This window comes from Polymorphospora sp. NPDC050346 (assembly GCF_040655695.1).
GTDB classification, from domain to species: Bacteria; Actinomycetota; Actinomycetes; order Mycobacteriales; family Micromonosporaceae; genus Polymorphospora; species Polymorphospora lycopeni.
Genome location: NZ_JBFAKM010000015.1, coordinates 57,672 through 115,342 on the forward strand (window position 1 = coordinate 57,672; position 57,671 = coordinate 115,342).

At 69.7% G+C, this 57,671-nt stretch carries 41 protein-coding genes and 2 pseudogenes (2 of these 43 cut by a window edge); 24 read left to right on the plus strand and 19 right to left on the minus strand.

The window, feature by feature from the left end:
- The 9 genes from AB0I42_RS17605 to AB0I42_RS17645 all read right to left on the minus strand — a co-directional run.
- Window positions 1-571, minus strand: the 5' end (the start) of a protein-coding gene (locus tag AB0I42_RS17605) for a hypothetical protein (RefSeq protein ID WP_357538555.1). 2,195 nt of this gene lie to the left of the window's left edge; 571 of the gene's 2,766 nt are visible here — the first part of the coding sequence; its start codon is at window positions 569-571; the stop codon falls past the left edge of the window.
- 6 nt (window positions 572-577) lie between these two features.
- Window positions 578-1,933, minus strand: coding sequence for a type VII secretion protein EccB (gene eccB / locus AB0I42_RS17610; RefSeq protein ID WP_357538557.1), 1,356 nt, complete (start codon window positions 1,931-1,933; stop codon window positions 578-580).
- A gap of 5 nt (window positions 1,934-1,938) precedes the next feature.
- Window positions 1,939-3,348 (minus strand): type VII secretion integral membrane protein EccD, encoded by a 1,410-nt coding sequence (gene eccD / locus AB0I42_RS17615; protein WP_357538559.1) that lies wholly within the window; start codon window positions 3,346-3,348, stop codon window positions 1,939-1,941.
- Window positions 3,349-3,361: 13 nt separating this feature from the next.
- Window positions 3,362-7,318 carry a type VII secretion protein EccCa gene (gene eccCa / locus AB0I42_RS17620; protein ID WP_357538561.1) on the minus strand — a complete coding sequence of 1,319 codons (3,957 nt, stop codon included), beginning with the start codon at window positions 7,316-7,318 and terminating at the stop codon, window positions 3,362-3,364.
- A 16-nt stretch (window positions 7,319-7,334) separates the two neighbouring features.
- Complete coding sequence (locus AB0I42_RS17625) at window positions 7,335-7,682, minus strand: hypothetical protein (RefSeq protein WP_357538563.1); 348 nt, start codon at window positions 7,680-7,682, stop codon at window positions 7,335-7,337.
- Window positions 7,675-10,434: a hypothetical protein gene (locus AB0I42_RS17630; protein WP_357538565.1), complete on the minus strand. Its 2,760-nt coding sequence runs from the start codon at window positions 10,432-10,434 to the stop codon at window positions 7,675-7,677. The genes AB0I42_RS17625 and AB0I42_RS17630 overlap by 8 nt, the downstream gene beginning before the upstream one ends.
- A 66-nt stretch (window positions 10,435-10,500) precedes the next feature.
- Complete coding sequence (locus tag AB0I42_RS17635) at window positions 10,501-11,412, minus strand: hypothetical protein (RefSeq protein ID WP_357538567.1); 912 nt, start codon at window positions 11,410-11,412, stop codon at window positions 10,501-10,503.
- A 95-nt stretch (window positions 11,413-11,507) separates the two neighbouring features.
- Entirely contained in the window at window positions 11,508-11,810 is a 303-nt protein-coding gene (locus AB0I42_RS17640) for a WXG100 family type VII secretion target (protein WP_357538569.1), read from the minus strand.
- Between the two features lie 44 nt (window positions 11,811-11,854).
- Window positions 11,855-12,175, minus strand: coding sequence for a WXG100 family type VII secretion target (locus tag AB0I42_RS17645; RefSeq protein WP_357538571.1), 321 nt, complete (start codon window positions 12,173-12,175; stop codon window positions 11,855-11,857).
- Window positions 12,176-12,506: 331 nt separating this feature from the next.
- On the opposite strand from AB0I42_RS17645, the gene AB0I42_RS17650 reads away from it, so the two are divergent.
- From AB0I42_RS17650 to AB0I42_RS17660, 3 genes are read left to right on the plus strand one after another with little or no spacing between them, the layout of a single operon-like run.
- On the plus strand, window positions 12,507-12,926 hold the full coding sequence (locus AB0I42_RS17650) for a YbaB/EbfC family nucleoid-associated protein (protein WP_357538573.1): 420 nt from the start codon (window positions 12,507-12,509) through the stop codon (window positions 12,924-12,926).
- Window positions 12,923-13,945 (plus strand): hypothetical protein, encoded by a 1,023-nt coding sequence (locus AB0I42_RS17655; protein WP_357538575.1) that lies wholly within the window; start codon window positions 12,923-12,925, stop codon window positions 13,943-13,945. The genes AB0I42_RS17650 and AB0I42_RS17655 overlap by 4 nt, the downstream gene beginning before the upstream one ends.
- A 9-nt stretch (window positions 13,946-13,954) precedes the next feature.
- Window positions 13,955-24,328, plus strand: coding sequence for a DUF6531 domain-containing protein (locus tag AB0I42_RS17660; protein ID WP_357538577.1), 10,374 nt, complete (start codon window positions 13,955-13,957; stop codon window positions 24,326-24,328).
- A gap of 45 nt (window positions 24,329-24,373) precedes the next feature.
- Here AB0I42_RS17660 and AB0I42_RS17665 read toward each other — a convergent pair.
- Window positions 24,374-24,472, minus strand: a pseudogene (locus tag AB0I42_RS17665) (IS5/IS1182 family transposase); the annotation flags it as partial.
- A 285-nt stretch (window positions 24,473-24,757) separates the two neighbouring features.
- Here AB0I42_RS17665 and AB0I42_RS17670 point away from each other — a divergent pair.
- From AB0I42_RS17670 to AB0I42_RS17715, 10 genes are all read left to right on the plus strand, one after another.
- Window positions 24,758-24,985 carry an aroma-sacti cluster domain-containing protein gene (locus tag AB0I42_RS17670; protein ID WP_357538579.1) on the plus strand — a complete coding sequence of 76 codons (228 nt, stop codon included), beginning with the start codon at window positions 24,758-24,760 and terminating at the stop codon, window positions 24,983-24,985.
- A gap of 65 nt (window positions 24,986-25,050) precedes the next feature.
- The gene (locus AB0I42_RS17675) at window positions 25,051-28,119 is read left to right on the plus strand and encodes an AAA family ATPase (RefSeq protein WP_357538581.1); all 3,069 of its coding nucleotides are present in this window, start codon (window positions 25,051-25,053) and stop codon (window positions 28,117-28,119) included.
- On the plus strand, window positions 28,112-28,987 hold the full coding sequence (locus tag AB0I42_RS17680) for a S8 family serine peptidase (protein WP_357538583.1): 876 nt from the start codon (window positions 28,112-28,114) through the stop codon (window positions 28,985-28,987). The genes AB0I42_RS17675 and AB0I42_RS17680 overlap by 8 nt, the downstream gene beginning before the upstream one ends.
- Window positions 28,988-29,012: 25 nt before the next feature.
- Window positions 29,013-29,609: a GAF domain-containing protein gene (locus tag AB0I42_RS17685; RefSeq protein ID WP_357538585.1), complete on the plus strand. Its 597-nt coding sequence runs from the start codon at window positions 29,013-29,015 to the stop codon at window positions 29,607-29,609.
- Between the two features lie 147 nt (window positions 29,610-29,756).
- Window positions 29,757-29,897, plus strand: a complete 141-nt coding sequence (locus tag AB0I42_RS17690) for a hypothetical protein (RefSeq protein ID WP_357538587.1) — start codon at window positions 29,757-29,759, stop codon at window positions 29,895-29,897.
- 169 nt (window positions 29,898-30,066) lie between these two features.
- Window positions 30,067-30,207, plus strand: coding sequence for a hypothetical protein (locus AB0I42_RS17695; protein ID WP_357538589.1), 141 nt, complete (start codon window positions 30,067-30,069; stop codon window positions 30,205-30,207).
- Window positions 30,208-30,434: 227 nt separating this feature from the next.
- Window positions 30,435-31,487, plus strand: coding sequence for a radical SAM protein (locus tag AB0I42_RS17700; protein ID WP_357538591.1), 1,053 nt, complete (start codon window positions 30,435-30,437; stop codon window positions 31,485-31,487).
- A gap of 18 nt (window positions 31,488-31,505) precedes the next feature.
- The gene (locus AB0I42_RS17705; protein ID WP_357538593.1) at window positions 31,506-33,608 is read left to right on the plus strand and encodes a prolyl oligopeptidase family serine peptidase; all 2,103 of its coding nucleotides are present in this window, start codon (window positions 31,506-31,508) and stop codon (window positions 33,606-33,608) included.
- Window positions 33,605-34,795, plus strand: coding sequence for a hypothetical protein (locus tag AB0I42_RS17710; RefSeq protein WP_357538595.1), 1,191 nt, complete (start codon window positions 33,605-33,607; stop codon window positions 34,793-34,795). The genes AB0I42_RS17705 and AB0I42_RS17710 overlap by 4 nt, the downstream gene beginning before the upstream one ends.
- Complete coding sequence (locus AB0I42_RS17715; RefSeq protein WP_357538597.1) at window positions 34,795-36,087, plus strand: MFS transporter; 1,293 nt, start codon at window positions 34,795-34,797, stop codon at window positions 36,085-36,087. The genes AB0I42_RS17710 and AB0I42_RS17715 overlap by 1 nt, the downstream gene beginning before the upstream one ends.
- Here AB0I42_RS17715 and AB0I42_RS17720 read toward each other — a convergent pair.
- The 3 genes from AB0I42_RS17720 to AB0I42_RS17730 form a co-directional block, all read right to left on the minus strand.
- Window positions 35,972-37,780 carry a BTAD domain-containing putative transcriptional regulator gene (locus AB0I42_RS17720; protein ID WP_357538598.1) on the minus strand — a complete coding sequence of 603 codons (1,809 nt, stop codon included), beginning with the start codon at window positions 37,778-37,780 and terminating at the stop codon, window positions 35,972-35,974. The two genes, AB0I42_RS17715 and AB0I42_RS17720, sit on opposite strands and share 116 nt — an antisense overlap.
- Entirely contained in the window at window positions 37,777-38,895 is a 1,119-nt protein-coding gene (locus tag AB0I42_RS17725; protein ID WP_357538600.1) for a hypothetical protein, read from the minus strand. The genes AB0I42_RS17720 and AB0I42_RS17725 overlap by 4 nt, the downstream gene beginning before the upstream one ends.
- 486 nt (window positions 38,896-39,381) lie before the next feature.
- Window positions 39,382-39,804 (minus strand): hypothetical protein, encoded by a 423-nt coding sequence (locus tag AB0I42_RS17730; RefSeq protein ID WP_357538602.1) that lies wholly within the window; start codon window positions 39,802-39,804, stop codon window positions 39,382-39,384.
- Window positions 39,805-40,176: 372 nt separating this feature from the next.
- Here AB0I42_RS17730 and AB0I42_RS17735 point away from each other — a divergent pair, with 372 nt between their 5' ends.
- Genes AB0I42_RS17735 through AB0I42_RS17750 form a run of 4 tightly spaced genes read left to right on the plus strand, consistent with a single transcriptional unit; the run spans window position 40,177 to window position 42,439 of the window.
- Window positions 40,177-41,001 (plus strand): hypothetical protein, encoded by an 825-nt coding sequence (locus tag AB0I42_RS17735; RefSeq protein WP_357538604.1) that lies wholly within the window; start codon window positions 40,177-40,179, stop codon window positions 40,999-41,001.
- A 5-nt stretch (window positions 41,002-41,006) separates the two neighbouring features.
- Window positions 41,007-41,402: a GntR family transcriptional regulator gene (locus AB0I42_RS17740; RefSeq protein ID WP_357538605.1), complete on the plus strand. Its 396-nt coding sequence runs from the start codon at window positions 41,007-41,009 to the stop codon at window positions 41,400-41,402.
- A gap of 1 nt (window position 41,403) precedes the next feature.
- Window positions 41,404-42,027 carry a GPP34 family phosphoprotein gene (locus AB0I42_RS17745; RefSeq protein WP_357538606.1) on the plus strand — a complete coding sequence of 208 codons (624 nt, stop codon included), beginning with the start codon at window positions 41,404-41,406 and terminating at the stop codon, window positions 42,025-42,027.
- Window positions 42,017-42,439, plus strand: a complete 423-nt coding sequence (locus AB0I42_RS17750) for a hypothetical protein (RefSeq protein ID WP_357538607.1) — start codon at window positions 42,017-42,019, stop codon at window positions 42,437-42,439. Before AB0I42_RS17745 ends, AB0I42_RS17750 begins: the two co-directional genes overlap by 11 nt.
- Here the strand turns inward: AB0I42_RS17750 and AB0I42_RS17755 are convergent.
- On the minus strand, window positions 42,436-43,176 hold the full coding sequence (locus AB0I42_RS17755; protein ID WP_357538608.1) for an alpha/beta hydrolase: 741 nt from the start codon (window positions 43,174-43,176) through the stop codon (window positions 42,436-42,438). The genes AB0I42_RS17750 and AB0I42_RS17755 overlap by 4 nt on opposite strands.
- 754 nt (window positions 43,177-43,930) lie before the next feature.
- Here AB0I42_RS17755 and AB0I42_RS17760 point away from each other — a divergent pair.
- The 4 genes and pseudogenes from AB0I42_RS17760 to AB0I42_RS17775 all read left to right on the plus strand — a co-directional run.
- Complete coding sequence (locus AB0I42_RS17760; protein ID WP_357538609.1) at window positions 43,931-44,986, plus strand: phosphotransferase; 1,056 nt, start codon at window positions 43,931-43,933, stop codon at window positions 44,984-44,986.
- A gap of 165 nt (window positions 44,987-45,151) precedes the next feature.
- Window positions 45,152-45,991 carry a helix-turn-helix domain-containing protein gene (locus AB0I42_RS17765; RefSeq protein ID WP_357538610.1) on the plus strand — a complete coding sequence of 280 codons (840 nt, stop codon included), beginning with the start codon at window positions 45,152-45,154 and terminating at the stop codon, window positions 45,989-45,991.
- A gap of 66 nt (window positions 45,992-46,057) precedes the next feature.
- Window positions 46,058-46,639 carry a dihydrofolate reductase family protein gene (locus AB0I42_RS17770; protein WP_357538611.1) on the plus strand — a complete coding sequence of 194 codons (582 nt, stop codon included), beginning with the start codon at window positions 46,058-46,060 and terminating at the stop codon, window positions 46,637-46,639.
- Window positions 46,640-46,866: 227 nt separating this feature from the next.
- Window positions 46,867-46,944: pseudogene (locus AB0I42_RS17775) on the plus strand (heat-shock protein HtpX); the annotation flags it as partial.
- A 227-nt stretch (window positions 46,945-47,171) separates the two neighbouring features.
- Here the strand turns inward: AB0I42_RS17775 and AB0I42_RS17780 are convergent.
- On the minus strand, window positions 47,172-47,753 hold the full coding sequence (locus tag AB0I42_RS17780) for a TetR/AcrR family transcriptional regulator (RefSeq protein ID WP_357538612.1): 582 nt from the start codon (window positions 47,751-47,753) through the stop codon (window positions 47,172-47,174).
- Between the two features lie 67 nt (window positions 47,754-47,820).
- On the opposite strand from AB0I42_RS17780, the gene AB0I42_RS17785 reads away from it, so the two are divergent.
- Window positions 47,821-48,834: a hypothetical protein gene (locus AB0I42_RS17785; protein ID WP_357538613.1), complete on the plus strand. Its 1,014-nt coding sequence runs from the start codon at window positions 47,821-47,823 to the stop codon at window positions 48,832-48,834.
- A 769-nt stretch (window positions 48,835-49,603) separates the two neighbouring features.
- The gene (locus AB0I42_RS17790) at window positions 49,604-53,341 is read left to right on the plus strand and encodes a fibronectin type III domain-containing protein (RefSeq protein WP_357538614.1); all 3,738 of its coding nucleotides are present in this window, start codon (window positions 49,604-49,606) and stop codon (window positions 53,339-53,341) included.
- Between the two features lie 323 nt (window positions 53,342-53,664).
- Here the strand turns inward: AB0I42_RS17790 and AB0I42_RS17795 are convergent, their stop codons facing one another.
- Window positions 53,665-55,614, minus strand: coding sequence for an Hsp70 family protein (locus AB0I42_RS17795; RefSeq protein WP_357538615.1), 1,950 nt, complete (start codon window positions 55,612-55,614; stop codon window positions 53,665-53,667).
- Window positions 55,615-55,907: 293 nt separating this feature from the next.
- Here AB0I42_RS17795 and AB0I42_RS17800 point away from each other — a divergent pair, with 293 nt between their 5' ends.
- Window positions 55,908-56,150: a transposase family protein gene (locus AB0I42_RS17800; RefSeq protein WP_357538616.1), complete on the plus strand. Its 243-nt coding sequence runs from the start codon at window positions 55,908-55,910 to the stop codon at window positions 56,148-56,150.
- On the opposite strand, the gene pdxY is transcribed toward AB0I42_RS17800, so the two are convergent.
- The 3 genes from pdxY to AB0I42_RS17815 all read right to left on the minus strand — a co-directional run.
- On the minus strand, window positions 56,105-56,956 hold the full coding sequence (gene pdxY / locus AB0I42_RS17805) for a pyridoxal kinase PdxY (protein WP_357538617.1): 852 nt from the start codon (window positions 56,954-56,956) through the stop codon (window positions 56,105-56,107). The two genes, AB0I42_RS17800 and pdxY, sit on opposite strands and share 46 nt — an antisense overlap.
- Window positions 56,957-57,138: 182 nt before the next feature.
- A complete protein-coding gene (locus AB0I42_RS17810) occupies window positions 57,139-57,330 on the minus strand; it encodes a ferredoxin (RefSeq protein ID WP_357538618.1) in 192 nt (63 codons plus the stop codon).
- A 16-nt stretch (window positions 57,331-57,346) separates the two neighbouring features.
- Window positions 57,347-57,671: the end of a cytochrome P450 gene (locus tag AB0I42_RS17815; RefSeq protein WP_357538619.1), read on the minus strand. 860 nt of this gene lie beyond the right edge of the window; the window shows 325 of its 1,185 coding nt (coding positions 861-1,185); the start codon falls outside the window, past its right edge; it ends in the stop codon at window positions 57,347-57,349.

The window sequence follows — 57,671 nt, forward strand, 5'->3', positions numbered from 1 at the left end:
CGGCGGTGACCTGCGGCGCGCGGACGTCGTGGATCCAGACGCCACCGGGCAGGGGCTCGATCTCCCCGGTGGAGCTGGAGGGCCGGCGTTCGGTCGCGGCGGTGTCCCACGACGGTGTCGGGTACCGCTTGGAGTCCCAGGCGGGCGGCCTGCCGGGGCGAAAGCGCACCCAGCCGCTGCCCGGCTTGGAATGCACGAAGAGCCCTCCGGCCGCGCCCCGGATCAGGTCGCCGTCGGGCGCGATGACGGTGCGGTTGAGCCGCTCCGACAGCCACTGCCCGGCCATCGCCGCCGTCTCGTGCTGCTGTCCACAGGCGACCAGTCGGATGCCGCGACGGCGGCGCGGCAGCACCCCGGCCATCGACTCCCACGAGCCGATCGACATGCCGCTACCGAGGTCGAGGACCACCACGTCGTTCTCGGCGTCCGCCACGACCGAGAGCGCGAGCGCCTGCGCCTCGCCGCTGATCTCGTCCGGGTGGTGCAGGACGAGCGCGTTTCCGACGGTGTGCCGTACCACGTCGCCTGGGTCGGGCCGCCCGCCGCGCAGCAGGTCTCGGATGAATGCCATGGACAACTACCCCCTTGCCAGACCGGTGACGGCCGTACGGCTGAGCACGGGACCTTGTGGCAGCGCCGCCAGCAGTGCCCTCGGGAACGGGACGGCCGCCGCCGAGTTGAGCTTGAGCGCGGCGAGCGTGTCCGCGCCGGTGATCCGGTGGGCGACGCCCTGGTCCGAGATGAACGCCACCTCGGCGGGGCCGGTCGCCTTGGGGACCGGGGTCACCGTCATGCCGGAGCCCGGTTCGGCCAGCACGGTCGGCTGACCGTCGTCGCCCACCCCGGCCGAGTGCCGGTCGGTGAGGACGACCTCACTGGCGAAAGAGTCCGCACTGACCGGTCGCTGGCGAACGCAGAGCACCTGGTCGCCGGGGTCCCGCCACTGGAATCCGGTCAGGTCGGGCAGCCGGCCGGTGAGTGTCCGGTCGCCGGAGCGTGGGGCGCCGGCGACGGCGGCGGCGTCCAGCTCCACCGGCGGTTCTTCGCCGCGTACGGCGGCGAGGGTGAACTCCATCCGGTCGACCGGGGCCAGCCCGTCCGTACGGAGCACGAAGAGCTGTTCCTCACCGGCCGCCGGCCGCTGGCGGAAGAGCGTGCCGACCCGGTGGGAGCGACCGTCCACCCGTGGGCCGGCGCGGCCGGCGTCGGGGATCGGCGCCGGACCGAGGGTGACCCCGGTCGGCAGCCAGTCCAGCCACCCGGCCGGGGCCACCGCCGGCCGGGCGTTCGCGGCACCGAGCGCGACCAGCACCGAGTCGTTCGCCACCGGGAACTTGTACGGACCGGCGAGCAGGTACGTCCGGTCCTGCGGGCCGCGTACCACCGCGAAGATCCGGTCGGCCAGCGGCGTGGCGGGGGCGTTCGGGTCGAGGTTGACCCCGAGCCCGGAGCCGGGCCGGTCCACCACCGAGCCGGGCAGGCAGGCCAGCCACGGGCCGGTGACCAGGTCGCCGGCGGCGGGTACGGTCTGTGGCGCGTCGGGGAGGCCGAGCTCCGGGCCGCGCGGGAGATTCTTCAACGAGTTGCGGGAGATGAGCTTCACCGAGGCCGACGGGCCCTGCAACAGCATCGCGGAGGTCAGGTTCGACATCGGGTACAGCACGCCGTCGCGGTAGATGTACCGGGTGCCGCTCTCCTTCTCGACCAGGATCACGCCGGCCTGCCGGTACGCCTTGCTGCCGCCGGGGACGAGCCAGCCGTAGACGGCGAACCCGCCACCGAGCAGCAGGACCAGCACGATCCCGACCACCAGCCCGGTCAGGGCGCGCTGTCCGGGGATCCGTGCGCTGGTCGGGTCGCCCTCGACGAGGGCGGAGCTGAGCCGCCCCATCATGAAACTGTGGGCGTGGACGTGATCGCGTTGGGTCTGCACGGCGGTTACCCGAAAAGTCCACGGGCCCAGGCGTAGAACCCGATGATCTGCGCCAGGATCGGGAGCACGGCGACACCGGTGGTGACGTCGAAGAAGGTCGCCGAGTACTCCCAGAACGGCAGCATCCGCCGGGGCCAGGGCCGCAGCGCCGCCAGCACCAGCGGCACCAGCAGCGCGACGAGGGAGCCGAGCAGCACCCAGCGGCCGGCCGGCGACACCATGTCGGAAAGCTTCATGACAACCATGACGACGCCGACCGTACCGGCGACGACCAGCGCGATCCGCTGCCAGAGCCCGAGGAAGGTACGCGCGCGCAACAGGATTGCACTTGCGACCACCAGCACGAAGGTCCACCCCGCCCAGCCGGTCACCTGCATCGTGAGGTGGAAGAGCACCGGCAGGACCACCGCCGACGCGATCATCGCCACGGCGAGGTAGGTGTCCGCGTCGTCGGTGCGCTGCCCGACCTGGTCGGGTTGGGCGGGCTCGATATCGTACGACATGTCTTCGCTGTTCCTCGGCAGTTGCGGCCCGCGAAGTCGGGAGATCTTGACCGCCATCCGGGGGGCCAGCACGATCACGAGGAAGATCAGCGCGACCGCCGTGGCGGCGGTCCGTGGCCCAGTCATCCCGCTGGCCGCGTGCAACAGCAGCGCCAGCGTGGTGAACAGGCCCACCATCCCGATCGCGAGGAGCGGCCGGACCGGCAGGTGCGCGGCGATGGTGCGCTGGGCGAGCAGCAGGAGCGCGGCGACGACGAGGAGGGCGACGGCGGCGGCGAGGGCGGCCGCGCCGGTCACCGCGATGCGCTCCGGGTCGCCGTCGACCGCGCTCGACGCGGCGAGCGCCGCGAAGCCCGCCGCGCCGCCGCCGAAGAGCAGCGAGAACGCGCCGTCGTCCAGGCGCCGGCCGCAGACCAGCGCCGTGGCCAGGAACAGCACGCCGATCACGCCGGCCGCCACCACCTGCGGCAGGACCGGGCCGTACGCGGTGAGCACGGCGGCGACCGTGCCCATGCCGACGACCGACAGCAGGAGGAACAGGCTCCGGCGGTGCTCGGGCTGCCAGCGGTCGTCGCGCCGGTTGACGACGATCGCCACCCCGTCGGCGAGGTCGTCGAAGTCGAGTTCGGGCAGGGGATTCTCGGCCGGGCGCAGGTGGAGTTCCTCGCCCTCCAGCCAGTCGAGGCTCTCCGGCGTACCGGTCAGCTCGAAGGGTGCCTGGCCGAGACGCTGCAGGACCCAGGCCCCCTCGGCGGCGTCCGGCTCGGTGCGGTGGCCGGGCTCCGTGGTCTGCTCCACCAGCAGGGGCAGTAGGGCGGCCACCGTGGTGGTGGCCGGGACCGCGAGGTCGACCCGGCGGGCCGGACCGATCACGGTGATCCGGCACAGTTCGGCGTTGAGCGTCGCAGTCACCCGCGCACCCCTCTCATGCGACGTGTCCCGTCTGGATCAGCTTGACGCCACGACGGGTGACCAACTGGGCGCGTCCGGGCGGCAGTCGGCGCGGGGCCGCCTCGCCGAGGAACTTGCCCTCCTCCTTCGGATACGACAGGAGGGTGGCCGGGGTGCCCAGCTCCCACATCCGGCGCAGGACCGGGTCCATCATGGCCCGCATCGCGCCGGAGGTGCTGCGGGCGATCACCAGGTGCAGTCCGATGTAGACGCCCTGCGCCAGCAGCGGCAGCACCGGGTCGAGCGCCGAGCCCGGTCCCGAGGACCGGGTCATCAGGTCGTAGTCGTCGACGATCAGGAAGAGCTCCGGGCCCTCCCACCAGTCCCGGCGGCGCATCCGCTCCGAGGAGACGTCCGGGCCGGGGAGCCGACGGTCCATCGAGACCGAGGTCTGCCCGGCCAGTTCGTGGAGCTTGTCGCCGGTGAAGCCGAACCCGACCTGGTAGTCGGCGGTGATCGCGGTGTCCAGGTCCCGGCGCGAGTCGCCGAGGAGCACCTTGGCCTGCTCCGGGGTGTAGTGCTGTTGGATAGCGCGCAGCACCAGCCGGAGCATGTTCGACTTGCCGGTCTCGTTGTCCCCGAGGACCATCAGGTGCGGGGTGACCAGGAAGTCGTGCCAGACCGGGGCGAGGCGCTGCTCGTCCAGCCCGAGGCAGACCTTGAAGGTCGGCTTCGGCGCCGGCAGGTTCTCCACCGGGAGGTGGGTGGGGAGCATCCGTACGCCCGGCGCGGGCGGTCCGGTCCAGAAGGTGGCGACCTCCTCGACGGTCGACTTGGTCGCCTCGGCGAGGTCGTCGACGCTCGAACTGCCGTCCATCCGGGGCAGCGCGGCGAGGAAGTGCAGCGCGCCCTTGGTCAGGCCCCGGCCCGGTTGGTGCGGCACGGTCGCCGCCTTGCGGGAGCCGACGTCGGACTCCATGGGGTCGGCGAGGCGCAGCTCCAGCCGGGTGCCGAGCAGGTCCCGCAGCCAGGTCCGCATCTCCGACCACCGGGTGGCGGAGACGATCACGTGGACGCCGAAGGACAGCCCCCGCGAGGCCAACTCCTGGAACTTCGTCTCCAGGTCGGCGAAGTCCTGCTTCATCGTGTACCAGCCGTCGACGACCAGGAACACGTGTCCGTACGGGTCGTCGATCTCGCCGCGGGCGCGGGCGGCCAGGTAGGCGCTCACCGAGTCGAGGCCACGGTTGGCGAACTCGTACTCGCGCCGCTCCATGACCTGCCAGACCTCCTCGATGGTCCGGACCACCCGGTCGCGTTCCATCCGGGTGGCGATGGAGCCGATGTGCGGCAGCCCGGCGATGGAGGCGAGACCGCCGCCACCGAAGTCGAGCCCGTAGAACTGCACCTCGCGCGGGGTGTTGGTGAACGCCAGCGCGAGGATCACACTGCGCAGCAGGGCGGACTTGCCGCTCTGCGGCGCACCGGCGATGCCGATGTGCCCGTCCGCACCGCCGAGGTCGATGGTGAGCAGGTCGCGAAGCTGCTCGGCGGGCCGGTCGACGATCCCCACCGGGACCCGCAGCCGCCCCTGCGCGTTCGGGTCCTCGACCGTCATCCCGCGCAGCGGATCCGGGACGACGCTGGGCAGCAGCGTGTCCAGGCTGGGTGCGGCGGACAGCGGCGGCAGCCACACCTGGCGGGCCGGCGGGCCGGAGCCGGCGAGCCGGTCGAGCAACACCTCGGCGAGGCTCGGACCGGTCGCGGCGTCGGGCTCCCCCTCGGTCTCCTCGACCGGCTCGGCGACGCGGGCCCGACCGGGGTCGTGTCGGACGTCGACCTGACCGGTGACGAACGGGACGACCTCGACGCCGGCCCGCCGCTCCTCCTCCTCGACCCCGCCGATGCGCCCCGCACCCTTGTACGGCCCGGAGACGTACGCGGACTTGAACCGCACCAGGTTGGTGGTGTCGACCTTCAGGTACCCGTTGCCGGGTTCGGGCGGCAGCTCGTACGCCTTGCCGACGCCGATCACCGACCGGGACTCCATCGACGAGAAGGTCCGCAGCGCCAGCCGGTACGACAGGTGGCCCTCGACCCGGTTGATCCGTCCCTCGTCCAGGCGTTGCGAGGCGAGCAGCAGGTGCACGCCGAGCGACCGGCCGAGCCGCCCGATGGAGACGAAGAGGTCCATGAACTCGCCCTTGTTGGAGAGTAGCTCGCTGAACTCGTCGACGACGATCAGCAGGACGGGGAACGGCACCAGGTGGGCGCCGGCGGCCCGGGCCTTCTCGTAGTCGAAGAGCGAGGCGTAGCCGCTGGCCCGCAGCACCTCCTGGCGTCGGGTCATCTCGCCGTTGAGCGCGTCCTGCATCCGGTCGACCAGGGGCAGTTCGTCGGCGAGGTTGGTGATGACCGCCGAGGTGTGCGGCAGCTTCTCCATGCCGATGAAGGTCGCGCCGCCCTTGAAGTCGACCAGGACCAGGTTGAGGATCTCGGAGGAGTGGGTGGTGGCGAGCGCGCAGACCAGGGTACGCAGCAGCTCGCTCTTGCCGGAGCCGGTCGCGCCGATGAGCAGGCCGTGCGGTCCCATGCCGCCCTGCGCGGACTCCTTGAGGTCCAACTCGATGACCTCACCGCCCTCGGTGACCCCGATCGGTACGGTCAGCCGGTTGCGTTGCGGGGCGCGGGTACGCCACGACGCCTGGACGTCGAAGGTGCGGGCGTCCCGGATGCCGAGCAGGGTGGTCAGCTCGAAGTCGCTCTCCAACGGCTCCTCGGCCACGTCGAGGGTGCCGCTGGTCCGCTTGGGCGCGATGATCCGGGCCAGCGCCTCGCACTCGGTGACGCCGAGCCGGTCGGGCGCCGCGGACCCGACGCTCTCCCCGGCGGGGAAGCTCACCCGCTCCCCGTCCAGGGTCAGCCGCAGCACCCTGGGTCCGCCGGGCATCTGGCCGGTCAGGTCGAGCAGGACCACGTTGCGGATACCCGCGCCGAGCAGGCGCGAGCTGTCCGGCAGGTCGGCCAGGTGCGCGACGATCACCACGAACGGCTCGGTGGACGACGGGCGGGCCTCCCGGTCGTGGTCGCCCCGGTCGGCGATCTCCGGGCCGAGCAGGTCGACCAGGTCGTCGTGGGTACCGGCGAAGAGGCGGACCGGGCCGGCGGCGTCGAAGGCGGTCGGGTGGGCGTTGTGCGGCAGCCACTTGATCCAGTCCCACTCGCCCCGGTGCACCTCCGGCGCGAGCACCGCCACCCGCAGCTCGTCGGGGGCGTGCAGGGTGACCAGGGCGGCCACCATGGCCCGGACCAGGTCGATCGCCTGGTCGGCCGCCCCCTCGAACTCGATGCTGGTGAAGCTGCGCAGGCCGACCGAGGTCGGGATGCCGGAGACCGTGCGGTACGCCTCGGAGAAGCGTCGCAGTGAGATCGAGGAGAGCGGCTCCAGGTCCTCGATCGGTTTGGTCTGCGGGGGCAGGAACCGCAGCATCGCGTTCTGCCGGCCGAGCCCGATCCGGACCCGGCCGAAGTCGTCGTGGCTGGGCCGTCGCTCCCAGATCCGGCTACTCATCGCCACCGACCACAGCCACTCCGGCTGCGGATTGTTCCAGACGACCGCCTGGCGCTGCTCCTCGGCCGCCTTGCGGGCCTGCCGGCGGAGCTGGGCGATGTAGCGCAGGAAGTCCCGGCGTTCGCCACGCATCTGACGCTTGCGCTCGGCGGCGGTCCGACCGATCTGGATGACACCCATCAGCAGCATGCCGACGGCCATCGCGCCGCCCATGACGTACATGATCGGTGCGCGGTTGTAGAGCCCGAACATGGCCATCATGGCACCCATGCCGAGGCCCATCGGCACGATCATGGCGAACGACCGGAAGTCGAGCGGCGCCTCCTCCGCCATCAGCGGCGGCTCCTGCAGCTCGACCTCCCCGTCCGGGTTCGCGGGGCCGGCCGCACGGGGTGGCCGTTTGACGGTGACGGTGCTCATGCCAGCGCCTCCCCGGTCATCCGAGAGTCCCCGGGCCGGCCCCGGCGCCGCCCCACGCCGAGTCGTCCTGACGCAGCAGCCCGACCGCGTACCGGTCGGCCCGCCGCTCGGGCGGGGGGTACCCGTCCTCGTCGTCGGCCGGCTTCGCGTCCCGGCGCTGGGCGGCCTCGCGGGCCTCGGTCTCCTCCCGCGCGCGCCGGGCGGCCTCGTCCATCTCGCGTTGCTTCTGGCGCATCAGCTCCAGCCGCTCGGCGCGGGTGTACTCCGGCCCGCCGCACCGCATCGGTCTCGCCTCGGGGACCGGTTCCGCCGGCCGCCCGCGTTTCCAGGCCTTCAGCGGGGTCGGCTCGATCTCGTCACGCATCCTTCGGCTTCTCCTCCCGCTCGGGCTCGTGGCCGTGCAACCACCAGGCGCCGTCGACGTCGTCCCAGCCCGAGGTGTCGGCGACGTCCTCCGCCGGCCGTACGACCGGCACCCGGTCGTGCGACGGCGGTGCCACCGGTGCGGTCCCGGCCCAGACGGCCTCCTCCTCCCGGAGCAGCTCCGCGGCAGCCGGCCGGTCGGCCGACTCGCGGTCCCCGACACCGACCGCCACGACGGGTACGCCGAGGAGGACCGCCGTGGCCTCCGGCGCGGTCGGCGGGTCCACGTCCGCCGCCGGCGGTGACCCGCCGTCCGGTGCCACCGACGGCGACCGCCGCTCGGTGACCGGCCCCGGGCCACCGGCCCCGACGGTGGCCGGGACGGCCGGTTCGTCGGGGACGTCCCCGGGTCGCCACTGCTCCTCCTCCGCCGTGACCAGCGCTGCGGCGTCGGGCCGCTCGGGGGTCCGCCGGTCGGGCGCGGCACCCGGCATGCCTGGCATGCCTGGCATGCCCGGCATCATCGGCGCGCCCGGGAGTTCGTGGCCGGCGGTCCGCCCGTCGTCGGGTACCTCGACCGGGGCGGTGTCCAGTCCGACACCGCCGGCCTGGACCCCGGCGGGCGCCTCGGGGCTGACGAGTGCGTCCGGGCCGGTGGCGGCCCAGTCCTCGGCGTCCCCCTCGACCAGGCCCGCCGCGTCCGGACGGTCCGGCTGGTTACTGCCGGCCGTTCCCGCCCCGGGCGCCCCGGGGGCTCCCGGCATGGGCGGCACACCGGCTACGGGCCCGGTTCCGGCACCGGGCAGGCCGGACGACGGTACGGGGCGGCCGGACGGGTCTCCGAGGCCCGCACCACCGGGGTTGGTCCCGCCGGGCGCGTCCGGCACGTCCACCCCACCGGTGGACGGCTGCCAGTCCTCCAGCTCACCATCGACCAGACCGGCCGAGTCCGGACGGTCCGGAACACTCCCACCGGAGCCGGCACCCGCCCCCGGCGAGCCCGGCATACCCGGCATCATCGGCGCCCCAGGCCCCGGCAGACCCGCCCCCGGCGGCACCTGACCGATCCCGGGAACGTCACCGAGACCCGCACCACCGGGGTTGGTTCCGCCGGGCGCGTCCGGGGCTCCGACCCCGTCGCCGGGGGTCCAGTCCGCCGGGTCACCGCCGACGAGGCCGGAGGAGTCGGGGCGCTCCGGCGCCGATCCACCGCCGCCGAGCCCGGAGCCGGGTGCGCCGGGCGCCCCGGGCATCATCGGCGGCACCGGCGCACCGGGCGGAGGCTGGACGCCACCGGGGATCCCGCCCGGGTCGGGTACCTCCGGCAGGTCGACACCGGCGCCCGGGTCGGGCACTGCGGGCGGGACGACGCCGTCCGGCGGTCGGCCACCCTCCCCTGGTCCGAGGCCTCCCGGTGCCGGTCGGACCGGCGGCGGCACCCGGCCCGGGTCGCTGCCACCGCCCGGCACCTGCGCGATCGGGGGTGGCACTCGGCCCGGGTCGCTGCCGCCCGGCGGCGGCGCGATCGGCGGCGGCACCCGACCGGGGTCGTTGCCGCCGGGTATCGGAGTGTTCGGCGGGGGCGTGAGGACCGGCGGTACGAAGTTGCCGGAGCCGCCAGGGCCCTGGCCCGGGTCGGTGACCGGCGGGGTGTCGAACCCGGGCAGCCCATCGCCGGGCGTCGGGTCGGTGACGACGGGGGTCTCGAAGTCCGGTCCGTCGCTGCGGCTGAAGCCACCGGGGTCGGTGACCGGCGGTGCATCGAAGCCGGGGGGATCCGTCAGCACCGGCGGCTGATCCCCTGAATTGTTCGCCGACGGATCCGGGAGTGGGTTCGGGTCGGGAATCGAGTCAAGTTCCGGGTCCGGGATCGGGTCGGGATCGGGAATCGAGTCAAGTTCCGGGTCCGGGATCGGGTCCGGATCGGGAATCGGGTCCGGCTCCGGGTCCGGGATCGGGTCCGGGTCGGGGATCGGATCCGGGTCCGGAATCGGGTCCGGCTCCGGGTCGGGGATCGGATCGGGGTCCGGGATCGGATCCGGGTCGGGAATGTCGTCGGGGCTGAGGCTGCCGTCCCCGTTGGGCGAGATGACCTTCGGGACGGTCAGGTCGTACTGGTCCGCGAGCGTCAGCGCAACCTCGAGCATCTGGTTGGTCATCGGACGGGCGAAACGCGTGGAACTGATCGCCACGTTGCCACCGTCGGTGCGGCCGGCGCCGTCGGCGGCGGCGATCTGCGCCCAGGCCCGGTCGAGGTGGTCCATCTGCTCCTGGGCCCAGTGCAGGTAATAGGAGTCCTTCATGAGCTGGTTCGGCAGGGTCGCCGAGTCGCCCAGGCCCGGACCGCCGCGCAGTCGCTCCGCCTGGTTACCGAGGAACTTGGCGTAGTAGTCCATCTTCGCCAGAAAGGCGTTCGCGGCCGTCCCCTGCCACGACTTCTCCTCGCCGGCGATGCCGTGGGCCTGCGTACGGATGAACGTCTCCAGCCACTCCAGGGTGTTGACCGCCTGCTGGAAGGCCCCGGCCGCGTCGGCGAGACTCTGGGCGCTGACGAGGGTCCGGGCGTGCGCCTCCCCCTCCTCGGACTCGATCGCCGACCCGCCGTTGACCGCGGCCTTGATCCGCCGCCAACCGGGCGGATCGCGCTGGGCCCAGTTCTGCAGATCGTTGAGTTCGGTGATGTCCGGTGGGGGAGCGAACGTCGCCGGGGGGTCGGAGTGGTGTGTCCACTCCTGCTCGTCATCGTCTGACATTGACTATCCACACCTGTTCGCAAGTCGCGGGATCCGCCAGAATGTGTCGCCGGAAGGCGGGGACGCCTACTGCTCGTCGTCGTCCGAGTCGTCGCCGCCCGAATCGTCGTCCGAATCGTCGTTGGAGCCGTCCGTGGAGATCTGACCGTGGTCGCCCATGGCCTCGATGTACGCCCACGGATCGCTCATGTACTCGGCGAACTGCGTCTCGGTCATGTTGTTGAAATCTTCGGTCCGCTGTTCGAGGTCCCTGCCGGTCAGCTCGTTTCCCTCCTCCGTGAGCTGGTAGGAGTCCGCCATCTGCACCAGGCTTCCCCGGAGTTCGAAGAGCGCCCAGTGCACCGTCATCAGCAGGGCCTGGGTATCACCGACCAGGCCCGTGCTTTCGCCGTTGCCGCTGATCCTCTCCTTCATCACGTACGCCCGGGCGAACTGCCCGGGTTTTACCTTGATCGCCTTAAATCTTTCGCTGGAGTCGAACGCCAAGCCGCCGTCGCGCCAGACGACCTTGTCGAGCTGTTTGACGAAGTACCGGATGGCCTCGGTGCTGACCTTCAGTTCACCGTTCTCGTTGTCACCACCGGTGTAGGCGCTGACCTCCGGCGGGTCGATGTCCCCGTCGATGTCGTAGTTCTCAGGGTCCTGGTAGGAATCCCACGAGACGTTGTCCTCGTCGGAGGAGGTCTCCTCGTACTCCTCAACGAGGGCCCTCCACTTCTCGGGGGGAATGACCTCGTCCTTGTACCACTCGTAGGCGGCCCGTTCCTCGTCGCTGTAGTTCTCCCAGTCGACGTGGCTCGAGTACGTGTTGTCGTTGTAGTTGCTCTGGATCTCGGCCTGGACCTCGTCGATGACCGCCTGGATCCAGCCGTCCGGGTGCTCGTTCGGAAAGCCTTCGATCTCCCCGTTGTTGAACCTGTCGAGGATGCCGATCTGGTCGATCGCCTCTTCGTTGGCGTAGCTGAAATCGATGCCCATTCGTCCTCAACCTCTCAGCGGGCCATCGTTGCGGGGGTGAAGCTGGAGGGCCTGCCGGCTGCCGGGTCGCACCCGCCCGGCAGCCGGCGGACGATTCAGCCGCCGCGGACGTCGTTCCAGATCTTGGTGTGCCGCGACTCGGTCGACCCGTAGTTGTCCGAGATCGCCAGCAGCGTCCGACGCGCCTGCTCCAGGTGGACGCTCATGTCCTGCGCAGACCTGTTCCATTCGGCCTTGGCCACGTAGTAGCTGCTCTGCGCGTCACCGGTCCATTCCTGGAGGCTCCGCTCGACGTTGCGCTCCATCTCGGCCAGGGCACTCACGATGCGCCCGTTGATCTGGTTCATGTCGTAGAGGGTGGCGTCGGCCTGGTTGAAGTCGAAACGGAAAGTGGACACCGTCAGGTCCTTTCTGGAAAGCGGATGGGTGACCGGTGGAACGCTCAGATGCCGGGCAGTGCCGCCCCGAAGTTCCTGGCGGTCTGCGAGGCCTCGTCCTCGGCGGCCCGGTAGCCGGTGGTCGTGACCCCCATGACGTCCATCATGTTGATCAGCTGGTTGATGATGTTCTGGAAGGACCGCTCCCAGTTGTCCATCGCCTGGTTGAAGCTGTCGGAGGCGTCGCCCCGCCAACTCGCCTGCAGCGTGGCCATCTCGACGTTGACGCTGCGCAGGTGACCGGTGAACTCCTGGGTCTTGGCGGCGAACTCGGTCGCCGCCGCCTGCATACCGGGGTCGGTGGTCTGCACCACGGGCATGGTCACAACGACACTCCTCTCTCGTACGTCGATGGGTGACGACGTCGAACTCCCCGCAATCGGCAATCGTCGTGCCGAGTGTTCCGGGCAACCCGGTGCCTTCGGCAAGGTCAGCGGGGCCGCATGTCCGAACGTCGCGGCAACTCTGCCTGACTTCCCCTCGCCGCCGCGCAGTCACGGCAGTCGTGCCATCACGACTGCCACACCGCAGCGCGCCGACCCGGGCCGTGCGGTGGGGTAAAGGCGGTGCACGTTCGTGCCCGGAAACCGCCGTCGCACTTCCCGCACCCGTTCCCGCGCACCTGTACTGGGGTCCGCAGGGGAAGGGAGCCGGACCGTGGCCTTCGACGACCGCATCGAGACGCTGCTCGCGGAGTACGAACGTCAGCGCAACAGCGTGAAGGAACTCCAGGAACGAATGAGCAAGGTCAAGGCGTCCGCCACCTCGCCACGACGTGAGGTGACGGTCACGGTCGGACAGAACGGGGTGCTGACCGACATCAGTTTCCCGACCGGCGCGTACCGGCGGATGCCGCCGGCCGAGCTGCAGGCCACCATCATGCAGACCTTCGCCGAGGCCAAGGAACAGGTGATGGAACAGGCGGCCGAGCTGCTCGCGCCGCTACTGCCCGCCGGGATGAACGCGGCCAAGATGGTCCGGGGCGAGGCCGGTGTCGACATGTACCTGCCGCCCGAGGGCCCCCGGATGTCCCAAGGGGTCCGCGAGCTGCTCGGCCTCGACGCGGACAGGCCGTGAGCGGGCCGAACGGGTCGCTCTGGGTGGACCCGGAGGGGGTCCTCTCGGTCAGCCGCGCGTACGACGGACACATCGCCATGTACGACCGGTACCTCAGACGACTCGACCAGCTCCGGGCGCAGTACGCCAGGGCGTGGGGCGACGACGAAATCGGCAACCAGTTCAGGGAGCAGTTCGACAACACCATGGACGTCGTCGAGGGCATCATCCTCGGCGTCCGGGGAAGCGTGGAGTACGCCGCGGTGGGGCTACGGATCAGCGGCGAGGGGTACCAACAGGCCGAGGACGACGCGATCGAGGCCGGACGCATCATCGGTACCGAGTTCGCGGCGCTGCCCATGCAGGCGGCCTCCCGGCAGTCCGGCGAACACGCCCCGCAGTACGCCTCCCGCCGGCCGGCGCTCCCGGCCGTGGAGGCGGGGATGTTGACCCCGATGCACGCGGCGCGGCTCGCCGACAAGCCCGCACTCCAGGTGGGAGTCCGCCTCCAGGGCGAACTGATCGACGCCGAGGAGGTAGCGGGGACCCCCATGATCGCGGCGGTCCGACAACCCGCCGAGCCCGCGCTCCAATCGCGCAGGGCCGTACAGGGCAGGTTGCTCGGCGTCGACTCCGAAGACGACATCGAACGACCCACATCCCGGTTGGCCGCCCAACTTCCCGCCGAACCGGGAGTCATGCCGACGTTCACTCCCGCGATGCCCCTGACATCCGCGCACATGAGTCACGCCACCGAGGGGGTTCTCATCGACGGCGCCCCGGTCCCCGAGGGCTTCGAGCTGCGGACGCTGAACACCTTCGAGGACGGCACCTCACGCCTCGACGTCAACTACTACGACTCGGTGTTCCCGCTGGGCGACCGGCACGTCGTCACCGGGCCGGACGGTCAGCCCCTGAACCCGGGCGACGGTCACCTGTTCCTGGTCAAGCCGCAGGAACACCCCATCGACCCGACGTCGCCCGACTACCACCCGATGCTGGTCAGCTTCGCGGCCGACGGCACGGCCGTACCCCTCTGACACTCGCCCATGGTCAGTTTCCACATTCCCAATGACCCCGAATGGCAGTGGGCGTACGACGCGATCCTCTACACGGTCGGTGAGAAGTTCCCGAAGGGCAATCCGCCGGAGCTGAAGGCGCTCAGCGTCGAACTCGACGCCTTCGCGCGGCACCTACTCAGCAACATCACGACGACCCAGTACCTCGGCTCCGGCCTGCTCGGCAACCTCGACGGTCCCGCCGCCGACGCGTTCGCCCAGTTCCACCGTACGATCACCGGTCCGGTGCCCCTGGGGTCGCACCGGGCAATGGTCGCGGGCAACATCGCCAACCAGGCCAACGAGCAGATCGACTACGGACAGGTCCAGATCGTCGTCGCGGCGTACGTGATCGTCCTCGACATCGCCCTGGCGTTGGCCTCCGGCTTCGGCATCGCGGTCGTCCCGGCGTTCCTCCGGTTCGGCCAGCAGCTCACCCAGTGGCTGCTCGACAAATTGGAAGGCCGGCTCCAGACGCTGATCGCCCAACTCGCGATCCAGGGCGCCGAGGAGGCCGTGGAGGAGGGCGCCGAGAACGTCGCCGCCCAAGCCATCGTGATCGCCAAGGACAACAAGAGCGACGGCTTCTCCCTCACGGACCTGGCGTGGTCCATGGCGGCCGGCGCCACCATCGGCCTCGTCGCCGGCGGTGTCCACATCATCGGTGGCAAGTTCTTCCCCAACCTGAGCAACACGGTGCACGGGCAGGCCGGGCTGGGGGGAGTCGGTGAAATCCTCGGCGAGCTCGCCTTCATGTCGATGATCGGTGCGGTCAACGATTTCAACGCGCTGGCCACCGGCGTCTCCTCCGCGGTCGGCACGTACGCCAGCCGTTACGCTCACGAACTCGGTGCGGCGCTCGGCGGCCCCAATGCGCACGCCCCCGACGCCAACAGCCTGAACGGCTCCGGTGGCAGCAAGGACCTGGCCGCCTCGGGCGACGGTCCCGGCGCTGGTGGGAGCCCCTCCGGCAAGGGCAACGGTCCCGGATCGGGAAATCCGAACCCCGACACCAGCAAGAATGTCCCGCCGCCGCCCTACGACGAGCCGCCCCCCTACGACGCGCCCCTGACCAAGGACGCGCCGCTCACCAAGGACGTACCCCCGACCACGGACGCGCCGCCGGCCCAGGGCGGCCCCGCGAATCACGACCGGCCGACCGGCGGCGGTACCCCGCTCGCCGGCACCCCCGGCGGGGCGGTGGCACCCGGTCCCCGACCTGACCCGCGACCGCCCGCCAACGGCGCCGTCCCCCCGGCCAGCCCTGGCGGATACGGCGCGGTCCCCCGGCCGGATGGCGGATCGCCACGGCCGCACGAGGTGACCGCCGTCCCGCCCGTCGTCCGTCCCGGGTCCGACGTGCCATCGCCGGGCAACGCCCACCCGCCGGGCGGTCTGTCCGGCCCCATCGGAACGCCCGCGACGGGTGACCCCACCGTGGTCAGCCCGCCCCCCACCGCGGCTCCACCCCCCACCGTGGTACCCCCCACCGTGGACGGGCAGCACGGGCTGCCTGGCTTCGACACCACGCCCGTCGGTATCCCCACCACCGGCGTCGTCGACCCCTCGGGGCCGCCGGCCCCGGTCGACCCGGCCAACCCGAACCCGGTCAGCCCGACCCCGGTCGACCCGGCGAACCCGGCCCCGGTGGGAGACCCGCAGCAGACCGACGGCCCGTCGACCGTCCCGGACCCCGTGACCGTCGACAACCAGCCGCCCCAGCACGTCCCGACGCCGGTGCCGGCTCCGGTCACCGGGAACGACGGCACCGTGGCGCCGCCGACCCCGCATCCCGGCACCGTGAGCCCGGCACCGCAGGCGCCCCCGACGCAGGCTCCCACCACGCAGGACCCCACGACCCAGCCGGTGGCCCCGGCCGCACCGACGCCGGTCGCCTCACCGGCCACCAGCCCGCAGGGAACGCCGCCGACCGGCACGACCTCGCCGAGCGCGCCGCCGAACGGACACCAGCCCGGCACCACCCCAGCCGGCACCACCCCAGCCGGCACCACCCCAGCCGGCACCACCCCAGCCGGCACCACCCCAGCCGGCATCACCCCATCAGCCACCACACCCGGCACCACGCCATCAGCCACCGCCCCACCCGCCACGGTGCCCGGGGCCCTGTCCCCGACTCCGGGTGCCACCCCGACCGCGACCACCGGAACGACCGGAGGCACGAACCCGCTACCGGCCACCACCACGACCGGGCCGGCGAGCACTCGTGCTGACGGCCCAGCGACGACCGGTCCGGCCCTGGGTGCCTCGGGCCGCCCGTCGCCCGTGCCGATGACCCCGTTGGACACCACGGTCGGCCCGGTCACCCCGGACCCGGTCGTGTCGCCGCTGACGCGGGACGAGATCAGTACGGCGGTCGACACCTTCGACGTTTCCCCACTGGACTCCCCGCCGACGACCGAGACTCCGCCCTGGGGCCGCCCGGTCACCCCCGATCCGTCCGCCACGGACCGGGCTCCAACCGTCACGGACCAGGCCCCAGCTGTCACGGAGGAAACGGCGGTCGTACCGGGCCCGACGGTCGGGAGTGTCCCGAGCGCCGCGGGCACGCACACTCCCCCACCGCCCGGCCCCACGCCGACCCGCGGCACCAACCCGGGCACCGCCACCACCGGACGACCCGCACCCGCGAGGTCGGTCCCGACGGACGTCTCGCCGGCCGGGCCGGTCACCACCGTCACGGAATCCCCGGTCACCGATCCCGACCCCGCGATCACCGACAACGAGGGCCGGGACGTCGCCATCCAGACCGCGACCACCGACGCGCCACCGGAGCGGACGACCGACCCGACCCCCGACCCGATCGGCCACGTGGCGGTGGTGACACCCGACCCGACCGAGGGGCGGGCGGTACCACCGTCGGGCGACCGGAACGGTCCTCGTTCGTCGCGGTTCGCTCCCGCGGTGCCGCCCTCCGGTCGGGCCCGGTCGCTGCGCAACGTGCCGCCTGCGGTCGTGGCGAAGTCGACCGCCGAGACGCCGTGCGTCGGCGACCCGATCGACGTGACGACCGGCCGGATGATCTACACCGAGACCGATGCCGCCCTGCCCGGTCTGCCCCTGTCGCGTACCCACCGTTCGGACTACCGCTTCGGCCGGTCCTTCGGCCCGAGCTGGGCGTCGACGCTGGACCAGAGTGTCGTCGCCGACGACCGGCACGCCTGGTTCCTGGACGCCGACGGTTCGATCCTCACCTACCCGCTGCCCGCCGAGGGCGAGGAGGCGCTGCCGCTGCTCGGCCGCCCCGTTCCGCTGCGCCGGCTGGTCGGCGGCGGCTGGTCGCTCGTGCGGCCCGACGCCCTGCTGCTGTTCGGCCCGGCCGGTGACGACGGCGCGGCGCTGCTCTCCGATGTCGCGACGGCCGCCGGGCGGTGGCACGTCGTCCGGGACGACGCCGGCACTCCGGTGCGGCTCAGGTCGTCGTCCGGGGACCGGGTGGAGCTGCGCACCCGGGACGGCCTGGTGACCGGTGCGCTCTTCGTGCCCGCCGACGGGGCCGAGGAGGCGGTCGAGCTGCCGGCGTTCGGGTACGACGACCGGCGCCGCCTGGTCGAGGTACGGAACTCGTCCGGTGACGCGGTACGGCTCGACTACGACGGGGACGGCCGGATCGTGCGGTGGGAGGACCGCAACGGCGAGTGGTACACGTACACGTACGACGCGGCGAGCCGGTGTGTGCTCACCGACGGCAACGGCGGCATCCTGCGGTACGCGTTCGAGTACGGCGACGGCGTCACCGTCGTGACGGACTCGCTCGGCGGCGTGCACCGGTACGAGCTGAACGACCGTCTCCAGGTCGTCGCGGAGACCGATCCCCTGGGCAACACCACGCGGACGGAGTGGGACGCGGCGTACCGGCTGCGGTCGCGGACCGACCCGCTCGGCCGGGTCACCCGGTTCACGTACGACGAGCGAGGGCGACCGGGCGCGACGATCCGCCCGGACGGTGGCCCCGGCACGACCGGGCAGGACGACGGGCGGACGGACCGCGTACCCGGAACGAAATTTGATCTTGATGGTCTGGGCCGGCCAAGGTCGGCGCGCTTGCCGGACGGCGCCGTCACCGAGTTCGGCTGGACCGCCGAGGGCGACCTGGCCTGGCACACCCGCCCGGACGGCTCCACACACGAATGGCATTACGACGGCGAAGGGAATCTGGTGGAGAGTATCGACGCCGAAGGGCGTTCCGTGCAGATCGAATATGGTTCGTTCGATCTACCCACAGCACGGACCGACGAGGAGGGCAACCGAACCGAGTTCGCCTACGACACGCAGCTGCGCCTGGTCGCGGTGACGAACCCGCAGGGCCGGGTCTGGCGGTACACCTACGACCCGGCCGGGCGTCTCGCCACGGAGACCGACTTCGACGGACGCACCCAGCACTACGGCTACGACGCGGCGGGGCAGCTGACCGCGCGCACGAACGCGGCCGGCGAGACCACCCACTACGCCTACGACGTGCTGGGTCGGGTGGTCGAGCGCCGGGTCGGCGACGTGGTCACGCGGCTGGAGTACGACGCCGACGGCCACCTCGCCGGGGTGGAGAGCCCGGACGCGGTGGTGCGGTTCGAGCGGGACACCCAGGGCCGGGTGGTCGCGGAGACGATCAACGGCCGCACCGTCCGTACCTCCTACACCGGTGACGGGGGGATGGCCCGGACCACACCGTCGGGCCGGTCCAGCCGGTGGAGCCTGGACGCGCAGGGCCAGCCGGTCATGCTCGTCACCGGCGGGCACGTGGTGCGGTTCGGGCACGACGCGGCCGGGCGGGAGATCAGCCGGACCGTCGACGACGTGCTGGCGCTGCGCCAGACGTTCGACGCGGCGGGCCGGTTGGCGGTGCAGCACATCGCCGACGCCGCCGTGCGGGGCTTCGACTACGACGCCACCGACCGGGTCGTCGCGATCGCGGACACGCTCGACGGCGACCGCGCGTTCCAGGCCGACGAGACCGGCCGGATCCACGCCGTGGTCGTCGACGGCACCGAGCGGGAACGGTACGACTACGACGCGGCCGGCAACCTCACCGGTGCCGGCGGGCGCTGGGAGTTCGCCGGCAGCATGCTCCTGCGCTCGGACGACGCGCGGTTCGAGTACGACGGGAAGGGGCGCCTGACCACCCGGGTCGACCCGGCGGGCACGTGGCGGTTCACCTGGGACGCCGAGGACCGGCTGGTGCAGGCTACCGCGCCGGACGGCGACCGCTGGCGCTACCGCTACGACGGCTTCGGCCGCCGGATCGCCAAGCAACGCCTGGCCGGCGACGACACGGTCCTGGACGAGGTGCAGTTCGCCTGGTCCGGCGACCTCATGGTCGAGCAGACCGACGCCACCGGCACCGTCTCGTGGGACTACTGGCCCGACGGGTCCGCGCCGGTCACCCAGACCAACGGTGACGACGGGCTGCACACCGTCATCACCGACGCCATCGGCACCCCCACCCACCTGGTCGAGCCCGGTGGCCACCTGCGCTGGTGGTCGCGGGGTGACCTGTGGGGCCGGACCAGCGACCCGGTCGGCACCCCGCTGCGCTTCCCGGGCCAGTACCACGACACGGAGACCGGCCTGCACTACAACCGGTTCCGCTACTACGATCCGGCGACCGCCCGCTACCTCAGCCCCGACCCACTCGGCCTGGCCGGCGGGCCCAACCCGACCGCGTACGTCGACGATCCGCTCACCATCTGCGACCCCCTCGGCCTGACCCCCAAGTGCAAGGGAGGCAGCGGGAGCAGCCGGTCGTCCGAGAGTTCGCACCGTTCCCACCGGTCGAGCCGTTCGCGCCGGTCCGGCCACTCGCAGGGTGAGCCGAGCAACCTGCCACCGCAGGCAGCCCCGCCGACCACGGAGGACCTGGTCGGCGGGCCGCAGTCCGAACTGGACGCCGCCTTCGACCCCCCGGTCAGCGATGACGACCACGTACGGCAGCACTCGCTCAGCCAGCTCTCGTCGGACAGCTCCTCCCACGACGACGTCCAGCAGAACCTCCCGCCGGTGGCCGCGGACCCGCCTGTCGACTTCGAGAAGACCCGGGCGGACTGGGAAAGTATCGAGTACCGCTTCTCCCGCTACGAGACTCTGTGGAACGACCCGGACGTGCAGAGGGCCTACAACGGCTTCAAGGAGCAGATGAACTTCGAGCTCGACCTGAAGAACCGAAATCTCGCCAACGACGAGATCAACGCTCGGGTCATCCAGAAGTTCGGCGCCGACAGGGTCGGACCTTTCGCGCAGATCATGGCGGACAAGCACGCCTTCTCCGTCCCGGCCCTGGAGTGGTACCAGAACCAGCACCACCCTGACTTCGACGTATTCCTTGCGCAGAGGGTGGAGGATTACCGGTCGAATCTCGCCCTCTGGGGCAAGATCGGCCCGGCGGTCGCCGAGCGGATCACCCGGGAGGAAGGCAAGCGAATGCTCGAAGCGACCCCCGGCGGGGTCATCTTCGACAACAAGATGCTGGGCACCAAAAACTTCTTCGATTACCCGCCCGGCTACAACCGCATGTGGGAGCTCTTCTCCCACCACCTGGTGGACCGCACCACCGGAACAGTCGACGCGCATGTGTACCGCGGAGTGATGAAACCGAGCGTCCTGTACGACACCGAAGCGCCGACTCTCTTCAACAGCCCGAACATCGACGCCCTGCGGGTCGTCGCCTGGGACTTCGTCCCCGGGAAAAAGCAGCTCAAGAGGGTGGGAGAATACGTCGTCCACTCCCAGGGATCCCTGGACAGCAAGGTTCCGATCCTTGAGGCCAGAAAGGTCTCGCAATCGTTCAAGGATCACCAGCAGAAACTCTACGAACAGCTCGTCTACCGTCGGGAGAACTACAACCGGGAAGGGCTGCAGAACTCTCTCGACGATTATCCGCCGGCCGAGCGGAGAGACAGCAACTACATCTTCGTCCTGTCGGACGCCTCCCAGGACGAGCCCGTGGAGAGCCCGGAAGCCATCACCCGACGATGGTCCGAACTGCAGAACAACCCGACCGCCGACAACCCGCTGGCCCGGGTGGACCAGATGCTGGCCTTGATCCAGTACGCGCAGGACAACGATCCGCCGGGCAGTGAATCCCCGGTCGCCGAGCTCATGGACGCGTTCTCCACCATGAGCGTGGACCCGGCCGGCAGCCGGTCCGGCTCGACCGACAGCATTCCCGTGCCCATGACGCGGCACAACACCGCATACGACCCGGCCGACGCCGAGTTCGGCCCGCTTCCGGAGAACCCGGATCCGAGTCCGCGCGGATCCGACTACTCGCCCACGCTGGACGCCGTACCGGAGGACACCGGTCCCGTCACGGACTGGAACGATCCGAACTGGACCAACTTCGACTTCCCCCCGGCCACCGGCGAGCGCCGCGATTCCGACATGGGGCCGACCGATCGCAGGTCCACCGGATCGTCACGCAGAAGATCCAGCAAGCATTCCAGCAAACCGTCCAGCTCCCACAGCAACTCCTCCAAGTCCAAGTCCCGCAGCAGCTCCTCGAACTCCAGCGACTCGTACCGCACCGCCCCGATGTACCCGGACCAGACGTACACGGACCAGCCGTACGCGGACCCGGACGTCCCCGGCGACGCTTACTACGACAACAGCCAGTCCGCTGTCTACAGCCCGGACGTGCTGATCGACCCCAACGTGCTGATGGAGCATTACGCGGGGCCGTCGTTCAGGGGCACGTCACCGGCCTCGTCGGCGAAGAGCACCGACGAGACCTACTGCGAAGCCGACCCGATCGACGTGACCACCGGTCGCATGATCCTCACCGAGACCGACGCCACGCTGCCGGGTCTCCCGCTGATCCGCACCTACCGCTCCGACTACCGCTGGGGCCGGTCGTTCGGCCCGGCCTGGGCCTCGCCCCTGGACCAGCGGATCATCATCGACGGCGAGCAGGTGCGGTACCTGGCCTCGGACGGGTCCATCCTGACCTACCCGTTGGTCGCCGAGGGTGCGACGGCGTTGCCGACGCTCGGGCGGGCATTGCCGCTTCGCCGGCTGGTCGGCGGCGGCTGGCTGCTCACCGACCCGGCGTCCGGCCAGGCGTGGGTGTTCGCCCCGGCGAGCCGCGGGGAGTCGCTGCTCAGCGACATGACCGACGGCGGCCTCCGGTGGGCGATCACTCGCGACGACGAAGGCACCGTCACGGCACTGCGCTCCTCGGCGGGCGCGACGATCGAGTTCACCTCCTCCGAGGGCCTGGTGACCGCGGTGCGGCTGCCGGAGCACGACGGGACCCTGGTGGAGGCGGCCCGGTTCGGCTACGACCAGGACCGCCAGCTGGTCGAGGTGGTCAACTCCTCGGGCGACCCGGAGCGCTTCCGGTACGCCGACGGACGGATCGTGCGCTGGGACGACCGGAACGGGGAGTGGTACACCTACACCTATGACGAGGCCGGACGCTGCGTCGGCACCGACGGCCGGGACGGCTTCCTGCGCTACCGGTTCGAGTACTCGGACGGCCTGACGGTCGTCACCGACTCGCTCGGCGCGGTCCGCAGGTACGAGCTCAACGACCGCCTCCAGGTGGTGGCGGAGACCGACGCCCTCGGCGCGACGACCCGGAACGAGTGGGACGACGCCTACCGGCTGCTGTCCCGGACCGACCCGCTGGGCCGGACCACGCGCTACGAATACGACGCCGACGGGCGGCCGACCGTGGTCACCCGGCCCGACGGCAGCAGCTCCACGACCACCTACGACGAGCTGGGCCGGGCCACCTCGTGGACGGACTTCGACGGCTCGACCGGCAGCCGGGAGTTCGACACCGACGGCCGGGTGCTCGCCGAGATCGACGCCAGCGGCGAGGTCGTACGCTTCGACCGGCCCGTCGAGGGCGGCCGGGGAACGGCCATCCAGGTCGGTCCGGAGGTCGTCGTGCGCAACGCGGTACGGCAGATCACGTCGATCACCACCGGCGAGGGCGACACCCGCTACGAGTACGACCGCCTCGGCCGGATCGTCAAGATCGAAACCGGGCAGGGCATCACCAACGTCGGTTGGACGCTGGAGGGTGACCTGGCCTGGCGGGAGAACCCGGACGGCGTCATCGAGGAGTTCGGCTACGACGGCGAGGGCAACCTGGTCGAGACCCTCGACGCCACCGGCCGCCGCACGTACCTCGAGTACGGCGCGTTCGACCTGGTGACGGCCCGGATCGACGACGAGGACAACCGCACCGAGTACGCGTACGACACCGAGCTGCGGCTGACCGGCATCACCGACCCGCAGGGCCGGACGTGGCAGTACACGTACGACCCGAACGGCCGGTTGGTCGAGGAGACCGACTTCGACGGCCGCACCCAGCGGTACGCGTACGACGCCGCGGGGCAGCTCGTCGAGCACACCGACGCGGCCGGCGAGGTCACCCACTTCAGCTACGACGTGCTGGGCCGGGTGGTCGAACGCCGCACCGGCACGGCCGTGACGCGGCTGACGTACGACCCGGCGGGCCGCATCGTCGCGGCCGACGACGCCGACTCGCAGATCCGGTTGGAGCGCGACGCGCTCGGCCGGGTGGTCGCCGAGACGGTGAACGGACAGACGGTCTCCAGTGGGTACCGTGACCAGTCCGAGGCGGTGACCGCGCGGACCCGCCCGTCCGGGGCGGTGACGCAGTGGTCGTACGACGAGTCGGGTCGGCCGGCGCTCCTGGTGGCCGGCGGGCAGCGTCTCCGGTTCGCCTACGAGGACGGGCGTGAGGTGAGCCGCGCCTGGGAGGCGGGGCTGACGATCGACCGGCCGGCCAACCTCACGGCGGCACCGGACGAGCAGACCGGTGAGCCGGGTGACGTCCGGTACACACTGGACGCCCTGGGTCGGCCGGCCACCCGTTCGGGCGAAGCCGGTGACTGGCACCTGACCTGGGACAACCGGGACCGGCTGGCCACGGTCACCACGCCCGACGGCGACCGCTGGCAGTACCGGTACGACGCGTTCGGCCGACGGATCGCCAAGCAGCGCCAGGGCACCGACGGCGCGGTGCTGGAGGAGACGCAGTTCGTGTGGTCCGGTGACCTGCTCGTCGAGCAGCACCACCGGGACGGCACCGGCCGGGTCACCACGACGGCGTGGGAGTACCACCCGGCGCTGGCGTACCCGGTCGCCCAGGTGACCGACGGCACGGTGCACGCCGTGGTGACCGGCGACGCCGGCACCCCGCCGGTGTTGGTCGGCACAGACGGCAGCCGGCCGGACGAGCCGGCGGCCACGCCGCTGCGGCTCGGCGGCCGGTACCTGGACGCGGAGACCGGGCTGCAGTACGACGGGTCGCGCTACTACGACCCGGCCACGGCCTGCTTCCTGTCCGAGTCGCGGACGACCCCGGCGCCGCTGGGCTGACCCCTGTGCCTGCCCCGCTCACCTTCGGGTGAGCGGGGCAGGCACGGCGTGGAGGTCGTCGGCGCCGCCGGCGAGCAAGTGGACTGCCTCACGTAGGCAGCGCCACACGGTAGTGACCGACACCTCAAAGCCCGCTGTGAGGCGGGTGAGGGTAGCGACGATATGCAGGACGTGGCTCAGGCCAACGGCGCGGCGGCCGGTAGGAGGTCGTCGAGGTGTCTGATGGGCGGGTACGTGCGGTGAGTCAGGGCAGCCGCGTGTTTCAGATGGCTCAATCCCGTATCGGGGCGGAAAGGCCCGGTCGTGCCCTGTCTGGGGCCAACCTGACGGGGCATGTCGCCGCTATACCGCCAGGCAACCGGCGGTCACTAGCTTGAGTCCGAGCCTGATCGGCCTACAGCCGTTGCCCAGCACGACGAGGAGTGGACCATGAGCGGCAGCCAGCAGCATGACGTTGACCCCTCGCCGGAATCAGCTGAAGCCCTTGCCATCCTGCGGGCGGCGGGACACCCTGTCGACCTGCTCAGCACAGGGCAGCAGCAGGTGTTCGCCTCGCTCACCCGCCCAGAGGTGGAGCTGTTGAACTCCATCAAGCGTCGGTTGGACGCGGTGGCTGACGATGTCGTGGCACACGAACACGAGGTCAAGATCCTGTGAGCAGTCGGGAGGGTCCACGTGTGTGGCACACGGGTCCAATCGCGGCGTGGGGCTAGCTGAGGATCATGAACGCCCGGAGTGCGCGCCCCGCGCGCCGTAACGTGGTCGTACTCTTCGTCGACCTGGTCGGATCGACGGAGCTCGCCGAGCGGCTGGATCCGGAGCTTCTGCGGCAGGTGCTGGACCGGTACTACAGCGCCTGCACGGCCGGAGTACTGGAGCATGGTGGCGTCGTGGAGAAGTACATCGGCGATGCGATCATGGCTGTGTTCGGCGTTCCGGTCAGTCGTGAAGACGACGCGTTGAGAGCGATTCGCGCAGCTCATTCGGCGCTGGCCGCGGTGCACACGCTGGGGGCCGAGCTCGCTCCCACGCACGGGATCCATCTTGACGCCCACTGTGGGATCGCCTCGGGCGAGGCGATGGTCGTCGACATGCCGGGGTCGGGGTTGCGAGTCATTGGCGATACCGTGAACACGGCCGCCCGCCTGCAGGGCGCCGCGAAGAGCGGCGAGATTCTCCTGGGCGACGATGCGGCACGCCTGGCACGCTCCCACATCCGGGTGGAGGAGGTACCGCCGCTCAGCCTCAAGGGCAAGGCGAAACCGGTGAGGGCATGGCGACTGCTATCGCTCGAGGCGACCGACCAACATCAGGACGACGACGTGCCGCTGATCGGTCGCTCCGATGAGCTCGCGCAGCTCGCGCACGCGTACCAGCGAGTGGTGCGTGACCGACAGTGTGGCCTCGTGACTCTCCTCGGCGAGCCGGGTATCGGGAAGTCCCGGCTGGTACGGGAGTTTCTGCGTACCTTGCCGGAACACGCCACCGTGCTCGCCGGACAGTGCCCGTCCTACGGCGCCGGCGCTACCTTTCGTCCGATCGCGGAAGCGCTCCAATCCCTCCGTGGCTCCTGGACCGGTGTCGCCGCGCAGCTCGACGCCATGAGCCTACGGGCTCTGCAGGGTCTCACCGCGCCGGGAGACGGCCCGTCCACCGAGCTTCACGTCGAGGAAACCGCGCGGTCGATCCGGTCACTGATCGAGGTTCTCGGCCAGCAGAGCCCGACGGTGGTGGTGCTGGACAACCTGCACTGGGCCGAGCCCACGCTGCTCGAGCTGATCGAGGACACGACGGCCTGGCTCGCCGACGTGTCGGTGCTCTTCATCTGCGTCGCCCGCCCGGAACTTCTCGACATCCGGCCAAACTGGGGCGGTGGGATGTCGTGTGCGTTCACGGTGGAAGTCCCCCGGTTGGGCCAGGAGCAGATGACATGCCTGGTCGCCGAGCTGGCAGCGAGTCGATCGGCCGATGCCGAGGTTGTCGCCCAGAGCGCGGATACGGCGTACCTGTCGGTGGTGCGGGGCTCGGATGGCAATCCACTCTTCGCTGAGCTCATGTTCGAGGTCATGGTCGAGGAAGGGGCGGACGCGCCACCTCCTCCCACGATCCAGGCGCTGCTCGCGGCGCGCCTGGATCGGCTCGGTGACGCAGAGCGTGAAGTGCTGGAGAGAGCCGCGACAATCGGGCAGACGTTCACGACCGAGGAACTCGCGGTGCTCTGGTCGGGCGACGATGTCGCGGATCTTGCGATCGATGTGCCGATGCGTCAGCTTCTGCGGCAGCGCCTCATTCGCCGTGGGTCGTACCCGAGTTCGTTCCAGTTCGCTCAGACGCTGGCCCGCGAGACCGTTTACACGATGACCCGCAAGGAGCTGCGTGGCGCATGGCATCTCCAGCTGGCGGACTGGCTCGCCGGTCAGGCACACACCGGCCAGCGCGACCCGGACGAGATCGAGACCGGGCAGCCGCGTCACGGCGAGATCGCCCACCACCTGGAGGCAGCTTGTCGGATCACGCACGAGATCCATCCGGGTGATCCTGACCTTCCGTCGCTTACCGTCCGCGCCGCACGCGCCCTCATCTCCGACGGTGGGCAAGCGCTGTACCGCAAGGATCTGTCTGCCGCGATCGCGTTGCTGGAGCGTGGGCGTGAGCTGTTGCCACGAGGGGATTCTGGGCATCGGAGGCTGGCGCTGCACATCTGCGACGCCGCGTTCGCCCACAGCGATCGCGACCGCACGTACGCTGCCCTCGACATCGCTGAGGAGTTGTTGCCGGGAGATCGGCGGTGCGCGCTCACCTGCGCCATTCAGCGCGACATCCTGGCGATCCGGTTCGGCACCGGCCGTCCGGCACTGGCCTCGCTTCGCAATGTGCTCGCCGAGTACCCGGACGACGATCTGAGCTGGTGCCGGTTCCATCAACTCGACGCGATGGTCCTGCTGGCGCAGGACCAGATCGGCGCGGCCGCGATCGCTCTGCGGGAGGCATTGGGGCGGTCCCGATCCCTCGGCGATCGATACGAGGAGGACCGGTTGCTCGGTGGGCTCTGTGAGCTGGCGCAGTGGTCGCCCATGCCCGTTCGGGAGGGCCTGGAGCTGTGCGCCAGCCTGTTGGCCCGCTTTGCCGGTGACCGGGCCATCCTCGTGCCGGTGTTGGTGACCCAGGCGCGGCTGCTGGGCCTCACGGGCGACATTCCCGGTGCCCGGGAGGTACTCGACACCGCCGAGCGGTACGCGACTGATCTGCACCTCGGTCTCGCGTCGATCGCGGTCACCCAGGTGAGGGGCCTGGTGGAGTCGCTGGCCGGCCAGCACGCGGTGGCGGCGACACTGTTCGAGCGCGCTGCCGCCATGTCACGATCGGCAGGACAGCCGGCGCCGGCGCGGGCCCTGGACTGCTACGCGCTACGCGAGCTGCTGCGACACGGCGACGTTCGCGCGGCGGCCGACGGTCTGGAGCGGCTGGACGCCGACGGCCGGTCGCCGCTACGGGGTGAGCTGCTGACCACCGTATTGCGGGCCCTCGTCACGTCAGCCAGCGGACACCACATCGAGGCCGTCGCCCTCGCCACCCGAACAGCGGAGCGACTCAGGAGCACCGATGATCTCTGTCTGCGGGGCGATGTGCTGATCGATGTCGCCAACGTCTACCACGCTGCCGGGCGGACGGTCGACGCCACCGATGCCGCTATCGAGGCGAAGCGGTGCTACACCGCGAAAGGAGCGGACCTGCTCTCCGGGCGTGCCCGGGCCTGGCTCGCCACCTTCGGGGAGGAAACCGGTGAGTGAACCGTCATGGCGCCAGGATCGTCGCCGGCACTTTCCGGGGGTGCCCGCTTGGGGGCTGAACACGGCCCATGAAGAACCCGAGGCTGTCGGCCTCGCCTCGCTGACGATCGACCGGCACTGGGCGTGGGGCGGTGCGGACGGGTCGGGCGTACGTGTATGCGTGATCGACACCGGTGTGGATGGCACGCACCCACGTGTGGGCGGACTCGACCGGTCGCTGGTCGTCACCACGTCCTCCCGCGGCGAGCAGATGGTGGTCGACTGCGAGCCTGTCGACACCGCCGGTCACGGCACCGCCTGCGCGAGCGTGATCCGTTCTGTGGCGCCAGGCGTGACGCTCTCCTCGGTGCGAGTGCTCACCAACGGCAAGACCGGCACCGGTAGTGCGCTCCTCAGCGGGCTCAGGTGGGCGATAGACGAGGGCTACGACCTCGTCAACCTCAGTCTGTCCACGACGAAGGCCGAGTTCCAGCTGGTGCTCCGCGAGCTCTCCGACCGCGCGTACTTCCGGCGTTCGCTGTTGATCGCCTCGGCGCACAACATGCCGGTGCAGAGTTTCCCATGGACGTTCGCCTCCGTCATCTCGGTGGCCAGTCATGACCGGCCCGATCCGTTGACGTTCTACGTCAACCCCGCGCCGCCGGCGGAGTTCTACGCGCGCGGCGTCAAGGTGCCGGTCGCCTGGTCGGGAGGCAGAGAGATCCGCAGCACCGGAAACAGCTTTGCCGCTCCGCACATCACGGGGATCTGCGCGCTCATCCTGAGCAAGCATCCGTCGCTGCCCCCGTTTCTCGTCAAGTCGATCCTCTGTCTGACCGCTAGCAACGCCACCGCATCCGACGCAGGAGGCGCTCGTGTCGATATCTGATCCACGGTCCTACGACAGCGTCGAGATGACCGAACGCCGGCTTCTCCAGTCCATCGTGGAGGTGGCTCGTCAGGTCTTCGGGGCGGCCGCCGCCTCGATCTTCTTTGTCGACCCTGACACGGGCGAGCTGGTCTTCGAGGCGGTGGCGGGCGAAGGGGAACACCACCTCCTGGGCGCCCGCTTCCCGGCGGGCACCGGCGTGGCCGGCTGGGTTGCCGCGAGCGGCCAGCCGATGATCATCGATGATGTCTCCGGGCTTGCCCAGTTCGCCGAGGACGCCGCGGAGTCCACGGGCTACGTGCCGCGCAGCATCATGGCCGCACCCCTGATCCGGTACGAGGAGTGCATCGGCGTGCTGGAGGTGCTGGACCCTACCGCCTCCCGGCGCAGCGAGCTTGCCGACGTCGACCTGCTGGCGCTGCTCGGCACACAGGGCGCCTGTGGCCTGGAGTTGCTGCTGCGGCTACGGCGCGCCACCGGCGCGCAGCCTCAACCCGCCGACGCCCATCTGCTGTTGCAGCGCATCGCCTCCTGGCTCCCTGTCGGGGCGCGGACCGCCGACACGCCCGCGTTGAAGCTGCTGACCGTGGTCGACGAGTTGATCAGCGGCAGGCCGGCGTAGCCGGGGACAAGGGTCCGAACTCGGTCCGGGCGGTGGCCTGTGGCGCAAGAGTGCCCGCCTTGGCGACAGTGAACTCACGCCATGCCACCACCAAACCGCCTCTTCCTAGCGTGGGTAGCAACCCGGCAGAGAGGGAGCCTGCGAGCCATGACCACCAACGAGGACGACGAGTTCCAGCCTGAACTTCCCGACCCCAGCGACGACACCGCCGAGGCGGAGGTCGTCGCTCACTGCTACGAGCAGACCGAGGACATCCCGGGCTGCCCTCTGTTCATGGAGGTTCAGTAACTCGGGTAGGGAGGTCAGGCGTGGCGAGGGCGAGGGGCAGATGCAGATCCTGACGGAGGCCATGGCGGGGAGCTGCCCGCCATGGCGACAGTGAACTCATACCATACCGCCACCAAACCGTCTCGACTTAGCGTAGGTGACAACCCAGCAGAAAAGGAGCCTGCGAGCCATGACCACCAACGAGGACGACAAGACCCGGCCCGACCTCCCCGAGCCCAGCGACGACACCGCCGAGGTCGATGTCATCGCCCACTCCGACGAGCAGTCCGAGGATCCCCCGAGCTGCTACGGGGTCCACGTCGAACACTAGTGACGAGACGAGCAGTCCAGCGTCTCCCGGCCCCCGACGCGGGGTCGGGAGGGCAGGTCCGATGTAGCGCACAACTGGAGGATCGGATGACCGCTCGACAAGGTGGCGGGGCAGGGCCACAGCCACGTCTTTTGAAGGGCTCGCACGGCTGGTGGTTTCTGGGTCCGGCCGGAACCGCCCGTCTGAAGGACCACCATGTCACCCCGAGCGGTGAACTACGTCCCGCCGTGGAGGCCCACCTGCGAGGACAGGGCCTGTTCGACGCTCGCGCGTACCGTTCCTATGCGTTGACCGTCCTGACAAGCACCCACTGCAACCTGGGCTGCGCCTACTGCTTCCAGAACATCGAGCTCGACCCGACCGGAGGAAGCAGGCCTCGGCGAATCGGCTATACGCGACTCACCTCCGACACGATTACCTCCGTCCTCGACTTCACGGGTCGACGGATGGCCGAGGCGCACCTGGACCAGCTCGTGATCACTCTGATGGGCGGTGAACCGCTGCTCAATCCGGAGGGCTGCCGGGAGCTGCTGGCGCGGGCATCCGCGTACGGACTGCGGTCGGCCAGCATGATCTCCAACGGCGTCCTCCTCACGACCGCGCAGGCGACGGCGTTGGCCGACCTCGGGCTTGGTGCCATTCAGGTCACCCTCGACGGCGATCGGGATGATCACGATCGGATCCGATCCAGGCGATCCGATGGCGGCGGCACGTTCGACGTGATCGTCGACAACGTAGCCGCAGCGATGAGAGCTACCTCGATCGGATTCACGATCCGCGTCAACGTGTCGCACCACAACGCTGCTGGCATGCCGACGCTGGTGGAGCGGCTCGCCGAGGCCCTTGATCCGCCTCGCTGCACGCTCTACTTCGCACTGGTCGGTGACGTGGGCATCGGGTATCGCAACGGCCTGTTCGCTTCGGCGGAACCCGCGCAGCAGTTCACGCAGTGGTACCGGCGCGCACTCGATCTCGGATTCGAGGTTCCGCGTCCTCGCGCACGCGTACCGTGCCCGGCGTGCTCGTTCGAGAACGGACGGTACGGCGCGGTGGTGAGCGCCGACGGGACTCTCTCCAGTTGCTGGGACACCGCAGGTAAGCCCGAATGGGCGGTCGGCACGCTGCGCGACGGCTACCTGCCGCCCGAGCTGACGAAGGACAAATGGGTCTCCTGCGACGATCTGAACGACTACGGGGGTGACCCGTCCGCGTTCGCAAGCCTGCGCGACACGGTCGACGCATGGCTTCTGGACCAGCTCACGACGGCCGGGCGGCTCTAGAGATTGGCGGACCCTGCGATGCACTCGGTACGCTCCCCGTACCTGGTGGCGGAGCGGCTCACCTGGACAGAAGACCATCACGGTCACCGGGTCGCCGATCCCTATCGGTGGCTGGAGGATCCCGACGACGAGCGGACCACCGCGTGGATGGCTGCGCAGGAGCGACTGTTCGTCGACGAGCGAGCGCGCTGGCACGGTACTGACGACTGGCGCGCGGCGCTGACGGATTCGTTCCGGACAATCATGACCTCGCCGCCACAGCCCCGGGGCGCCCGGACCTTCTTCACGCGTCGGGAAGCGGGAGCCGAGCACCCGACGCTACTGGTGTCCGAGGGCGGCGTGGACCGCCCGCTGGTGAACCCAATGCTGTCCGACCCGAGCGGACGGACGGTGCTGGAGGCGTGGCATCCGTCGGCCGAGGGTGACCTGCTCGCGTTCCAGCTTTCCACCGGAGGTGTCGAGGATTCGCTGCTCAGGACGCTCGACGTCACGTCCGGGACGGTGGTGGACGGTCCCGTCGACCGGGTACGGCGGTCCCCCGTCGCGTGGCTACCGACGGGGAAGGCGTACTACTACGTGCGCCGGTTGCCGCCCGAGCTCAATCCGGGCGAGGAGCGTTACCACCGGCGGGTCTACCTGCACCGGGTGGGATCGGATCCGGCCGAGGATGTCCTGATCTTCGGCGAAGGTCGCCACAAGACCGAGTTCTACTGGGTCACCGTGACCGCGGACGGCCGATGGTTGACCGTCTCGGCGACGCGAGGCACCGAACGGACCACCGAGTTGTGGCTCGCCGACCTGCACACAAGTTCGGCGGAGCGGCCGGACCTCGTACCGGTGAAGACCGAGGCGCCGGCCCGGACGAGCTTCCGGATCTGTCCGGGGACGTCTCCCGAAGATCCGATCTGGCTTCGTACGGACCTGGCCGCCCCGCGCGGCCGGGTCGCCGTCACCACTGCCGGCGCCTGCACGTCGGGACAGTGGCGGACGTTGATAGCCGAGCGCCCGGAGGCGGTACTCGACGACGTTGCGGTACTGCTGGGTGAAGAGCTCGAGAGTCCACTCGCCGTGGTCGTCTGGAACCGCAATTCGACCTCGGAGATCACCGTTCACGACCTGACGGACGGCCGGCAGGTGGCGACGGTGCCGTTGCCCGGGAGCGGCACGGTCGGCCGACTCGTGCAACGCTCCGAGCGAGATCACGAGGTCTGGTTCAGCTATTCCGACTTCGTGACCGCACCGTGCGTGCTGCGCTACGACGGGCGTACCGGACACGTGATCCCCCTGTCTGGCCGGTCCTCGACGGAAGCGCCCACGGTCGAGACGCGTCAGGTCACGTACACGTCCCACGACGGGACCTCGGTGCGGATGTTCATCCTTTCGCCCGGTGGCGTCCCGGATCGGCCACGCCCGACGATCTTGACGGGCTACGGCGGTTTCGGGATCTCGATGACGCCCACCTACCGGCCGGATGCGCTGGCCTGGATCCGGGCCGGGGGTGTGTGGGCCGTAGCCTGCCTGCGCGGTGGCGGGGAAGACGGCGAGCAGTGGCATCGCGCCGGCATGAGACTCAACAAGCAGAAGGTCTTCGACGACTTCGACGCGGCGATCGACTACCTGATCGCGCACGGGTGGACGGGCCCCGATCAACTCGGGATCGTCGGAGAGTCGAACGGTGGGCTGCTGGTCGGCACGGCCCTCACCCAGCACCCGGGCAAGATCGCGGCGGCCGTGACCATCGCCGCCCTGTTCGACATGATCGGCTACGAGCGCTCCGGGATGGGACCGAGTTGGCGTGCCGAGTACGGAAGCGTGGACGACCCCGTGGACTTCCGTAACCTCCTGGCGTACTCGCCGTACCACCGGGTCCGCGACAGCGTCGCGTATCCTGCGGTGCTGCTGGCGGTCCAAGCGGGCGACACCCGGGTGGATCCGTGCCATTCGCGGAAGATGTGCGCCGCGCTTCAGCATGCCACCAGCGGGACGGCGCCGGTGCTGCTGCGGGTGGAGCGGGACGTGGGCCACGGGCGCGCGGCGCTGTCGCGGATAGTGGCGGTGTTCGCCGACAAGCTGGCCTTCCTAGCCCACCACCTCGGGCTCAGCCCGACCGGACTGCGATGAATGTCCTGCTCTGCACCTTGAGCGATCCAGGCTATCTGTACCCGGCAATCGCCGTGGGACGGGAACTGCGCAGGCGAGGCAACCGGGTGTCGGTGCTCTGCCGATCCCGGTCGATGTCGGCTGTTCACGAGGCCGGGCTGACGGCGCTGCCGGCGGAGCAGTACGGCGAGAACCACGCCTTCTCCGTCGGGTGGTGGCCGGTCCAGGGCCCTGCCCAGTACGCGGCCGTGCTGAGTGCCGCTCGCGAGATCCGGGCGGACGTCCTGCTCACCTCGGTTCTCTGCAACGGGGCCCTGCTCGCCGCCGAGACCCTCGACGTGCCGATCGTAGTGCTCGGACTCGCCGCACATCTGTGGCCGTACCGGTCAGGAGGGGCCGGCGAGCCGGAATCCGTTGTAGGTCGGCAGTGGCGACTGCGCGAGACCCTGCGCTTCTACCATCAGGCGCGCGAACAGGTCGGCCTACCGCGCCGACGGGACCGCGTGCCGTACCAGCCCCTGATCGGATCCGGTCTGTTGCTGCGAGGTGACCCCGCCCTGGAATATCCGGGAGCGACCCTGCCGGAGGGCGTGCACCACGTGGGGCCCTGCCCATGGGAGCCCCAGGCTGACCCGGACGCGATCGAACAGGTGGCCGCACGGGTGGCGCGGGTGGGCAAGCCTGTGGTGTACGTCCACCTGGGCCGGACGTTCGGTGCCGACAGCCTGTGGCCGCGCCTGAACGCCATGTTCACCGATGGCCCGTTCCAGGCGATCGTCGAACGAGGGCGCTCGGGTCCGGCGTGCCTCGATGCCGGAGCGGATCTGGTCGTGGTGCGCAAGCCGTGGATGGGCCCGCTGATCGACATGTCCGAGGTGGTGCTGACGTCCGGCACCTCGTCGCCGGTGTTGGCTGCGGCCAGCCGGGGCAAGCCGATGGTGGTCGCGCCCGCGGGATCGGAGCAGCCGCTGTTGGCGGAGGCATGCCGGAGGGCGGGCATCGCCGTCCCACTCACCGCCGGCACCGGCGGTGCCGATGCGCTGGTGTGTGCTCGCGACCACGAAACGATGAGGGCGCGCGTCCGGTCACTCGGTGCTCGGCTCAACGGCACGGCCGGCGCGGCGGCCGTGGCGGCCTTCGTGACGTCCGCGTCGAGGAACCCGAATCCCTCTCCGGCTGTCCCCGTCAGCAGTGCACGGAGGTCGTGATGAGTGCGGTACCCCTGCGTCGCAACTTCCGGTTCCAGGTGTTGTGGATCGGCGGCGCGACCTCGACCTTGGGGTCGAGTCTCACCTGGTTGGCGTTTCCCCTGCTGATACTGGCCGTGACCGGCTCACCCGCCCTGGCCGGTCTGGCAGCCACCTGCCGGATGGGCGCCAAGATCATCATGAGCCTTCCGGCCGGAGTCTTCGTGGACCGGCTGGACCGTCGCCGAATCCTGCTCACGAGCGAGGCGATTCGCTGCCTGTCCATGGCCACGCTCGCCATCGCCATCCTCGCGGACGAGGCCCGGCTGTCGCACATCATCGCAGTCGCCGTGATCAACGGTGCCGCGGATGCCTTCTTCGGTCCGGCGCACGCGACGGCAATTCGCGCCGTGGTGCCGGCAGAGCAGTTGCCGGTGGCGTACGCGCAGGAAGAGTCACGCCTGCATGCCGCCTCGCTGGCCGGCCCACCGCTGGGTGGGCTGCTGTTCAATCTCGGGCGAGTTTTTCCGTTCCTGGTCGACGCCGTGACCTACGCCGTCTCGATGGTCTGCATCGTGCTCGCTGACGTGCCGCGCCACCCGGCAACGGTCCACCCACCAAAACGCTCCAAGGTGCACCGGGACATCGCGGAAGCGGGCAGATGGCTGTGGCGGCAGCGGGGTATCCGGGCCGCGCTGTCGATGTCGCTCGCCGCCAACCTTGTCGCGAACTCGCTCCTCATCCCCGTGGTCGTGGTGGTCGGCGACCGGGGCGGCGACTCGACCACGACCGGCGTCGTCCTCGCGGGGTTGGGTATCGGTGGACTGTTCGGCGCGATGATGTCGGCCAGGATCGGCCGGATGCTACCGGCCGGGAAGCTGATGCTGGCGGTGGTGACGTTCTTCGCGGTCGCCGTCTGCCTGGTCACCTTGCCGTTCGGCAGGTACTGGCCCGTCGTACCGCTCGCCTTGGCGATGGTCGCGGTGCCGGCGATCAATGTGGTGCTACAGGTGATCGTCGCCACCACCGTGCCGGACGACATGATGGGCCGGCTCGTGTCGCTGCTGGGCGTGGTCAGCATGGGACTCGCGCCGCTCGGACCGGTGCTCGGTGGCGGCCTCGCCCAGTACACCGGCGGGGTGAGCGCGCTCCTTCTCCTCGGGGTCGTGCTGCTGGCCGCCTGCGCTCTGGCCGCGCTCAGTCCTGCCCTCCGCGCGCTCGCCGTGCCGCCAGCGACACCGCGAACGCACGAGTCAGCGGCGACAGTGCATAGCACACCGAGTGAGCCGTCACCTCAGCCTCAACGACAGTAACCAGGTTGGACTCGGCCGCCAGCTCGATGATCCGCTCGGCGGCCTCGACGTCGTCGTCCAGTGCCGCAAGGAGTTCTTCCTGGCTGAACTGCTCACCGCCGAGGGCCCCGAAAATGCGTAAGGTGTCCCGGTGAGCCGGTGACAGGTCCTCGTACCACTGCTCATAACGCTGTCTGAACGACACATCCCCGGCGACCAGCTCGTCGATCGGGCTCGCGGCCGAATCGAGACGGGCCGCGATGGCGGCAAGGGACATGTGCCGGAGCCCGGCGAATCTCCCGCCGAGGACACGCAGCGGGAGGGGCAGCCGACCACACCGTCGCAGGATCGTTCTCACGGCGACCGGATCGCCCAGTACCGCATCAACGCCGAAGAGTATCCCCAGAAAGCGGATTGCCTCGGGCTCGGTCAGCTCGCCGAGACGGATGCGAGCGACCGATTCCAGCCCGCTCAGGCGGCTTCTGCTGGTCACCAGGACCTTGCTGCCCGCAGCGCCAGGCAGGAGCGCGCGAACGCTCGCCTCGCTCGGTGCGTCGTCGATAAGGAGCAGTACGCGGCGGTCTGCCAACCACGACCGCCACAGCAACGCCGTGGCCGCATCCCCCTGAACCCCAGGGACCATCGCACCCGCTGCCTCGAGTATCTCCCGCTGAACTGCGGCTACGCTCCTCGTCTCATTGCCGCAGCGGAAGCTCGCCATCAGGATCCCGTCCTGGAACGCGGCCGACAGTTGATGTCCCGCGCGGACAGCGAGAGTTGTCTTTCCCGTTCCCGGCTCACCGGTGACGAGCGTAATCGCAGCGTTCTCCCCCACGATCCGGCGAAGCTCCATCTCCCGTCCGACGAAGTCCGAGACGTCCCAGGGCAGATGGTTGGCTGGCCGCCCCGCCGCTGCCGCTTGACCCCCGGCACGCTGCCGTCCACGACCTGTCGCCGCCAGTGACCCCGATTCCCCGAGGATCTCCCGGTACAGACTCCTGAGCGCCGGGCTCGGGTCGACGCCCAGATCGGTAGCCAGTCGTCGGCGAAGCTCCTCGTACTGTGACAGCGCTTCCGACAGGCGGCCGCAGTGGGCCAGGGCCGTCATCCTGGCACCGACGATGCGCTGCCGGGTCGGGTGGTGCAGCACCAGCTCATCCAGTCCCCGCAAGGCGGCCGCTGGGCGCCCCTGCCCGATCTCCAACTCGGCCCAGTCTTCATATATCGACAGGTAGAGCTCGTTGAGCCGCCGCACCGGCTCCTCGATGATCGGCGCGTCCGCGAACTCGACAAGCGGTTGCCCCTGCCACAGCCGGACTGCTCTGCCCAGCATCGCCGACGCCCCGTCGATGTCGCCTTCGCGGATCGCCTTGCGTCCCGTGCTGGCCAGCCTACGCAGGGTCAGCGCGTCGAGCTCCTCTTCACCCGCGTGGAAGCTGTACCCCCAGCCATCGAACGTGATCCGGTCTCCGACCTTCTTCCGCAACTCCGAAAGGTAGACCTGCAGGTTCTTCCGCGCGGTACGGGGCGGTGCCGTGCTCCACAGCGCGTCGATCAATCGCGGCGACGGTACGGTGCTGTTCGCACGACACAGCAGCACCGCCAGGAGCAGCCGTTGCTTTGCCGCGCCGATACGTACCGGCGCGCCATCGATCTGTACGGCGAGTGGACCAAGTATCGAGCAGTGCAGACGAGGTGAAGGCAGCCCTGTCACCGTTCCCCCCGCATGAGTAGGAAGTCGACGAGTTCCACCGCGGGCGGCTGTGGCGCACCGCCGAGGGCCTGCTGGTAGAGCGTGCGGACCATGGCTGCCGCCGCGTCCGTGATGTGGGACACGCCCGCTGCCGACTCGAACCAGCGCCAGTCGCCATGCGGGTTGACCTCGAGAAAGAAGGCGGCCTCGTCCGCAGTCAGAATGTCGAATGCGCCGTAGGTCAGGGACCACGCGTCCGCCAGCACTCGCACGGCCTCGGCGACGTCCGCAGGCGCCGCGGTGGGGGTCACGGTTACTGCCGACGGATCACGCCACGGCGCATCGGGTGAGTCCTTGACCACCTCGAATGTGTGGATGTCGCCGTACAGATAGTAGATTCGCAGCTCTCGATCATGATCGATGTATTCCTGCGCTATCACCGGGAGATCGAGGGGCGCCAGGGAGGCGAGATCACTTCGACGAACGATCTCGGGAAGGGCGTACACGAGTAGGCCCGGCTCAATCTCAACGAAGTGCTCACCCACTGCCTTGACGACGATCCGCTCGCTGGACAAGCTGGTCGCGGCGGACTCCAGGTCGGTCGTGACCATCGTCCGCGGAGTGAGCAGCCCGGCTCTCGCCGCGTCGGTCAGCTGTTCCAGCCGTCCCAAAGCGCCGCCGCCGGGAAGGTTGACCGGCGCGGACGCAGTCAGCTCGTGCACCATCGCGCACCACGAGTCGGCGCGGAACATCGCCGCACCGGGATGTCGGAGGCGTGGGATTCCGCGAGACGTGAAGTGACGGATCCACGCGACGACCGGAGCAATACGGCAACCGTTTACCACGAGTAAACCGTCGTCAGCCCCGGCGGTGACGCTCATTTCCACGATGGACCTGGTATCCAGGTACATGCTCGGTACGCCGAGTTGGCTGAGCTGTCGCTGAAGGACCCTGAACTCGCCAAGACCTGCACTGTCCGCGAGGACCACGCACGGCAGGGCATCGCCAGCTGCGCCTGCCCGGGGCAGGAGCCAAGACGACCGCTCCGCCGGCTGCAGATCGACCCTGGTCGTGGCCCCGATAACCTGATCCACCAGGGCACGGCGACCCTGCCGTCGTCCGATCTCGTCGGCCATGGCCACATCCTTTGCCGTGGCGCCGCTGCGACGACAGCCCGGTCGCCTTGATTTTCGTGGTTGAACCCTCGCGCATTCCATTGCTCAGGCGCAGTTCCGAAGGCGGCCCTGCAATTCCGGACGATGGACATGACCACTTATCGAAGCCGTGTCCTAGCAGGCAAGAGTCGGCCGGCACGAACCTTGTCGCTATCGATCCGTTCCCGAATTCTGGCGCAACGGAACCTATCGAGTCAAGCGATATGCATCTATGGACATTAGGGTGTGCTGGTGGCTGGGTGCGCGTTGGTCAGGATCCTGAAGAGTTGCCGGCAGATGTAGCGCTTGAGGTTACGCATGACCTCGCGTTTGGTGCGGCCTTCGGCGGTGCAGCCTAGAACACCGCCCCCGGCCACCCCTTGCCACACAGGGGTGCCAGATTCGGGCACTCGATCCCCATGAACTTGCCCATACTGGCATCGGTGCCCTGGTTTGGGAGGCGGTTGTCTAAAAGGGTGTTTCCCAGAGAAGCATGCGCATATGGGATTGGCCGAGCATCCGGGGGAGGTCAACCTGGTGGTCTGTGGCCGTCAGTTTCTGATCGAGCGGTAGAGGGGCCGAAACGGGTGGCCGGTGCAGGAGAAGGCCGGTCGCGGCCCTGAGAGCGTCGAGGTTGCTGCCGCCCGCGTCAGGACCGAGGTCGAACACCGCCAGGGCCCTGCCCAGGATCGCGGAAGCACGCGCATGAGGCGCGTCGTCGGCCCACCATTCGATCGTGACCACGGCCCCAGGAAGCCAGCGCATGGCCTCGCGGAGCAGTTCGGCGTGCTCGGACACCGGGCCTGGCAAGAGCCGGTCCAGCACGGAAACCGAGGCGTAGAGGTTGGCCAATGCCCGCTGCCGGGACGTGACCGGGGCGGTGACCAGCAAGCAAGCCGTATCACCGGCGGAAGCCGTGCCGACAGGGACGCTACGGAGATCATGGGGCCGGAACATCGCCAGCCACAGCAACGGCGTGACATCGGTCGCGCCGGCGAGGATCGTTCTTCTGCTTCGAAGTCGGCGTAGTGCTGCGACGGGTAGACGCCCTCGTACGGGCTGACGCACAGGTACGCCTCCCGACTCACGCTCCGAACGCTACCGGGCGCCCGGTCCCATGCGGCCCATGACCCGACCCCGAGCGGTCGCGCCCGGCGTTGTCAGACCCTCGCGCCAGGCGGCACACACTCACCTCGAGCCGGCTTGACTTGTCGCAAAGCTTGACGCACTCTTTTGAGACAAGAGTTGCGACAAGGGGGTGTCATGCCGGAGAGAACCTTGCCGGCTGCTGGCCCGCCGATGCGTCCGGCGGACCTTGACCGGGCCGGCGCGTGGTTGGCCGGGCACGGCCTGGCCGACGTCCGGCCGACACCGTTGCTGGCGACGCGTCTGGCGGTCCGGCGACGTACCCGGCTCGCCGCTTCCGTCCTGCTGGCCGCGTTCATCCTGGCGGTTGCCCTCACCTACGTCGGCGGCATGGTTGACGGGTCCGGGAACCGGCGCTGGTTGCTGCTGGTGTTGACGGCGCTGGTGGTCGGGTTGGTGCTGGCCCAGTGGTTACTGGACTGGTGGGTGCGGCGGGTCGACCGGCGCGCCGGTGCGACGTTGCAGCGACGGGCGGCTCACCCGGTCCGGCTCGGCTGGCGTACCGTGCTCGGCTGGCCGCGTGCCGCGTTCGCGGCCGCCACGTTCGCGGGCGCGACGGCGCTGGCGATCGGCGCCCTGACACTGCGCAACTCCACCGCGAGGTACGCGGCGGTCATCCTGCTCATCGGGCTGTGCGGGCTCGCGGTCGGCATTGTCGTCCAGCTGCGCCATGTTCTGACGCACCCGGTCGTGGCCGACGACGAGGTCTCGCTGACCGCCGATGTCATCATGCGGGTCGAGGACGCCCGGGTCGGCGCCGTGCCGACGTCGGTGTGGTCGGTGTGGTCGCTGCCGGTGGTGTCGGTGTTCAGCACCGCATTCGGGTGGTGGAACGCTGCCTGGATCGTCTTCATCGTCCTGAGCGTCATCGCGCAGGCCCTGATCGAGGCGCGGACCGCGCGGATCGCCATGGTTGCGCGGCACGTCATGAGCGCACCGTGAACCGAATGATCGTCATCGACACGGCCTCGCCCGTCCCGCCGTTTGAGCAGCTGCGTGCTCAGCTCGCCCGGCAGATCCAGGATCACACGCTCGCCGTGGGCGCCCGGCTGCCGACGATCCGTCGTCTGGCCGCAGACCTTGGCTTGGCCGTCAACACCGTCGGCCGAGCCTACCGGGAGCTGGAGGAGGCAGGGTTGATCGAGACTCGCGGATCAGCCGGCTCGTTCGTGTCCGCGGCCGGCGAGAAGGGACGCGAACGGGCGAGTCGCGCCGCCGCCGAATACGCCGCCGTCATCGCCAGCCTCGGCATCGACGCCAACGAGGCCATCCGCATCGTCCAAGCGGCGCTGACCAGGGGCATCGCGGTATCCCCCGCCACACGCGACCCGAAAGAAGCCTGACATGGCCGTACCTCACAGCCTCCCCCAGCGCATCTTCCTGCTGGCCTACAACCCGGACAAGGGCAGGGTCGACCTGGGCACCAACCTGGGGGCCATGCTCCGCGCCGCGGCCCTCGCCGACCTTCTCCGGGGCGGCCACCTCACCGACGAACGCGGCCGCGCCGCCATCGACGTCCGGCACCCCTGCCACGATCCCGTCCTTGGCGCGCTCCTCGAAGAGATCGCCGGCTCCAAGCCACACACATGGCAGTCCTGGATCGGCCACAGGCAGCGCGCCACTGTCCGAGCGACACGCCAGCAGCTCAACGATGGCGGCTGGGTCCACCTCCAACCCCACAAAGTTCTCGGGCTGTTCCCCACCACCAGGGTGACCGTCCGCGACCCCCGCGTCCGCAAGAAACTCCTCGACCGGGTCAACACCGCCCTGCGCAAACCCATCGGCAGCATCGACCCCGCCGACGCCGCACTCGTGGCCATCATCGCCGCCGCCGACCTCAACCTCGTCCTCGACCGTAAGACCAGACGCGCCAACAAACAGCGCATCCAGGAACTCACCAAGCTGAGCGGGCCGATCGGCCCTGCCCTGCATAAATCGATCCAGGCCGCTGCGATCGGTGAGGTTTGAGCAGTGGCAGTGGCACGTCGTGGAGGTCGAGACCAGCTTCCGCCCGACGTGTTGGCCGGTGCGACACCGCGACCGGAGTACGACCCGGTGTGGACCACGCTCAACGAGCGCCCGCTACACGGCACAGGGCCTGTGGGGCCTGGTTGACCAGCGCACGGAACGCCCCTACCACGGCACCGGCAGGGCCGATGCCCGGCTGGTCGAGGTGATCCAGGAGGTCGTCGCGGCGGAGACGAACGCCTCGACCGGCCGGGACCGCCGATGCCCCGGTACCGCCGCGATCGAGGCGGTTGTGCATCTGCTGGCCACCGCCATCGAGAAGGGCCGGGGCCCACCCTCGATGAGCGGCGTGCTGGCCGGCGCCGCCTACCGCCTGCTGCTGACCTGGCGGCGGGCCCCGGCCCGCGGCTAGCGCAGATGCCGGGCGAAGAATCCGGCCGCGTCCTCCCCTGCGAACTGCGGAACGCCGGTATGTCCGCCCATGTTGGCGTGCAGCGACTTCTCCCTGGAGCCGAAGGCGTCGAACAGGTCCAGGGCCGCCTGCCGGTCGTTGCCTTCGTCATCCCACTGCAGCAGGACATGCAGCGGAATGGTGACCTGTCGGGCCTCCTCGAACATGGTGCGAGGCACGAAACTCCCGGCGAAGAAGCCGGCGGCCACAATGCGCGGGTCGACCACCGCAAGCCGGATACCGACGGAGATCACTCCCCCCGAGTACCCGACCGGGCCGCCGATCTCGGGCAGTGACAGGAGGGCATCCAGGGCGGCCTGCGATTCCGGGACCGCCTTGTCGACGAGCGGGAGGATGAGGGCGTCGATGATCTCGTCGCTGACCGGCTCGCCGGCCTCCATCGCCCGGCGCAGGTCGGCGCGGGCCTGCTCGGCGGCGGCCCAACGGGGCCGGTCACCGCTGCCGGGGAGCTCGATGGTGGCCGCAGCGAAGCCCTCCGTCGCGGCGTGCTGTGCCCGAGCGACCAGACGGGGGTACATCTTGTGCAGTCCGAGCGGTGGGTGGCCGAGCAGGATCAGCGGGACCGGCGCGGATGTGGATGCCGATGCGGGCGTCCACAGGATGCCGGGGATCTCGCCGAGGGTGAATTCGCGTTCGAGGACGCCGTCATCGAGGCGCTGCTCAGTAGTGAATCGCATGGTCGTGCCTTTCGGGAGTGCTCGTGAACGGCGCTCCCGGACGACCTATCGCCCGACCGTGACCCCAGAGGGGAGCACCCATGTCGAAACGTTCACGGGTACCACCTCCTCGGTCTCTCGCACGGCTCTCAGAAAATTAGCAGCGGCCGCCGTGGTCCGCCAAACGTGTTTCTGCGCAGGCTCCGGGCCGGGTGTCACGGACAGGCCGCATGCGGTTACGGTGCGATGTGAGCTTACGGATCACGTGCAGCGACGTCGCCCTGGTGTTCCCTTCCCGAGTTGTGCCCGGCCCCGACCGGCGGAGACGGAACCTCGCTGGTTCGGCCAGTGCTTGCTTTACAAGATCAGTCGTACGCGGCTCTACACGACAACCAGTACGCGACACCGGGGAAACCGCAATGCGCATCGGGACGATTGCACACGGAAATGTTCGGACCTACCTTGCGAGCCGCTGGTCACCATCGACGCCACTGGCAACCTTCAACGGACACGACAGTTGTGTCCTGTCCGCTCGAACCCTTCGGAGTCCGGACTTACCTTTCGGGTGTGTCGTGGTCGAGGCACGCCGCCATTTCGGCTTCTCACCCACGGGTACGCTCTCTCCCCGAGGCGTTGAAGATCGTCGAAGGTGGGCTACGTGGTGAGCGGACTGCCGCACGACGGCACGGACATGTCGCACGGGGCACGCGTGGACAGGTACGGTGCCGTGTCCACGGCGTTGGCCCTACTCAGTGATCATCAGCTTGGTCAGCTCGTGGACACGGCCACGGCCATCGGGTCCGGCGTCGGGGGCACCTCGGCGTTACTCGATACCGCTGGCGCACCGGTCTTCGTGAAGCGGATCCCGTTGACCGACCTGGAGCGCGGACCGGACAACGTCATGTCCACCGCGAACCTCTTCGGGGTGGACATGTTCTGCCAATACGGACTCGGCCTGCTGGCCGGCCCCGGCTTCGGTGCCTGGCGGGAACTCGCCGCCAACACCATGACGACGAACTGGGTGCTCACCGGGCAGGGCGAGGCGTTTCCACTGATGTATCACTGGCGCGTGCTGCCCGGGGCGGCGCCGCTGGCCGACGAGCACGCGGACATCGAACGTGCCGTCGCGTACTGGGACGGATCGGCGGCAGTGCGGCGGCGGCTGCACGCGCTCGCCCAGGCGTCGGCGAGCGTGGTGCTGTTCCTGGAATACATCCCGCAGACCCTGCACGACTGGCTGGCCAAGCAGCTTCCCGCCGGCGAGGAAGCCGTCACCGCCGCGTGCGCCATGGTGGAGCGATGCCTGCGCGCCGACATCGCTTTCATGAACGTCAACGGTTTGCTGCACTTCGACGCCCACTTCCGCAACATCCTGACCGACGGCGACCGTCTCTACCTTGCGGATTTCGGCCTGGCCACCTCGGCCCGGTTCGATCTGTCCGCGGACGAGCGTGACTTCGTCGAACAGCACATGAGCTACGACGCGGGCTACGCGATGAAGGAACTGGTCAACTGGATGGTCGCCAACATCGCCGGGGTGCCGGCCCCCGAGACCGGCGGACCCGTCGAACGCTACGACTACGTCCGGCGATGCGCTGCCGGGGACCCACCCGCGAACGTCCCGGTGCCGGCCGCGGCGCTCATCAGCCGCTACGCACCCGTCGCCAGCATCATGAACGACTTCCACTGGAACCTGTTCGGCGAAAGCCGCGCAACGCCATACCCCGCCCAGCAGATCAAACACGCCGTGTCTTCGATTCCCGGCTACGCGACCGCGCAGTCGGCCCGGTCCGGAGACACGCTGGGTGCCAGGGCACAGTTCCGGGCGTGACAGCGCGTCTCGTCGAGTGCCCCATCGCTCATGCAGCACGCGTAGCCCACGCAAATGTCCGCGGCCGGACACTCGTCCGGGATCGGCGCCGGCTCGATGCTGGCGGCAGCGGGGCTGGACCATCCCGGCACGCGATGCCGGCGGGGCGTCGGCGATGCTGTGGGCGTGGAGTACGTGTCCAGAGTGCCGCGACCGCCGCTGGACGGGCTGATCGACGACCTCTACTACCTGGAGGGTGCGTCGCCGTACGCCCGGCTGACGCTGCCGCCGATGCCGGGGGCGCTGCTCATCGTCAACCTCGGGGCGCCGTTCCGCATCCGTGCCGGCACCGACATCGAGACGGCCGAGTACGCCGACGGCTGCGTGGTCACCATGCCCACCCGCGCGTTGGACTTCGGCTACCCGCTCTGGACCAGGTCCGTCGGCGTGCACTTCAAGCCGTGGGGGCTGGCGCCGTTCCTGCCGATGCCCGCGGCCGAGCTGCGCGACCGGCCGGTGACGGTAGAGCAGGTTTGGGGCCGGCCCGCCGTTGCTGAGCTGCGGGACCGGCTGGCCACGGCGGATGGACCGCACGAGATGCTGACGCTGCTCGAGAAGAAGCTGATGCGACGGCTGTGCGAGACCGCCGGCCTGGGGCTGGTCCGCCATACGAGCAGCGTCATCGCGGCGACCCGCGGGGCGGTGGCGATCGGCGACCTGAGGGTGGCAGCCGGTGTCAGCAGCACTCATCTGGCACAGCGGTTCAAGGAGGTCATCGGCGTCACGCCGAAGCGGCTGGCCCGCACCCATCGCTTCGCCGCCACCCTGTTCACGCTCAACCTCGCCGAACCGATCGACTGGGGCGACGTCGCCGGTGGCGCAGGCTACTTCGACCAGGCCCACTTCGGCCACGAGTTCCGGGCGTTCACCGGGTTCACACCGACCCGGTACGTCGAAGTCCGGCGGCGGTTCCTGCGCGAACATCCCGGCCACGTGCTGGACAGCTGGCCGCTTCCGGCTGATTGATTTCTTACAAGAGCAACAGCTCACGACACGCTAATTTGGGGGCACCCCAAAGCAGAGGAGAGCGCCGTGGGCAAGGTGGTCATGTACAGCTCCGTGTCGGTGGACGGCTTCGTCGCGGACGAGAATGACCAGCCCGGGCCGCTGTTCGACTGGTTGTCCAGCGGTGACGTCCCGTTGGACGACAGCGGCGAGGTGAAGGTGTCGCAGACGTCCTACGACCACACCCGGCCGTACTGGGACCAGATCGGAGTCACGATCGTCGGCCGTCACGTCTTCGACATGACGGACGGCTGGGGCGGGAAGCCTCCGGGCGGGATCGACCACGTGGTTGTCGTGACGCACCGGCCGGAGCCCGAGGGCTGGGACCCCGGGGCGCCGTTCCACTTCGTCGACGGCGTCGAGGCAGCCGTGGCCAAGGCGCAGGAGCTTGCGGGTGACCGCATCGTCGAGGTCGCCGCCGGCGACGTCGGTGGCCAGGTGCTTGCCGCGGGCCTGGTCGACGAGGTGCGCATGGACGTCGTACCCGTGGTGTTCGGGTCCGGCAAGCGCTACTTCGGGTCGGTCCACGCGCAGCACCTGTTGGAGGATCCTGACGTGGTGATTCAGGGCAACCGGGTGCTTCACCTGCGCTATCGGGTGCGCCGTTGACCTATGTGAGCGGGTACGCGAACGAGTCCGCTGCGAACAAGATCAGTCCTCCGGCTGTGTTTGCGCATCACTGTCCCTGGTCGGGCGGGCGACGCCGATCCGCCCCAACACCTCACCTGCGGCAAGTTCAACTCAAGATCACGGGTTGCCGGTTTCCGTCGTATCTTGGCCGACCCCCGAGTCGTCGCCGCAGCACCTCATCAACTGATCACCGGAAAAGAAGACCCGTGACCGCCACACCCAGGGTTCTGTTCGTCTGCGTCCACAACGCCGGTCGTTCCCAGATGGCCGCCGGCCGGCTGCGCACCTCGAACAACCGTCCGCCCGCGCGGTCGGGCAGCGGTGAAAGCCGCGACGGAACACGGTCCAGCACCCCCGCCGGCGTGGACGCCACCGACGCATCACCTCGGACGTGCCGGGCGTACCCGAGCACGGCGGTAGCAGAAGCAGGGCGCAGCCGAGGTCTCCCGCCACTCTGCGGCCTCGCCGGCGGGACCGGGATCAACGGCTGTGCCGAATCTGGGATGGGCCCTTAGCCGCGGCCGCGTACCAGGGGGAGAAACACCTCGTCCACAATCTCGACTAGTACCTCGTCGGGGACCGAGGGGATACCGCGCATCGCGTACTCGGCGCGTAGCAGCATTATCGGGGTCGTCGCCACCCGGTGATGGGCGGCCGCCGCCGGCGCCTCGCCCCGGGCTGCGGCCCGTTCAAGCATCCCGAGCCAAGCGCGGTCCACGGTGTCTGCGCCGGACCGTTCGCGCATAAGGGTGAGTAGCTCCGGGTCGTCGGCCGCGGCGGCGAGCAGACCGCGCAAGACTGCTCCGTGCGGCGACGACCACGTCTCGTTGGCCTGTCGAAGCATCTCGAGTGCGTCACCTCGCAGGGTGCCCGTGTCGGGGTTCGGCATAGCGGCGTCGGACAGGTGGCGATACGCCGCAATGCCCAGGGCAGCCCGATGCGGCCATCGGCGATAGATGGCATTTTTGTTGGTCCCGGCGCGGGCGGCGACCCGGTCCATGGTCATTCCCGCGTATCCGGACTCGCGTAGTTCGTCCGCTGCGGCGTGCAGGATCGCCCGTTCCAACTCCTCGCCCCGGCGCCTCGTCTTCACGCCTTGTAGGGTACTGGACGTACCCTATAGGGTACGCGGCGTACCGTAAGAGGGAGAGGAACTCTTGATGCGCGTCTTTGGCATGAACTACGACACCGGCTTCGTGAGCGCCGGATCTACCACTCACGAGCCGTTCGACCCCGACACTGTACGGAGCGACCTGCGTGTCATCCGCGACGAGCTGCACTGCGACGCGGTGCGTGTCACCGGCGGTGTTCAAGACCGGCTGGAGCTTGCGGGCCGGCTGGCGGCCGAGGCCGGGCTCGAGGTGTGGTACTGCCCGTTCACCAACGGCCTGGACCGCGACGGGCTCATGGCGTTCGTGCTCGACGGTGCCGAGCGGGCCGAACGGCTGCGGCGCGGCGGCGCCTCGGTCGTGTATCTCACCGGTTCTGAGATATCGGTGTTCACCGACGGTTTCCTGCCCGGCCGTGACCTGGAGGAACGGATGGCGCTGTTCACCGATCCGATGCGGATGAGGAAGGCAGTCCCGGCTGCCCGGGCCGCCGTGCGCGACTTCCTCGCCGAAGCGGTACCCGCAGTGCGCGATCGGTTCGGTGGCCTGGTCGGATACGCCTCGATCCCGCTCGAGGACGTCGACTGGGCGCCGTTCGACATCATCGCCAGCGACGCGGGCTACCGCGACGCGACCAATTCCACGGCGTTTCCACAGACCCTGGCGGCGGCGGTGGGGCAAGGCAAGCCGTACGCCGCGACCGAGTTCGGCTGCTGCACATTCCGGGGCGCGGCCGACGTGGCCGGCGGGGCAGAACCGGTGACGTACGACGAGCACGGCCGTGCTGTGAAGCTGACTGCGGAACTGGAGCGCGACGAGGAAGGGCAAGCGCGCTACATCGTCGACCTGCTGCGCGATTACGAGGCCGGCGGAGTGGAGGCGGCGTTCGTGTACACCTTCGCGAATCGGCACCTACCGACCACCGGCGATCCTGAGCACGACTATGACTTGGCTGCACGGGGCATTGTGCGAGTACTGCCGGACGGCTCATGGACACCCAAGGTCGCTTTCCATGCCCTCGCCGACTACGGTCGTTCCCGCACGCTGAGCCGGCCTGCCTCTTAGCATGAACGCCACCTCATCGCGCTGGTTACGCAGCTGGCAGATCTGTTCAGAGATCCTCTCGATCCGGCCGGCGACCGTGCCGTGGTGCCGATCGACCGGCGGCCGAAGCCGACCGTTGAGCAGTACGACGAGCTGTTGACCTGGCCGGGCCGCACAACTGACCGCCCCCGCCGGTCCACCAGGAGCGCGTCCCAGCGTTTCGCACCCACTCCCCCTGCGCCGCACAAACGGCCTTGCGGCTACAAGCAGGCATAGATTAACGCCACCACCACCGATCATCACTTCATGTAATCGCACGCCTACCTAGAGAGGTCGTGTGGGCGACTCCCGCAAGTCCACCTCCGACGGCGCCGGCGGCACGCGCTCTTCGGCCTGACCCGCGACACCGGAGTCGACGCGAGCGCAGAGAGTCCGGAGCCGGGCGACATCTCTAGACGCTGTACCCGTCGCGGATGGGCGCGTCCCGTGTTTCGCCCGGTCCGGTACCAGGCGGGCTTGTCCGAGAGCTTTCCGCCGCCGCGGGAGTTGTCGACCGGATGCCCGCGAATCCGCTTTCTCGTTGCCGCACTGTACGACTGTTGTTCACCCTCCGGTGCCGCCTACTGTGCGGTAGGGCCGCGATGGTGTGGGGCGACGTGCCCGCTGACCTGGCTTGTCGGCGGATGCACGCTGACGAGTGCGAGGCACTCGTTACCGTGCAAGGGAGATTCGAACCGTGCCTGCCCCTCGATCGAAGCGCCATCTAGGAACATGGGGGGCAGCCATTTCGATGGCGGTTGCCCTCTCCGCGGCGGCGCTCGTTGTCCGGCCCCATGCCGCTGCGGCCGAGAGCCCACTTCCCGCGACCGACATCCCGTCGCAGATCTCGATGCTGTACGGCCCGGAGGGGTCCGGGCCGGTGTCGATGCGATTCGCGTGGGTGACCGACCCGGACATCACCAAGTCGGTGTTGGAATACGCGACGAAGGCGTCGTACGACGCGACCGGCAAGCTCGACCAGCGTGTCGAGGGCCGCTGGGAGCGTACCGACATCAACGTGACCACCAGCCAGCCGATCAACGGCCACAAGGTCGAGGTCGAGGGCCTGACCCCGGGCACGGAATACGTCTACCGGGTCGGCGACGGCGGCTCGCTGGTCAGCGAGGTCGCGTCGTTCACCACGCGTGAGACGAAGGTCGAGGAGTTCTCCTTCCACTGGTACACCGACACGCAGATGAACGACTACGAGGGCTATGTGCAGACCATGGTCCCGGCGATGGATCGGGCCTTTGCCGAAGTGCCCGACCCGGCGTTCATGCTGTTCACCGGTGACCAGGTCAACAACAGCTACAAGTCCGAGCAGTGGGACGGCTTCTTCAAGGCGCTGGAGCCCCGGACGGCGAGCATCCCGACATACTTCACGGTCGGCAACCACGAGTACGAGGGCAACCCCGGCGATGGCTACCTCGACTGGGAGTCGCCCGACCCGTACTTCACCAATTTCGCGGCCCGTACCAACATCCCCACGAACGGCCCGGCCTACTTCGGTGCCGCCGACGGCCGGCCGACCGCCGTCGGCGAGGCGGCCAAGACGCTGCGTAACACCGCCTACTACTTCGAGCACGGCGATGCCCTGTTCGTGGTGCTCAACCACTTCGACCAGCTCAAGCTGTCCGAGCTGCGGCCGCAACTGGACTGGCTGAAGACGGTCGTGCAGGCGTCGGACGCGAAGTGGAAGATCGCGGCCTACCACCACGGCCCCTACCTGGGCCGGCGTAACCACCCGTCGAACTATCTGGAGATCACCAAGGCGTTCGATCAGGCCGGGATCGATCTGTCGATCTCCGGGCACGACGGCATGTACCTGCGTTCCCACCCGCTGAAGGACGACCTGGTCGTCGGGGAGGGCAAGGGTACGACGTACGTCACCGGTGCCGCGGCCGGCGACGGGCAGGGCTACACGTGGAACCCGCAGATCGCGGGTGACTACACCGCGATCCACAAGGACAACCAGGAAGCCAGCTACCAGACGGTTTCGGTGTCGGCGGAGCACATCGCGATCACCTCCACCAGCCGCGACCCCGGGACCGGCCTCTACAGCGTCAACGACACCTTCGAGATCACCCAGTCTCTGCCCTCGTCGCTGGAGGACTGGGTACCGCCGGCCTCTCCCGAGCCCGTGCTCGACAAGGACTTCCCGCCCCTGGTCGAGGGCACCTACCAGATCAGCACACCCGAGCAGTTGCGGTACGTGAGCAACAACCTCGGCGACGGATTCGGGCAGCTCCCGCTCGACGGTCGCTACGCGTTGACCGAGGACATCGATCTGCGACACCTGCGCGGGTTCCGCCCGCTTGGTCTACCGGCCGTGAACGCCAAGGAGGCCGGCCCGGGCTTCACCGGAACCTTCGACGGTTCGGGTCACTCGATCACCGGCCTCAACCTCGGGTACGACCAGGGCTGGGAGCTCGACGGCAAGCCCTCGCCCAGCGGGTTCGTGGGTCGCCTCGGCGCGGGCGGCGTGGTCCGCAACCTGGGCCTCGTCGACGTCGACCTCCGCGACACCGAGGGTCCGGTCGGCGGCGTCGCCGGCGTGGTCACGGGCGGCACCCTGGACCGGGTGTTCGTCGCCGGCAGCGTCGACGGCGCCCAGGACACCGCGGGCGGCCTGATCGGCGTACTCGACGGTGGCTCCGTGACCGACTCGTACGCGACGGTGAACCTGAACGGCAAGGCCACCACGGCAGGCCTGGTCGGTGAGATCACCGGTGCGTCGACCGTCGAGCGCAGTCTCGCGGTCGGCGCGGTGATCACCACCGGGAACGCCGGCGGCGCGGTCGGCGACGTACGGTCCGCCGATGCCGTGCTCGGCGGCATCGTCGCGGCGAACCGTGCCGTCACCGGGTCGACGGCCGGCAAGCTGTTCGCCACCGCGGTCGCGCAGGCGAGTGTGGCCGGCAACGTCGGGTGGGCCGACGTGCCGCTGACCGGCACGAACGCCGAGCAGCGCGGCATCAGGGAGCTCACCCAGGGCGAACTGACCGTCCAGGACACCTACCAGGGTCTTGGCTGGGACTTCGAGAGGATCTGGGCCTGGCAACCGGCCACCAGCTCTGCCGTCGCCTACCCGTATCTCGCCGGCCTGTCCGGCCAGGTCAACACACTGCCCTTCACCAGCAAGGCGACACTGGCGGGTCTGCTGGCCACCGTGACGGGAGAGAACGCCCCGAACCCGGCCGGCTATACGCCGTACAGCTTGCGGTTCCTGACGGCGGCCATCGACACCGCCGGCGTCGTGATGAACGACCCGTATGTTTCGCAGACCAAGGTCGACGCGGCCGTCACCGACCTCACCACGGCCATCAGGTTCCTCAACCCGCTCGTGGCGCAGAAGCAGTTCCGGGCCGCGAGCATTGCGGAACTCCGCTTCCGCATCGCCGAGATCGGCAGCGGCGAGAACACGATCTGGATCACCGAGGACATCGTCGCCGACGACAAAGGCGGGGCGATCCAGGTCGACGCCGGCAAGATCCGCCTTTCGGCCGACGAACCGACCACGCTCACCGCGACGGGCAACGTCTACTTCAACCTGGACGGCGCCGAGCTGACGATCGGTCCGAAGCTGACGATCGTGCAGAGCGTCGACAGCACCGCGCTGGCGGCGTTCTTCATGCTGCGCAACAACGCTCACCTGGCGGTCCAGGACGCGACGATCCGGTCGGACGTCACGATGTCGGGCTCGCAGGGCGTCATCGTCATCGAGGGCTCCAGCCCGACCGTCACGATCGACCGTTCCACCGTCAGCGGCAAGGGCGCACGCACCACCTACGCCTACAACGCGGGGCCGCTGTTCACGATCACCGACAGCACGGTCACCAACACCAACACCGCGCTCTACCGTGGTGACTACGTGCTGAACGGCACCACGGCGGTCACCGGCAGTACCGGTGGCGGTGCGACGATCCACGACTTCCGCGGCAGCGAGGTCGCCGGGACCGTCGCCGACATGGTCGCCACGCTCACCAAGGCCGGCACCGGGCCCGCGGCGACCGACCCGACGTACACGATCACCTACGTCGTGACCGAGCCCGGCGCCGCGGCGCCGGTCGACCTCCAGGGCGCCGTCGCCTACACCGAGCCGATCGCCCTTCCCGAAGGAGGCACCGTCTGGGCCGCCCTGACCCACGCCGGCCACCACGGCATCGTCAATTCCATCGTCGTCGAGGCCCCCACGGGCCCAGTCGACCCGTCGCCGGACTGCCGTACGGCCCAGGCGAAGGCCAACACGGCGGCAAAGGCCGTGGACAAGGCTGAGAAGGACGTCCAGAAAGCCCAGACGAAGCTCCAGGACGCCGAGGTCAAGTTCGAGAAGAGCCTGGCGGGCGGCAAACCGGCCCAAGCCATCAAGCAGGACGAGGCGAAGGTCGCCAAGGCCAAGGTCCAGCTCGAGGAAGCCAAGGCCACGCTGGTGACGGCCGAGTCGGCCCATACGGCCGCTCTCGCTCAAGTGGCCGCTGCCTGTCGATAACACGCACCGCAGCGACGCAGGACTCGGGGCCGCCTACGCCAACCCGCTGGGCGGCCCCGGCTGGCAGGACCAACTGCGGGCCCAGGCGGCACAACGCGCACAGCTGCGGGCCGCCCGGGCGACAGCCGCCGTACGCAGGGTCGTTGCCCCGGCCGCCTGATACTCGATCTGAACGACTGTGGCCCGACGCTCGGTGTCGGGCACAGCCGGTTCCCGTCATCGAACTCCTCGTAGCGGGATGCTTTGTCCAAAGCCGTTCAGCGCATTGAGAGCGGCCCGCTGCTCCCGATCTGCTCCCCCGATTCCGCCTGGACCGATGTCGGTCAGGACGGGCCAGGGCCTGCCGCGGCGCGGTAATGGACCAGGGCCTGCGCGATGTGGGGCAGGTCGGCGGCGAGCCGTTGGCTCAAACGGTCGAGGTCGTCGATGACCAGGGCGTCCAGGTCGGGGCGCCACCGAGGGTCTCGTGCGAGGTCGTCGGTCAGCGGTGACTGGGGCAGCGGTACGGCTATCAGGGCAGGCGGTCGTCCCGGTGTGAGGTGTACGAGTTCGACCCGTGCCAGGTCGGTCCACAGCAGGTCATACCGGTACCGGGCATCCGGCTGGTAGGTGATCCCATCGGCGTGGACCACCAAGCGCGGGTAGGTCCGCAGGCCGACGACCAGCAGGCCGATCGCGACCAATGTCAGGAGCAAACCCGTGCCCAGCACGATGCTGCCCGCCGCGAGCAGGCCGTTGTCGCCGTCGGAGTCCAAGCTGTTCATCCCGAGCAGCGTCAGGCCGGCTGCCGCGACGACGCCGGCGGGCACGGCCGCAATCGTGCCCAGGGTGCTGGCGGTGGACCGGGACCGGGCGAATCCAGCTCCCTCGCGCGGCCGCCAGGTCACGGCGCGACGGACCAACATGACGGTGCCGGCCACGCCGGCGAGCGTCAGCAGCCGGGTGACCCAGGTGATGAGGGAGGCGGCGGTCAGCAAGGTGGTCAGCACGGCCAGCATGGCCCAGACCATCGGCGGCACCGACGATGCCCGCCGCGTGCCCAAAGGCCGGTTCGGAGGCGGCGCGGCTGGAGGGTGCACGGCGGCCGGCGCGGGGCCGGGAGCGGCGGGCCAGCCGGATCCGAGCGGCAGGTCCGGCGAGCCCCAGCCGGTCGTCGGCACCGGTACCGGCGGAACCGCTGCCGGCGCCATGCCGGGCGCGACTGACGCGACCTGCGGGCTCGGCAGCCTGGGCGGCACAGCGTCCGCTGTGGACCATTCGGTGTGGGCGACGTGCAGAGCGCCCTCCGCGACTACCAGTTCGGGCTGTTCGAGGACGGTCGGTGCCACGCCGGTAGCGTGGTGCAGCGTGGTCGCGGCGAGCGGGACCCGGGATGCGCCACCGACCAGGAACACGCCAGCGAGGTTGCCTGCGGTGGCGCCTGACCGGGCCATCACCTGCCTGGTCAACACCGCCGCCCGCTCCAGATGCGGGCGGGCCGCCGCCTCGAACTCCTCTCGTCCCACTGGCACCTCGCGCTCGACCAGAGGTACATGCAGCCCGGCGCTGGACTGGCGGGAGAGCATCTCCTTGGCGTTACGCGCGTCGTCCCACAGCGTGCGGAAGTGCCGCTGGTCGGCCGGGCCGGACGGCGCCGTGAGCCGCTGCCACGCCGCCGGGTCGACATCTTCGATGACGGCACCGACCCGCGCGACCACCAGCGCGTCCAGGTCCAGGCCACCGAAGTCGGCCATGCCATCGACGTCGCAGACCTCGAAGCCGGTTCCGGTACGGCGTACGACGCCGACGTCGAAAGTGCCCGCACCAAGGTCGTACACCACGAGCAGATGCCCGGGACGGACCGCGTGCCCCAGCACGGCGGTGAAGTATCCGGCCGCCGCCACCGGCTCCGGCACCAGCGTCGGAGCGGGAAGGCCGGCACGGGTGGCAGCGCCCACCAGTACGTCACGGCGCACCGCCCCCCATCCGGCCGGATAGGTCATCGTGACCCGGGCCGGCGGGAGGCCACAGGCCCGAGCCGCCTCGACCGCCACCCGAGCCAGCGTGGCCGCGACCGCTTCTACGAGCGGCACCGACCGGTCGCCCAACAGCAGAACACCCTCATCGACGTGGCGCTTCGGATACGGCGCGAACCGCGCCGGGTCGAGCCGGGCGCTGTGCACCGCGTCCCGACCAGCGACCAGATCCCCGTCCGAGCCCAGAAACAGCGCGGAGGGCAACAGGGGCGATCCGTCGAACAACAGCGGGCGGCACCGGCCATCCGGCCAACGCACCACCGCAACGGTATGCGACGTGCCGTAGTCGATTCCCAGGTGATGTCCCGACACCGCGCCAAGTCTAACGACCTTGTGCGTAGTAGGGCGTTGGGCGCCGGTCGGTCGATGTGGTCGATGATCTGCGGGTGGCGGTCCGTTGGGCGCGTCGTGTCCTCAGCCATCCCGCGTTCACCGGGATCTCCGGTCGCCACCTGAACCTGCTGCGGTTGGAGTTGTATCCGTTGTGGATTGCCGGGCATGAGGGCCGGTTGCACGTCCGACGCGGTGGGCGCAGACAGCATGAGGCAGGTGTGGGCCGACTGCCGGTGTTGGCCTTCGTCGACCGGCTGGTGGTGACGCTGGCCCACCTGCGTCTCGGCACCCCGCACGAGGCCCTGGCGGTGGCGTTCGGGGTGGACCGGATGTCGGTGAACATCTCGCCGACATCGCCACCCGCAGCCACCCTCGACACCGCCGGCTCCCGACGGCGCTCGGACGCGGACCGGGCTCAGCGCACCTGTTCGGCGGAGAACTGCATCCGCGGCGCAGCGTAGAACTCCTGAGCCTGCACCAGACGGAGTTCGCGGTCGCCGGACCGGTAGGTGGTCTCGATCAGATCAAACACGCTGGAGGCCGTACGTTCCAGCGACACCGCCGCATCCTTGGTCGCGACGTAGTGGGCGGTGAACAGGGCGGCGGTCACGTCACCGGACCCGTTCGCCTTGAACGGCAGGTGCGGGGTGGTGACGAGCCAGGCGCCGGCGCCGTCCACGACGAGCATCTCGATCGTGCCCTCCTCCCGGTCCGGGCGCTCCACGCTCGTGACCAGCACGGTCGAGGGACCCATGGCCCGGGCGAGGTCGGCCGAGGCGAGGGTCGACTCGATGCTCGCCGGCTCGGTGCCGGTCAGAAATCCCAGCTCGAACTGGTTGGGAGTGATGATGTCGGCCACCGGCACGACGCGGTCCCGCAGCAGGTGGGGAATCTCCGGCGCGGTGAAGCATCCCGACCTGGCGTTGCCCATGACCGGATCGCACGCATAGACGGCCGAGGGGTTCGCGGCCTTCACCCGGCGTACGACGTCAACGATGACGTCACCGATGCCCACGCTGCCCTGGTACCCGGACAGCACGACGTCGACCTGCGGGAACACTCCGCGCTCCTCCACACCGAGGAGAATCTCGGCCACATCCGGTGGTGGGATGAGTGGCCCTCGCCACGCACCGTAGCCCGTGTGGTTGGAGAAGTTCACCGTAGGAACCGGGACGACCTCGACACCGATACGCTGCAGCGGGAAGACGGCCGCGGAGTTCCCCACATGGCCGTGGGCGACCGCTGACTGGATGGACAGAACCTTCATCCCCCCAGCTTAGGGCCCCTCCCAGATGGTGATTGCTGGCCTGGCTTGCCATCCTCTTTGCAGAGCGGTTCGGTAAGCGCCGTAGGTGTCACGGACGGCACCCGGGCCCTGGATCCAGCGGCGAGCGGGAAGCGCCCTCGGAACGTACGGCCCGATCGGGGCTCAGCGCCGCCCGGTTTCGTTCACGTCGTCGTGATCGCTTGTACCGGGCAACGGCTCGCCGCCTCTGCGACGGCGGCCTGTAACCCGGCGGGCGGCTGGTCGCTCAGCAGCACGACCCTGCCGGTGAGATCATCCTGGTCGAAGATTTCAGGCAGCGTGAGCGCGCACTGCCCGGACCCGACGCAGTCTTCGCTGTTGACCGTTACTCGCACGTGTCCCTCTCCTTGATCACCAGGTAACCGGCAACTCGTGTACGCCGTAGACGCTGACGTCCGTCTTCAGCCGCACCTGCTCGGGTGGAATGGCCAGGGCCAGTCGGGGAAAGCGCTGGAAGATGGCCGGCAGCGCGACCCGCATCTCCATGCGCACCAGATTCTGTCCGAGGCACTGGTGGATGCCGTACCCGAACGCCATGTGGCCGGCGGTCCGACGCCCGAAGTCCAGCCGGTCCGGCCCGGCGAACCAACCCGGATCGCGATTCGCCGCGGACAGCGAGATCGTGACCGACTCTCCGGTCCGCAGCAGGTGTCCTTCGAACTCGATGTCCTCCAAC

What these genes read in the sequence shown, in the direction of transcription:
- eccCa (WP_357538561.1), bottom strand. Translation starts at nt 7,318, where the DNA reads ATGAGCACCGTCACCGTCAAACGGCCACCCCGTGCGGCCGGCCCCGCG.
- AB0I42_RS17625 (WP_357538563.1), bottom strand. Translation starts at nt 7,682, where the DNA reads ATGCGTGACGAGATCGAGCCGACCCCGCTGAAGGCCTGGAAACGCGGG.
- AB0I42_RS17630 (WP_357538565.1), bottom strand. Translation starts at nt 10,434, where the DNA reads ATGTCAGACGATGACGAGCAGGAGTGGACACACCACTCCGACCCCCCG.
- AB0I42_RS17635 (WP_357538567.1), bottom strand. Translation starts at nt 11,412, where the DNA reads ATGGGCATCGATTTCAGCTACGCCAACGAAGAGGCGATCGACCAGATC.
- AB0I42_RS17660 (WP_357538577.1), top strand. Translation starts at nt 13,955, where the DNA reads ATGGTCAGTTTCCACATTCCCAATGACCCCGAATGGCAGTGGGCGTAC.
- AB0I42_RS17670 (WP_357538579.1), top strand. Translation starts at nt 24,758, where the DNA reads ATGAGCGGCAGCCAGCAGCATGACGTTGACCCCTCGCCGGAATCAGCT.
- AB0I42_RS17675 (WP_357538581.1), top strand. Translation starts at nt 25,051, where the DNA reads ATGAACGCCCGGAGTGCGCGCCCCGCGCGCCGTAACGTGGTCGTACTC.
- AB0I42_RS17685 (WP_357538585.1), top strand. Translation starts at nt 29,013, where the DNA reads ATGACCGAACGCCGGCTTCTCCAGTCCATCGTGGAGGTGGCTCGTCAG.
- AB0I42_RS17690 (WP_357538587.1), top strand. Translation starts at nt 29,757, where the DNA reads ATGACCACCAACGAGGACGACGAGTTCCAGCCTGAACTTCCCGACCCC.
- AB0I42_RS17695 (WP_357538589.1), top strand. Translation starts at nt 30,067, where the DNA reads ATGACCACCAACGAGGACGACAAGACCCGGCCCGACCTCCCCGAGCCC.
- AB0I42_RS17705 (WP_357538593.1), top strand. Translation starts at nt 31,506, where the DNA reads ATGCACTCGGTACGCTCCCCGTACCTGGTGGCGGAGCGGCTCACCTGG.
- AB0I42_RS17710 (WP_357538595.1), top strand. Translation starts at nt 33,605, where the DNA reads ATGAATGTCCTGCTCTGCACCTTGAGCGATCCAGGCTATCTGTACCCG.
- AB0I42_RS17715 (WP_357538597.1), top strand. Translation starts at nt 34,795, where the DNA reads ATGAGTGCGGTACCCCTGCGTCGCAACTTCCGGTTCCAGGTGTTGTGG.
- AB0I42_RS17725 (WP_357538600.1), bottom strand. Translation starts at nt 38,895, where the DNA reads ATGGCCGACGAGATCGGACGACGGCAGGGTCGCCGTGCCCTGGTGGAT.
- AB0I42_RS17735 (WP_357538604.1), top strand. Translation starts at nt 40,177, where the DNA reads ATGCCGGAGAGAACCTTGCCGGCTGCTGGCCCGCCGATGCGTCCGGCG.
- AB0I42_RS17740 (WP_357538605.1), top strand. Translation starts at nt 41,007, where the DNA reads ATGATCGTCATCGACACGGCCTCGCCCGTCCCGCCGTTTGAGCAGCTG.
- AB0I42_RS17745 (WP_357538606.1), top strand. Translation starts at nt 41,404, where the DNA reads ATGGCCGTACCTCACAGCCTCCCCCAGCGCATCTTCCTGCTGGCCTAC.
- AB0I42_RS17755 (WP_357538608.1), bottom strand. Translation starts at nt 43,176, where the DNA reads ATGCGATTCACTACTGAGCAGCGCCTCGATGACGGCGTCCTCGAACGC.
- AB0I42_RS17785 (WP_357538613.1), top strand. Translation starts at nt 47,821, where the DNA reads ATGCGCGTCTTTGGCATGAACTACGACACCGGCTTCGTGAGCGCCGGA.
- AB0I42_RS17790 (WP_357538614.1), top strand. Translation starts at nt 49,604, where the DNA reads ATGGCGGTTGCCCTCTCCGCGGCGGCGCTCGTTGTCCGGCCCCATGCC.
- pdxY (WP_357538617.1), bottom strand. Translation starts at nt 56,956, where the DNA reads ATGAAGGTTCTGTCCATCCAGTCAGCGGTCGCCCACGGCCATGTGGGG.